Here is a 55,590-nt window from a genome sequence, read left to right as displayed (position 1 = left end):
GGGCTGTACATCGCCCGAAACGCCCTTCTGCGCCATCACGTTTTCGAATGACAGATCGCGAATGAACTGTCCCAGAACGCGCATCTGGATTTGCGGGGCGGCCTGGGCCGCTGTGTTTTCTGTGGCGTCTTCGTCGGCCATGGATCTACTCCGAAAATGAAATTCGCCACTGCTTAGCAAGTTGGGCGGGGTAGCTCAATGCTGGTGCGGCCCTTCCACCCATTTCGAGGGTTTTGAGGGCTCCTGACGTGGCCGAACCTCGGTAAACTCTCCGTCGATCACATCGTCCTGATCGAACGGGTTTGGCCCCGACCGGAACTGCGTGCCGGTACCCATCTGGAAATGTGTGATGGTGGCCTTGGACTTGAGATAACGGAACACCGCGACCCGGATGCCCGGAACAAGCAGAGCAAAACCAACGGCATCGGTGAAAAACCCCGGTGTCAACAGCAGCACGCCGGACAGCAGGATCATCGCCCCATGGGCCAGCGGCTCAGTCGGGTCGTCCAGTTCAGCAAAAGATCGCTGCAGATTAGCCAATGCCATGCGACCTTGTGTCCGCACCAGAACCGTGCCCAAAACGGCGGTCAGGACCACGATTGCAAGCGTCGGCCACAGTCCGATCAGGCCGCCAACCTGTATGAACAGGGCAATCTCGATGATCGGAACCAATAAAAAAGCCAAGAACAAGTACATTTGCGGTATCCTTTAGCATGTGTCGGGCTGTGGACTTGCCCCCAACTGTCACCTACATAGTGGCAGAGGGCTGCGTATACAAAGCCCGGGTTCTGAAATGAGGACGAAATGAACTCACCCCTGATCCAGCTTCTGGTGCTGGCCGGAATCGCCATTTTCCTGATCCTGCGCTTGAAAAGCGTTTTGGGAACGCGGGAAGGTTTTGAAAAACCACCCCTTCAGCAGCAGCCTGACACCAATGGCGCGCGCCGTGATTTCGAGGTGATCGAAGGCGGCCCGGATCATGACATTACCGACCATGTTGCGGAAGACAGCGAGCAGGCGCAAACCCTGGCCGCGATGAAGCGGGTCGAGCCCAGCTTTTCCGTCAGCGAATTCGTGCAGGGTGCACGTGGTGCCTATGAGATGATCGTGATGGGGTTCGAAAAGGGCAATCTGGACGAAATCCAGCCTTTCCTGTCCGAAGAGGTGTTTGACACCTTTGTTTCGGTGGTCGCTGACCGTGAAGACAAGGGTCTCACCATCGAAGCCGAGTTTATCGGCGTGCGTGAGACTACTTTGGCCGATGCGAAATTCGACAAGGATTCCAATCAGGCTGAAATTACCATGCGCTTTGTGGGTGAGCTGACCTCGGTCGTACGTGATCGCGGTGGCGACATCATCGAAGGCAATCCCAACACCGTCAAACGTCAAAAGGACAGCTGGACCTTTGCCCGCGTCATGGGCTCGGACGATCCGAACTGGCTGCTTGTCGCCACGGACGCATGATTGCAGCGCTCCGGTCGCTTTTTCTGGGGGTCGCCATGACCACTGCCAGCGCCGCCGGAGCCGAGGCGACGCGATCCATCCTGTCATTCGATGACCTCGATGGTTGGGCCGCCGACGATCACGGGGCGGCCCTTTCGGTTTTTCTGAACACTTGCGGCGATCTGGATGATCCAGATTGGCAGGCGCTGTGCGGCGTGGCGCAGACTTATGAACCAGAGGCAGCGCGCGCCTTCTTCGAGTTGTTCTTTCGCCCTGTTCTGGTGGAAGATGGCGATGATGCTCTGTTCACCGGATATTTCGAACCCGAACTGGACGGCTCGAAAACCCCGACCGACACATACCGCTATCCACTCTACCGAATGCCACCCGAGGCGCGCGGGGCAGGCCAATGGCTCAGCCGCCGTGACCTGCTGACCGGAGAGGTCATGCAAGGCCGCGGCCTTGAGATCGCGTGGGTCGATGACCCGGTTGAGCTGTTCTTTCTGCAAATTCAGGGCTCGGGCCGTATTCGCTTGCCCGATGGCGGTGCGATGCGGGTTGGGTATGGCGGCGCGAACGGGCATCCCTATCGCTCGATCGGGGCAGAACTGGTCCGGCGTGGCGCGTTGGGCGCGCATCAGGTGAGTGCGCAGATGATCCGGGCCTGGGTGCGCAAGAACCCCGAAGCCGGGGCTGAACTGCTGTTTCACAACCCCTCTTATGTGTTCTTCCGAGAGGTGACGCGGGTCGCGCCCGAGTTTGGTCCGCTGGGCGCAATGAACCGTTCGGTCACGACTATGCGCAGTATCGCGGCTGATCCGGCCTATACCCCGTTGGGCGCGCCGGTCTGGGTTGAGAAGGATGGTCGAAATCCATTGCGGCGGTTGATGATCGCGCAGGATACGGGATCGGCCATCAAAGGTGCCCAGCGGGCAGATATCTTCTTTGGCACCGGCGATGAGGCCGGTCAGGCTGCCGGACGTCTGAAGGATCCCGGCCGAATGGTGGTGTTGCTGCCGATCCAGCGGGCCTATGCGATGTTACCGGATGAATTCTGATGACACGGCGCAAACTCACCTCGGATGAGATCGAGCTGTGGCGCAAGGTTGCCAAACAGGCGGAGCGGTTGCACCCCGAACTGCCGCAAACCGTTCACCCCGTTACCCTGCCCAAACCCAAGCCAACCAAAACACCAAAAGCACGGATTGAGACGTTTGAACTGGGTCAGACGGCTGCTGCGAAACCCGCGCGACACAACCTGAAACCTTCGGTCACCGAAGGGCTGCGCGCCAGTCCCTTGCAGATGGATACCAAGGCGTTTGGCCGGATGAAGCGGGGTAAGCTGAAACCCGAAGGCAAGCTCGACCTGCACGGAATGCGGGTGGACACGGCCTATCCGGCATTGATCAGGTTCGTTCTGACCGCACAGGCGCAGGGAAAACGTCTGGTTCTGGTGGTTACGGGCAAGGGCAAGGACCGCGACGAACCCGGCCCGATCCCGACGCCGCGCGGGGTGCTGCGCAATCAGGTGCCGCAATGGTTGTCTCTGCCGCCGCTATCGCAGGCGGTGCTGCAGGTGACACCGGCCCATATCAGCCATGGCGGCGACGGGGCCTATTACGTGTATCTCAGGCGCGTGCGCTGAGTGACACGTCACGGCGCACTGATCTGCGCCTCACCTGTCTCGCTTAGCACGATCTCGGTCGCGCCGGTTGGGTTGCGGGCGCTTGCAGGCGCAATCACATCAAGCCCGCGCTGTTCGGTTCCAAACGTGTTACTGACGCGGCGGGCCGACCCTATGATGGCAAGCAAAGCCGGAGAGGTCGCTGCCACGAAATGCGAGGATTCCGCATCGCTGTTGAATGCTGTCGTATCGATGATGTTGATCTTGTAGTCAGACAGCGCCTCAGTGGAGCTGATGTTTCCCAGCCGTTCACCCTTGGTCGTGCCACGCAGCCTGGCTGAAATATTCAGCAGCTTGTCCTTTTGCGAAACCATTACGATGAACGGATCGGGCGGCGTTTTGATCGTATCCATTTGCGAGCGGAACAGGTCCACATCCAGATCGGGCGAGATCAGAACGACCCCTTCAAGATTTCGGTTGGACCAACCGGGTTCGCGCAACTCGGCCTGGCGCATCATTTCCATCGTCAACGCGGTTCCCATGGAATGTGCCACCAGAACCACGCGCCGGACACCAATAGATTTCAAATGGCGGACGGTTTGTTCCAGCCCGTCACGCGCGAACAGCATGCTGTCCAGATCATAGGCATAGCCATAACCTGTGGCTTGGCTCGGCCAGGAATAGACCATGGTTGCGCCCGGAATCTCCAGGTCGCGCCTTAGCTGAGCAGCACGAAACGCGGTTTCCGCCTGGGTCGTGTTGTAGCCGTGAATGAAGATCGACACTTCATCCATGCCGCGCAGGCGGGATCTCAGATCGGTTGGTCCCTGCAATTCTTCCACGCCCGCCATGACGAATTGCTTTTTCGGGTTTGGATTGGCGTAGGAAAAATCCAATGTCCCCGGCGTATGGTTTGGTGGGATCGAAACTGTCATTTCGAGAAATTGCAACGTCTCACCTCGTCGAAATCCGTAAGAGCCATCAGGCTCGCGCGCACGGGTTGTTGTCGCATAGATGGTTTCCGGCGTGCCGACGCTTAGCGCCGAGGGCACGGTTTCAGATATCGTGCGGTCGACACATGCGGTCAGCGTCACCGCCATTGATGCAATCAAGATATAACGAAGCACGATAACAGCCCTTGGGATTCCTCCCCCAAAGCTAACGGATTCCCGCCCTGCGTCCAGCGCCACAGGGCAGCAATAGCGGCGAAAACCGGCCTGTCCGTGTTACAGAACGTAACGGCTGAGATCGGTTGATTTGGTCAACTCGCCCAGATTGTCCTCAACGAACTGCGCATTCACCGTGATCTCGGCCCCGGCCTGATCGGGTGCGTTGAACGAGAGCTCCTCGAACACGCGCTCCATCACAGTATAAAGGCGCCGTGCACCGATATTCTCGACGCTTTGGTTGACGTCTGCCGCGATGCGGGCCAGAGCGGCGATGCCGTTTTCGGTAAAGCTGACGGTGACCTCTTCAGTGCCCATCAGGGCGGTGTATTGACGGGTCAGGGCGTTGTCCGTCTCGGTCAGGATGCGCACGAAATCCTCTTCGGTCAGTGCGCGCAGTTCGACGCGGATCGGCAGGCGGCCCTGCAGTTCCGGCAACAGGTCCGACGGCTTGGCGATGTGGAAGGCGCCTGAGGCGATGAACAGGATGTGGTCGGTTTTCACCGGGCCATGTTTGGTGCTGACGGTGGTCCCCTCGATCAGAGGCAGCAGGTCGCGCTGCACCCCTTCCCGGCTGACATCGCCGCCGCGCGCGTCCGAACGGGCGCAAACCTTGTCGATCTCGTCCAGGAAGACGATGCCGTTCTGTTCCACCGACTCCAGCGCCACGCGGCTGACGGTTTCATCATCCAGCAACTTGTCAGCCTCTTCCCCGATCAGCGCATCATAGCTTTCTGCAACGGTCATGCGTTTCTTGACGGTACGCCCGCCGAACGCCTTGCCAAAAATATCACCCAGATTCATCATGCCCATCTGGCCTCCGGGCTGGCCGGGAATGTCGAACATCGGCATCGGGTTGGAAGTATCCGACAGTTCCAGCTCGATCACAGTATCGTCCAGCTCTCCTGCTTTCAGTTTCTTGCGGAACATATCGCGCGTCCCTTCACGGGCGTCTTCGCCAGCAATTGCAGCGATCACGCGATCTTCGGCAGCCTGATGGGCGCGCGCTTTGACGTCTTCACGCATGTATTCTCGGGTCTGGATGATCGCCGCATCGGCCAAATCGCGCACGATCTGCTCCACATCACGGCCCACGTAACCAACCTCGGTAAACTTGGTGGCCTCGACCTTGATGAAGGGCGCGCGGGCAAGTTTGGCCAGACGGCGGCTGATCTCGGTCTTGCCCACGCCGGTGGGTCCGATCATCAGAATATTCTTTGGATAAACTTCATCGCGGATGTCATCCGCCAGCTGCTTGCGCCGCCAGCGATTGCGCAGTGCCACGGCCACGGCGCGTTTTGCGTCTTTCTGCCCGATGATAAAGCGGTCCAGTTCCGAGACGATCTCGCGCGGGGTCAGGTCGGTCATGTCAATTCTATCCGTCTGTTTCGCAGCGGAACCTAATCATGCGGCGCGAAAACACAAGCCGATCACGAAAAACTCACGCACCGCATATGGAAATTCATGGTGACGATTTCTCACTGGATGACGACTCCGATTTATGCGCGGCCTTAGCAAGGAGGGCACCTATACCTCTGACTCGCCGTTAGGTAACCAAGCCGCACTCTGATACACTCGCCCCAAGGCATTGGAACCGGGGGCGTTTTTATGACCAAAATTGCCAAGATCACCTTGTTGTTCGTGGTGTTTGTCGACCTGATCGGGCAGGGATTGGTCTTTCCAATTATCAACTCTCTGATCATGGAGACGAAATCCGGTTTTCTGCCGGAAGGCACGCCCGAAGGCCGGCGGCATTTCTACTACGGCCTAGTGATCGGTTGTTTCTTCCTGTCCTGGTTTCTGGGTGTTGTCTATGTCTCAAAAGTCTCGGACTCGATCGGACGCAAGAATGCCCTTCTGGTCTGTCTGGGCGGTGCGCTTGCCGGATACGCCATCACCATTGCCGCACTGTTCATGAACAGCCTGCTGTTGCTGATCATCGGGCGTTCGATCACGGGGTTCACTGCAGGAAACCAGCCAATCGCGCAGGCGGCGATGATTGACGGCAGCACCGATGCGGCCGACCGGGACCGCAACATGGGTTACATTGTGACCGGCGTCAGCTTTGGCCTTGTTGGCGGCCCGATTATCGGAGCGGTTCTGTCAGACGCCGCCCTTCTGGGCAGCTATGCCACCCTGAAAACACCGTTCTACGGCGCTTTCGTTCTGGTGCTGGTCGCCATCTTCCTTGTGACGACCTTCTTCAAGGATACCCGCACTGAACGCGAACCTTTCGTATTCCGCCCGCGCGATATCACCGACAGTCTTATTGCCGTGCGCGGTCATCCGATGGTTCTGAAAATCCTGCCGGTTTACTCGTTCTTCATGATCGCCAACGTGACATTCTATGTCTTTGTCGACAATTTCCTGACCAGCGCCTTTGGTTACGGCGTGATCGGAGGCAGCATGGCCATGGTTGTCATCGGCTTTGCGTTGGCGTTTTCAAGCACCTTCCTTGTCAAACCCGCGCAGGAACGATTCAGCAAGCATTCGATCATCCATACATCGCTGATCGTGATGATCATTTGTGGCATCGCTTTTGCCTTCAGCCCCAATGGGGTCTTCAGCTATGTGCCGGTCTTCCTCTTCTATTTCCTGTTTGGTGTCGCCTACCCGACCATGCTGGGCCTGTTCTCCTCCAGCGTCAGCGAGGCGGATCAAGGCTGGGTCATGGGTGTGACCACCGCAGTCTTCTGTCTGGCGGGCGGTGTAATGTCTCTGATCGGGGGCGGATTGATGAGCATCGATATCCGCGTGCCCTACTACATCGTAGTTGTCGCCGCGATCTGTGGGCTGATCGGCATGCACCGGCGCTGGAAAGGCAAAGAGATCAAGGCGCTCTTAGCCTGAGATCGTCTCGACCGTCAGATTGCCATTGGTATAGACGCAGATATCAGCGGCAATCGCCATCGCTTCGCGCGCGACCTGTTCGGCCTCTTTGTCGCTGCCCATCATTGCGCGCGCCGCGGCCAGGGCAAAGTTTCCACCCGATCCGATGGCGGCCACGTTATGCTCGGGCTCAAGCACGTCCCCTGCCCCGGTAATCACCAGCAGGTCCTTTCCGTCGGTGACGATCAGCATCGCTTCAAGCTTTTGCAGATACTTGTCGGTGCGCCAGTCCTTGGCCAGCTCGACCGAAGCGCGGGCCAGTTGGCCGGGCGTCGCTTCCAGCTTGGCCTCCAGCCGTTCCAGTAGGGTAAACGCGTCAGCGGTCGATCCGGCAAACCCGGCGACAACTTCAAACCCACCCGGCGACAGGCGGCGTACCTTGCGGGCGGTGCCCTTTATCACGGTCTGGCCCAGGCTGACCTGCCCGTCCCCGGCAATGACAACCTGCCCGCCTTTCTTGACGCCAATAATGGTCGTGCCGTGCCATCCGGGAAAATCGCTGTCTGCCATGGAAGCCTCCGTTTTCTCTGGCGTTCTATATGGGCCGCACGCGTCGGCGGCGCAACCGTTCTTAAACCGCTCAAAAGATATGCAATAGGCGCAAACCGGGACTGTTGAGTCAGCATTTGTGAGACTCAGTTGCCCGAGTTACATCAGCCTCACAACCGACAACGGGTCGGCTGTTTCTGTTATAAGGAATACGCACATGGCTAACGCAATCGCAAAAACCCATGCGCCGCTCGGAGCAGTCACCATCCTGCACGCAGTGGACGCAATCTTCCATCGCCTTGAAGACGTTGTCGAATGGCACCAATCGCGCAAGACGCGCAAGGAATTGTCACGCCTGACTAACGCTCAGCTGGAAGATATCGGTCTGAGCCGCGGCGACATCGCTAAGTTCTGATCTGGCTTCAAACGGAAGCAAAAGACAAGCCGCTCGACCGAGCGGCTTTTTCTTTGTCATCTCAGTACGTATTTTCCCGCCTGCGACGGTACAAAGGCCTCGATCGCGGCGGTTGCAACCACGTGGCGGGTGCCCGCTGCGTCATCCACCACATCCTGCCCGCCCGGAACCGCAAGCACTTCGGCGCGCCCCCTTGGCAGGTCCGCGGCGACAAGAGCGCAATCCACCTTGTCTGGGCGCTGGACGCCGATTGTCACCTTCACACGCATTTCATTGTGATCGATTCCCAGAGTCGAGAATAATGTGATTGAAGAATGGTGCAGCGCATCCTGCACCGCGCGCCGGGCCGCCTTGGTATAATCCTGACCATACAGGTCGTTCCCCATACCCATTTCCAGAATGATGCGCTGTTCTTTCATCACGCGCCCTCCATATCGAACGAGACCGCAAGGGCAGCGTTGGCAATGACTGTGCGTCCCACACCGTCCGGCTTGTCGATATCCAGGCCGCCTTTGGTGACAGAGATATTTGGCGTCCCATAAGGGAATATAGCCTCAAGCTTGCCGATCTCGACCTGTTCAGGCTGCTGCACTCCGATCTCGACATCGATGATCATGGCTTCTTTTGGAAACCCAAACAGATCTGCCATGTTGATCGAGTTGTGCCACAGCGCATCCTTGATCGCACGCAGCGCCGCCTCGGTATAGTCGATACGCCGCAGTGATGTGCCCATCCCGAATTCCACAAGCACCCGTGTCTTGGCCATCCGTCTTTCTCCGATATCTCAACAAAAAAGGCGCCCGATTACAGGCGCCTTTCATCGTATACTGATCACATCGGATCAGATCGATTCATCAATCCAGCTTTGCAGCGCGGCCTTGGGTGCGGCGCCAGCGCGGTTTGATACAACCTGACCGTCCTTGAAGATAAACAGCGCCGGAATGCCACGCACGCCCATGGCGGCGGCTGAGTTCGGGTTGCTGTCCACATCAACCTTGGCGATCTTCACCTTGCCGCCGTATTCAGTGGCCAGCTCTTCCAGAGCGGGGCCAATCTGCTTACAGGGTCCGCACCATTCGGCCCAGAAATCCACCACAACGGGGATGTCAGAGTTCTTGACTTCGGCGTCAAAGGTATCGTCGGTAACGGCAACGGTCGACATATTCTGTCTCCTGAATGGGGAATGCTTGGGCACAGAACCTAGGTGCCGTATTGAGGGAGGTCAAGATATCGAGTGGTGTGCCAGAGCATCTGTCACAAGATCGTGTGGCAACCACATAAGCTGCGCGCTGCGGGTCCAGAGGATCGCAGTCCGGATCCGGCGATCAGGGTAAATCTGCGCCAGCGCATGAGCATAGGCCCCCATCTGGCGCAACAGCCCGTCCGGACAGGTGCCAGCGCTGTCTGGAACAGTGGCATTTGATTTGAAATCAATCGCATGGATTTCGGTATCAGAGATAATCAATCGGTCGATGACGCCATGCATGCGGGTGCCATTCAGATCAGCAGAGATCGGAACCTCGGCCAGCGCTTCGGGCGCGAAAACCGCTTTCAGATGATCCGCAGCCAGTACCGTTCCTGCCTCTCGAAACAGCTCTTGTCGATCCGCCTCGTGCATATCGGGTAATAACTGGGCGCAAAGCTGTGGCCATTGGCCGCTGTCAACGGTGGGCAATTGTTCGAGCAGCAGATGCAGGTGCGTGCCACGCAGTTTGGCGGCCTCTTCATCCTGTCCCGCATCGCCGGACAGCGCCTTTGCGCCGCCTAGATCGGAAGGGCTGAGTGTTTCCGCAGGCGCGGGCGGCTCCTTTGCCATGTTGTAGAACATCTCGGGAAGGGTTTGGTCCGCAGGCATCTCGGTACGATGCTCAGTCAAAGGCAACGCTTCCCAATCGCCATGCGCCAGTCGTTGCGTCTGCGTTCCGGGTAGCTGCGTTGCGCCGGCACGGGCCATCGCGGCCTCAACCATCTGATACCAGCTGGTGCCGTCCTTGCCGACATCCCCCGCTGCAGCCACGATCAACCACTTTTCTGCCCGTGTTAGAGCCACATATAGCAGGCGAAGCCGTTCATTTTCCTCTCGTTGACGGGCCTCTTCCCGCGCCGTTGCGACAAGGGCGGGTGATGCATCGGACGGTACTTTCCACAGTGGTGTCTCGCCGGCCATCATGATCTCGGCATCGCGCGGAGGCTGCCGTTTGCCCGTATCCGGCAGGATCACGATCGGTGCTTCCAGCCCTTTTGAGCCATGCACGGTCATCACCCGGATTATGTTGCCGACACCGCTCATCTGTCGTTTGATCTCAAGATCATCGGTCTGCATCCAGACCAGGAACCCGGTCAGGCTGGGGATATCCGTACGTTCATAGGCCAGTGCTTGTGACAGCAACGCATTGATCCCATCCTCAGCCTCGGCCCCTAACCGACCGAGCAGCTTCCTTCGTCCGTCATGCCGGGTCAGAATCCGTTCGATCAGATCATAGGGGCGCAGAAAGTCGGTCTGCCCGCGCAGGTCGTTCAGGATGGCGAGTGTCTCGGGGAATTCTTCGGCCCGCTTGCGCAGTGCGGCCCACAGGAACCCCTCGTCCCGTCTGTGCGCCAGATCGAACAATTGCTGTTCCGACCAACCGAACAGAGGTGATTTCAGCACGGTCGCCAGCGACAGGCTATCTTCGGGCGTGGCCAGAAAACTCAGCAGCGCGGCGAGGTCCTTGACCGCGAGTTCGGCACCGACTTTGAGACGGTCAGCGCCTGCGATGGGCAGATCAGCCGCTTTGCAGGCGCGAATGATTTCGGCAAACAGGTCCGAGCGGCGCTGAACCAGAATGAGGAAATCCCCTGGCTGCACCTTGCGGCGTACAAAATTGCCGGGTGTGTCGCCATCTTCCGGAATGGTCTCTTCGTTGTCGATCAAGTCTTTAATCGACTTTGCCACCTGCTCGGCCAGAACCACAGTATGGTGTCGCGCGCCGGGTCGATCTACGGGGTCGGTCCAGTCGCCTTCCTCGTCTTCTTCGACCTTTTCAACCACGGGCCACAGGTCGACGCGACCCGGAAGATCACCCTTGAACGCGCGGTGCAGCGCGTCTTTGTGAAACCCGGCCTCTGCGCTGTTTTCGAACAGAATATCCACCAATCCGAGGATCGCGCTGGACGATCGGAACGAATACTCCAACGTCGAATCCCACAGTTTAGAGCCTGATTCTTGCAGTTTTCTCCCAAACTCGGCCTGCATCTGATCGAAAGCCTGTGGATCGGCACCCTGGAAGGAGTAGATTGACTGTTTCTTATCCCCAACGACGAAGATCGTACGTTCAATCCCGGAGCGGGCCCCCTCCCCGCTGGTGAATTCCTGCGCCAGTTTTTCGATCACGTCCCACTGATCCGGGCTGGTATCTTGCGCCTCGTCCACAAGAATGTGGTCGATGCCACCGTCGAGGCGGTACAGAACCCATTCCGCCACCGTCGGGTCGTTCAGAACCTGCCGTGCGCGCAGGATCAGGTCGTCGAAATCAAGCCAGCCGCGCAGCTGTTTGCGCCGCTCGTATTCCGGTAGGAAGGCCGCGGCAAAGCGGTGTAAAACAAGGGTTTTCTGCGCTGCAACCAGCGCCAACCGTTGTTCTCGCGCAGCTTCGACGCGCAGCATCAGCGCTTCCAGCTGTGGCATACGATCCGCCAGCACGCCTTCGCGCAGCGCTTTGGTAGGAAAACTGTTGATCTTGGCAGAGAACGGCTCCTTTGCGCCTTTGCCGGTCAGCAGCACGTTTTCCAGCAGCGGCAAGTGGCTAAGCCGCGCGTCGGAGAACGCGGCCAGTTTGTCAGCAGCCTTTGCGTTGTTACCGCCGCTTTCGGTCAGCGCGGGCAGCATGGATTGGATCAGCTCAACCTCACCACCCAGACAAACCCGGCCCAGCAGTGCATTTTCGTCAAAACCTGCGGGCAGCTCAAACAGTTGCAGCACATCATCCCACTGCAATGATTGTGCAAAGTGGCTACGTTTCTGCGTGACAGCGGCAGTCAGCTTTTCGAAGCCAGCATCGGTGACGAACCGGGCGACATCTTCGATCAAAGCAGCCCGCTGACCCTCGGCAAAGTCCTCGACAATCTCTTCGCGCAGCAAGGCAGCGGCGCGGTCCTCCATCTCGGCAAATTGCGGGCTGACCCCGGCCTCAAGCGGAAACCGCCGCAAGAGCGAGGCGCAGAATGAGTGGATGGTCTGGATCTTCAATCCGCCCGGTGTCTCGATGGCGCGGGCGAACAGGGTCCGTGCTTGCGCCAGACGGTCAGGATCAATCGCGCCTGTCACGCCGAGTTCGACCAACTCGCCCTCAAGGTCGCTGTTGCCCAGCATCGCCCACTTACCCAGCCGCTTGAACAACCGGTTCTGCATCTCGCTGGCGGCGGCCTTGGTGTAGGTCAGGCACAGAATATGCTGCGGCTGCACCCCATCCAATAACAACCGCGCCACCCGGTCGGTCAGAACCCGTGTCTTGCCCGAACCCGCATTTGCAGCAAGCCAGGTCGATGCATCCGGGCGCGCGGCCTGCGCCTGCCGTTCGGTGGCGTCGTTGCGCGGGCTCAAATCAGGTCCTCCGGACAGGTGTCGGCTGAACGATCCCATTCGCCGAACCGGGCCAGATGATCATAGTCACCGATATCCGTATCCTTGTGCAGCATTCGGCGAGAGGTGAAGCCCTGATCAGGCTCTAAATAAGCGGAAATGAGCTGTTTGAGTTCGGCCAGAACCTTGTCTGCCGGCTCTTTCGTCAGCGGAGCATCCACCTCTTTATACGCGCCACCCATGCCAATAAAGACTGCCTGGGCCACGGGCAGCGGATCGAATCCTTCGATCCCGCCCTGCTCGGCAATCGCGGCTTCGATCAGGAGTTGTTTGTCGAACTTGGCCTGCTGGCTTTCGGACGGAGGCACGCCGGTCTTGTAGTCGATGATTCGCATCGCGCCGCGGCTGTTCAGGTCGATCCGGTCAGCGCGGCCCGAGATGGTGAAGTCCAACGGCGCAAGCGCCAGTTTCATCATCACTTCAAAGGCCACAGGCCCACCATCACCGCGACGCGAGCTTTCGGCGGCCAGAAAACTGTCGGTGATCCGTTCAAGCCGCGCGAGCCAGAGTTTTCGCGCCGTGGGCCAGGCGACGTGGTTGTCCAGCAGCGCTTCGGCGCGTTTCAGGAAGTTTTCGTGGGTCAGCAGGGCCGGGTCCAACACGCTGTCACGTACGAACTGCTCCAGTACCTCGTGAATCACGATCCCTCGCAGCAAGGCGTCGGGCGCGCGGACCAGAGGGTCCAACGGTTTCAGGCGCAAAACGTGGCGGGCATAGATCGCATAAGGATCGCGGATCAGGCGCTTGATCTCGGTGACGCTCAGGCGTCGGGGCCGGGATGCCACGGGGGGCCGGGGCGAGGGCCGGTGCGCCGCGTCGATCCGGGGGGCATGTTCCAGCGCCTCAGCCCAGCCGAGCAACTTGGCCCCTCGTGCACGCATCGCGGCAAGGGCATCGGTGCCGCCTTGGTCCGGCAGGCCTTGCAACAGGTTCGTCAGACGGTTGAGCCATCGCGACGGGACGGTTTCCGCATCATCCGAACGGGTGGAGCGGGACAGGACCACTTCGGTTGCTCCCACCGCCTGTTGAAAGTCGTGGGCCGACAAACCGATACGGCGTTCGGGCAGCAGCAATCCCGCAGCATTGCGCATCTGCCGGTTCAACCAGGGATCAGGCGCAGGGGCTTCGGGCCAACTCCCCTCATTGAGGCCACCAAGGATCAGCAGATCGGCGCCCTGAACCCGTGCCTCAAGGGTGCCCCAGATCATCAGATGCGGATGGGGCGCATCGCGATCACGCACCTCTTCGCCTGCCAGCAATGCACCCAGCAGATCCGCAAAATCATGCGCCGTCATCGCGGCGCCATGTTGCGCCTCAGAGTCCAATGTGGCCATCACCGCCAGCGCTTTTTGACCGGCGTTTTTGTCCCAAAGCGTGCCGGTCTCACCATTTGATCCGGCTGAGATCGCCTCGGCCAACTCGCGCAAATGGACAACCCAATCGGTCAGTGGGCGCTCTGCTGGGCTGTATTGGTCGCAGAAAGACTTGATCACCCAGCGGACCCAATCTTCGGGCGCTTCTGTACGGATGGCAAAGGCGGTCAGGCTGGCGCTGTCGGGAAAAGGCGGGCCGTGGCGGCGCAGGTCGAGCTCCAGATCGCGGGTACGCAGCAGATGCGCGCCGCGATCGGCCCCATCATGGCAGAGCGGATGTTTGAGCAGGGTCAGCAGTGCCTCGGCATCCAGTCGGCGGGCAAACAGGCCCGCCACGTGGCGCAGGAGCCGCCCCGGAGGCGACAATTGCAGCGGCAGGCCCGCGCTATCATCAGGCAGGATGTTCCAGCGATCCAGCGCGGCGCTGACCTGACGGGTCAGCATCCGATCAGGCGTGATCAGGGCGGCGGTCTGGCCGGTCTCGGCGGCTTGGCGCAGACGCAGGGCTATCGCCAATGCTTCGGCCCGGGGCGAAGTGGCCTCGATCAGCGTCACGTCCTTGGTTGCGCCCTGCAGATCGGTCAGGTTTGGACCTTCTGACATCCACGCATCGGTGACCGGGGCAGGGCGTAAGGCAAGCGAAATCAGCTTGTTACGTGCGGGCGAGGGGGGCTGTTCCTCTGTCCAGGGGTGAATCTGATCGGGTGTCAGATCAAGTTCGTGCATCAGCTTGCGAAAGCGGTATTGCGGATGATCTTCCGAGGTCAGAGCGTCATCGAGATTGCGCCAAACCTGCCTTGGCTGGTCGAAATCATAGCCGGGCAGCACCAGCGCCCCTTGTGGCAGGCGTGCGATGGCTTGCATCAGCATCATTGTTGTGCCGCGCGATCCGGTAGAGCCGGCAAGGAAGATCGGATGGCTTGGAGGGGCCTCTTGCCAACGTGTGATCAGTGTCTCGACCACGCGCCGTTGCCGCGCCTGCGGGTCCATAGCGCCATCGCCTGCGTGCATGAAATGATCCGCGATACCGATGAAGGCCTGCGCGCGCGCCCAGTGGCCGGACATATCGCTGACATCCAGATTGCGGATCGCGTCGGGAGGAACGCCTTCGCCCTGCATCTCGTCAATCAGCGCTGCCAGACTGTCGGACAAATCGAACAATGACGACCGCGCCGCCAGATCGGGCTGCTGATCCAGCAGCTTGGCGATCAGCTGGGTCAGTTCCAGCCGACGCCGCAGCGGTGGAATTGCGGGCGGCACCTGCGCCAGATCGGCGCCTTCGCCCAGATCGGTGACCAGAGACAGCTTTGGCAACAGGCAAGGTGGCCCCTGATCGAACAGCTCTCGCACGCGTCGCGCCATGCGGCGCGTGTTGACTACCAGCTGAACCCGCCCCAGCGCCTCGGGCGGGCGTGTTTCGAACCGTTTGCGCAGCCCGTCGACCAGCACACGGGGGAAGTCTGCACCCGGCGGGACGGCAAAGACCCGCGGCTGGAGGCTGGGCTCAAACATCGGCGATCAGACCTTCGGCAAGTGCGATCCCTTCGGGCCGACCAACGTCGCACCAGCGACCGGGGTAGGACAACGCGAACAGGCGGCGGTCCTCCAGCATCCGATCCCACAGGAGATTCAACGAGAACACATCCTCGGCAACATCGTGCAGGCCTTCGGTTTTAAGAATTTGCGCTCCGCCATAGACCAGACCAGCGCCGCGGGTGATCCGACCGGTGTTGTCTTGCGTGAAATCGCCTGACCCTGAATGCCCAAGTGTTTGGTCTGTCGGGATGCACATAAGCAGCGCATCCATCTGGTCGGGGTCCCACCGCTCTTGCAGCATTTGCAACGGGTTGGGCCCGGCCCAGATCGCATCACTGTTGAGTGTGAACACCGGATCCGGCCCAAGCATTGGCAAAGCGGCCTTTAACCCACCTCCGGTTTCCAGAATCTTTGGTGCTTCGTGTGACAGCAATACCCCTTTTAGGTCCAGATGCCTTGTCAACTGATCCGCGTGATAATGCGTATTGGCCACGACCCGCAGAGGCTGCAGCGGAGTGACCAGGTCCAGCGCGTGGTCGATCAGAGGCCGCCCGGCCACCTCAATCAGCGGTTTGGGACGGTTCTTGGTCAGCGCACCCATACGCGTGCCGAAACCGGCGGCAAACAACATTGCAGCCTTTGGTGCACGGGTCATCGCGACCTCAGCTTTGCAAGATTTTCAGGGCTGGGCGGGGGCAGGGCATCGCGCAGCAGATCGGCCACCGAAACAAGCGCCGGATGTTCCAGATCGCGCATCAGATGGGCCCAAGCGGCAGGGATCAGATCGACATAATGCGGCTTGCCATAATCTGTCGCCAGCCGTGCAAACCCACCCAGGATGCGCAGGTTCCGCTGCGCACCCAACACTGCATAGGCGGTGCGAAAATCGTGACCGTCGACACCAGTCGCCGAGATATAGCGGTCGATCATCCGCATCTCGATCCCGGCGGGTACGTTGCGGCGCACGTCCTGCAGCAGGGACATCAGATCATAGGCGGGATGACCCAGCATCGCGCTTTGAAAGTCCAGCAGGCCGACACGCGCGATCCCCTCGCGTTCGGGCAGCCAGATCAGGTTTTCGGCGTGATAGTCGCGTTGTACCACCACCCGCGCGCCGCCGGTTTCCCGGTGCAGGATATCGGCAAAGCGCAACTCGAACCGCGTGCGCGTCTCGGTATCATGCGCGCCAAGAACGCCTTGCGCGTATTTGGTGAAAGACAATGCCGAAAATTCGGTCATCAGGGCGGGGTCGTAGCTGTCCAGTGACAGTGTCGGCCCCGCATGCAGATGCACCAGAACGTCCGTTGCCGCATCATAAAGCGTCCGCTCTTGCGATGGGTCGTCATCAAGCACGCGGGCAAACAGCGCATCGCCCAGATCTTCGAGCAACAGGAACCCGTATTCGGTATCTTCGGCGTAGATCTCCGGTGCGCTCAGGCCAAGCGATCGCAGGTAGTTTGCCATGCGCACAAAGGATTCAACATCTTCACCCTTGTCAGGCGGGGCATCCATCAACACGGCGGTCTGCCCTGTTGTGGGATCGGTTAAGCGTTCGTATCTGCGGTTCGACGCATCCCCGGCCAGAGGTGCTTGTTGCGCACCGCGCCATTTTGTTTGTGCAATCAGCGCTTCGGCCAGAATCGCTCGGTTCGTCATGGGGTCTTCTCCAGCCTGGACGTCCACTTCGGGCTGGTCCAGCTCAGTTCCAGATGCCGTAGGTCCTGATCGTCCGGGTCAGTTGAGAAGCGGATCAACAGCGCCGAATGCGGTTTCAGCGTGTCCAGTTTCTCGGGCCATTCGATCAGGCAAATGCTGGTTTCGAAGGCGTCAACCAGGCCCAGCTCTTCGATCTCTTCGACCGATGAAAGGCGATAGAGATCCGAGTGCCAGACCTCACCAACCTTCGTGTCATAGACCTGTACGAGCGTGAAAGTGGGCGAAGGGACATCTTCGGGTACGGCAAGAACGGATTGTATCAAAGCTCTTGCGAAATGAGTTTTGCCGCTGCCGATTGCCCCATCCAGCAGAATGGTATCACCCGGCCGAAGTGCACCCGCCAAATTGGCGGCGAGCGAGGCTGTTTCTTCGGGGGATTTCATGGTCAGAGTCAACGGCGCAGTCATGGCGCCACAATGAACCTGCGCCCGGTCGGCTGCAACCCGGTTCAGGCACTGATTTTCTGTGGCGCAGCGCGGCTTTCCAACGCGTCCAGGGTAGCGAAACGAACGATTGTTGCACCGTTCTGCATCGGGTTGATTGTGCAGGTCAGTTTGGCCCCGGTCTTCAGGGTCAGATCAGCCGACCATTCGGCACGATTCTCGCGGATGTTCACGAAATCCCGAATCTCACCCAGAACTGGCGTTGCGGTGCAATGATCCTGCCATTGGCGCGTCACTTCCAGCACTGTCGCGCAGTCCAGTCCGGCCTCTTCTACCTCGCCCCAAAGCATGTGGTAGGCAAGATTTGTGAATGCCAGTGTTCCGTCATCCGCAAAGACTGCGATGGCATCGGCAAGCTTGTCGAGGATTGACTGCATCAAGTCCATCTCGGACCGGAAACGCCGGGTCAGAGTGATTTCGGCCGTGATGTCTTCGAACAGAAAGGCAACGGCGCCGTCCGGATGTGGACGGCCGCTGACTGAATACACCGACCCAGAGGGCAGCGACCATGTCTCTTGGTAATTGCCGTCTTCTGCGGCCTCGATCAGGTCGTTCATCTGCCGACGCCAGCTGCGGTAGTTCTTGGGCTCTGGCATCATGTGCTGATCTCGCAACCGGTCAAAGAAGCTGGACAAGCCCGGTCGACAACTGAGGAAGTCTGGCGGCAGCGTAGTCAGATCGATCAGCGCAGGATTGAACAAGGCCAACTGCCGGTTCCGGTCAAAGATTGCCAGTCCGATTGACAGCTGGGCGAAGGTCTTGGTCATGGTCTGAACGAATTTGCGTTGGGCAGTTTCAGCTTCGACAATCGCATTGATATCAACCGCATAGCACAGCTGCCCCTCATCGCGGATCACGCGGGTGAGGTCGAACCAGAGCCGGGCATTGCTGTCTTTCACCGCAACAGAAACGCGGGATTTCCGGCCCAGCTGAGCATCGTCCGTAGGGGCGGGAACCAGAGGTTCGGTCAAATCCGCATCGGGGCCGCCAACCTTGCGCACCAGCGCGACATAGGCAGCATTACACCAGCTGACCCGATTGGAGGCATCCAGCAGCCAGACCGGATAGGGCGCCTGATCCATGGCCAGTCGGATCGGGTCATTTACATCCCGACGCTGAGTATGTGTCTGCCCGGTCAGGTCTCGCAGTTCGACGCGAATTATACCTTCGATCCATTCGCACTGCACCTCGCGGTCTACGGTGCAATCAATAGCGGATACCACCAGGGTACGGTTGGCGCGCACCGTGTCGGGGGTTTCGGGAAAGGCGGGGAAATCGCGCTGCAGCAAGCGTTTGAGATCGGCCCAGGAGTTGACCGTTTCAAAGCCGTTCAGGGCGATGTCGGAATGGCTGATCAATCGGGTGCCGTCGAACAGAAACACGGTGTCAGAGCACAATCCGTAGTCGTCGCGCCGTGGTGTCGGGCGTGGCGATAGCCAACGAATGGCAAAGCCTGCAGAAACCAGACTGATCGCAGCCAATATGATCCAGTCGGCCATGGATTGCGCACCCCGATTACCTCATCCGGACCTATATGACCGGCAAGTGTTAACGGGGTGTTAACTCAGATCTGAAACGGCTGGTTGGCGCCCGAGGGAACCGGCGTGTCACCGATCTGAGCGTCGATCAACTTGCGCGGCCAGACGACCTTGACAATTGCACCGCGCCGCTCGGGTTGATCCGTCAGGTTCTGATAAGGATCGGAGCCATTGGCGAAATAGAGCTGAGCCCCGCTGCGTTCCAACAGGGTTTTGGCGATGAACAGGCCCAGACCCATGCCTTCGTATTCGGGGCGGCTGCTGCGATCCGCCCGCCGCCGCCGCATGAAGGGATCGCCGATCCGTCCGATGATGTGAGACGGATACCCGCGCCCGTCATCCATGATGCAAACGGTGATCAGTTCCGAGGTCCATTCGGCCTCAACCCAAACAGTGTCACGTGCGAAGTCCACCGCATTCTGGATCAGGTTGCGCAGCCCGTGAATGATCTCGGGCTTGCGCAGGATCGAGGGTTGTTGCACGTCGCCGTCCAGCACCGGACCTTCGGCAAAATGCACCTCTTTGCCCCGGTTGATGTGAGGCTCCGCCGATTCATGGATGACTGTCGACAGGGGTGCCTGACGCAGATGCAGGTCGTCTTTGCCTGCCCGTCCCATGTCGCGCAGAATATCGCGACAGCGGTCGGCCTGTTCGCGGATCAGGGCGGCGTCTTCCTTGAGCTCCGGCCGGTCGTCAAGTTCTTCGATCAGCTCGGAGCTGGCCAGCTTGATCGTGGCCAAAGGTGTCCCCAGCTCATGCGCGGCAGCGGCCACCACACCACCCAGATCGGTCAGTTTCTGCTCCCGCGCCAGCGCCATATGCGTGGCCGAGAGCGCCTCGGACATCGATTGCACTTCGGAACTGATGCGGTGGGAATAGGCGCCGATGAACACGATGGCGATGATGATCGCGGCCCAGTTGCCGAACAGCAGGATATCGGGGATATCCAGAACCAGCCCTAGATTGGTGCGCAGGGGCAAGTGAAACTGCGCCAACAACGTGGTCAAAATCACGGCGACCCCGCCGATAATCAGGGTTGAGCGCGTGCTCATGACGCTTGCGGAAATCGTTACCGGACCAACCAGAAGCAGGGCAAATGGATTGTTCAGCCCACCGGTGAGATAGAGCAGGACCGACAGCTGCGACAGATCGAACAGCACCATCAGAAAGTTTTCGAACTCTGACAGGCGCTTGTTCTCTGGAAACAGTAAGATGGCTGTGAGGTTGCCCATTACCGAGACGCCGATGGCAAAGTAACACAAGCCAAGCTCCAGCTGGACGTGGTAGTATTGCTGGGCCACCGTTATCGCAGTGAACTGGCCGACGATCGCGACCCATCGCAACAGGATCAGTGTGCGCAAACGAATCCAGGTGCTGCGTTCTTGTCCGCGCCAGAGGCTGGTCTTGGAATCGGTCATCGGTCGATTATGTCCTATTGCGTCGGCTCCTCATGTTGATAGGAGTGCGGGCCGAACCGATCAACAACCTTCGCATCAGGATAGTCCCAATGATTCGTCTTTACGCCGTGCTCGCAGCTGTTGTTCTGGCCGTTGGCGTGGGTGCAATGTGGCTGCTGACACGCGGCGGATCGGATGACAAGTTCGCGCAGTGCCGCTCAAGCCAGATTGCAGGCGGAACGGCGGCGATCGGCGGCCCGTTCGAGCTGATCAACAGCAAGGGCGAAACCATAACCGACAAGGATGTGATCACCGAGCCCACATTGATTTATTTCGGCTATACTTTCTGCCCCGATGTCTGCCCCTTCGATATGTCCCGCAATGCCGAGGCCATCGATCTTCTGGCCGAGCGCGGGCTATCGGTAACGCCTTTGTTCATCTCGATCGATCCCGACCGCGACACGCCCGAGGTTGTAGGTGACTATGCCTTCAACCTGCATGAACGCATGATCGCGCTGACTGGATCGCCAGAACAGGTCAAGGCCGCCAGCAAGGCCTATAAGACCTACTACAAGGCTCAGGACAAAAGCGACGAGTATTATCTGGTCGATCATTCCACCTTCACCTATCTGGTTACGCCCGAGGATGGATTCCTTGAATTCTTCAAGCGCGATGACACGGCCGAGCAGATGGCGGACAAGGTGGGCTGTTTCATTGATCAGATCTAGCAGGCAACGGGTTGTTTGACCTTTGGGGTGGCGCTGCTATTACTCATGTTCAAGCCAAAGGCATGAAATAGCGGAAAGACCAACATATGGCAGACAGTTCCCAGCTTGACATCGGCCCTGACAAATCGCTGCTCCTGGTAGATGATGACGAGCCGTTTCTGAGACGTCTGGCCAAAGCCATGGAAAAGCGCGGTTTTGAGGTTGAAACCGCCGGTTCCGTTGCCGCAGGCCGCGCCATATCCACCGCACGCCCGCCTGCCTATGCAGTTGTCGACTTGCGCCTGGAAGACGGCAATGGCTTGGACGTCGTCGAAGTGCTACGCGAGAAACGCCCTGACAGCCGGGTTGTGGTTCTGACCGGTTACGGCGCGATCGCCACTGCGGTCGCAGCGGTCAAGATCGGCGCAACGGATTATTTGTCAAAACCCGCTGACGCCACTGATATCACCAACGCATTGCTGGCCAAGGGCGACGAACTGCCCCCACCGCCGGAAAACCCCATGAGCGCGGATCGCGTGCGCTGGGAGCATATCCAGCGGGTCTATGAGCTGTGTGATCGGAATGTTTCTGAGACGGCGCGGCGCCTGAACATGCACCGCCGGACGTTGCAGCGGATTTTGGCGAAGCGTAGTCCTCGCTAAGTGTCAGTCACCGCTTCGTGATTTGCTAACTCGGGCTTTGTTTTCGAGTGTCCGCGTCGAAACATAAAACAACGCAGGAAACTCGAAAATGATTGGCTATGTAACCATTGGCGTCTCGGACATGGAGCGCGCCAAGAAGTTTTATACTGATTTACTCTCGGACCGGGATGCCAAGGTGACGTTCGATGCAGGGCGCATTGCATTTATCGGCAATGAACCCGGTGCGCCAATGTTGGCCGTATGTGAACCCTACGATGGTGCGGCCTGTGCGCCGGGCAACGGCACGATGGTGGCCTTTCCTGCAGACTCAAAAGAACACGCTCAATCATTGTATGAAAAGGCAATCAGCTTGGGTGCTACCGACGAAGGTGAACCCGGTCAGCGCGTTCCGGACGTGTTCTACGGGGCTTATGCTCGCGATGCAGACGGCAACAAGCTATGTTTCTACGTCTTTGGCTAAATCTGTTTTAGCAGAGACTGATGTCGATCCGTATACGCCCGTCGCACTTCGACCGGCGGGCGTAATTTTATCTCCAAACCCTCCATCACTGCTTTATCAGGTCGACCAAAAAAATTCGTCGCCTCCGTCTCGGAAAAACCCGCGATCTGCGTTGCCTCCATCCAGGCGCTGATCTTGTCGGCCTTTTTGATCTGCCGTTTTACCGTCTTCGGCACCTCGGCCGGTAACCCGAACCGGATGTGGATTGCTGCCGCCAGACGGTCATCCAGCGCGCCGTAATCCGGGCCGACGGCGGATTTGACGGGGGAGATCATGTCTCCGATCACATATTCCGGCGCATCGTGTAACAGGGCCGCCAGTCGCCATTTCACCGGCGCTTTCGGCGCGATACGGCCAAAAAGCTCTTCGACCAGCAGGGAATGTTCGGCCACGGAATAGGCGAAATCACCCGCCGTTTGACCGTTCCAGCGCGCCACAAAGGCAAGTCCATGGGCGATATCCTCAATCTCGATATCCACCGGTGTGGGGTCCAGCAGGTCCAGCCTGCGGCCCGACAGCATTCTCTGCCATGCGCGGGGTTGTGTTGCCATTCTGCCATGCCTTGTGAAGTGGGACACATTAAAATCGTATTTTTCTGCTATGATGTACTTGTCAGGATCACCAGCTGCCAACGTTTTCTTGAGCATTCGTGCTTTGAAACCGAACCAACCGATCCCGACATCAAGGACTGAGGGGGGTGCTGACTCCTTTCAGTTGCGCCCCTCTCGAAACGAAACACGTATCGAAAGGAGCTTGCTATGTTCAAGCGTTTGTTTGCAATCGCCCTGACCTTTGGAATGGCTGCCACCGCGCCGCCCGTTTTTGCCCAGAATAACTGTGCCGATCGAGAGCAGCTGATTTCCAAGCTGCAGGACAACTATGCCGAAGAACTTGCCTTTGGTGGTCTGCAGAAATCTCGGGGCGCGCAGTCGGTGATGGAGGTCTGGACCTCGAAGGAAACGGGAAGTTACACCGTTCTGGTCACGCAACCCAATGGCATAAGTTGTATCGTTGCCGTTGGCACGGATTTTTTCCAAGCGATCCCGAAGATCAAGGTCGAGGGTACGCCGAGCTGATTTTCAAGGCGTAGATTCCCGTTTCCGGCCATCCACATTGCCTCCTGTCCCAAGGAATGCTAGGGGCAACCCGGACCGAGATTTACCGGAGTGGAGAACCTGATGGCCGGGGACTATATCGTTAAGGACATTTCATTGGCGGGCTTTGGCCGCAAAGAACTGGATATCGCTGAAACGGAAATGCCGGGGCTGATGGCCCTGCGCGCCGAATACGGTGACAGTAAACCGCTGAGCGGTGCTCGGATTGTGGGCTCGCTGCACATGACCATTCAGACGGCGGTTCTGATCGAAACGCTGGTCGCGCTGGGCGCGGATGTACGCTGGGCGTCGTGCAACATCTTCTCGACACAGGATCACGCAGCTGCGGCGATTGCCGAGGCGGGTATTCCGGTATTCGCGATCAAGGGTCAGACGCTGGAAGAGCACTGGGACTATCTGGACAAGTCCTTCCTGTTCGAAGATGGCCCGAACATGATCCTCGATGATGGCGGCGACGCAACGCTATACATCCTGCTGGGTGCTCGCGCCGAAGCCGGTGAGGACATTATTCCGGTTCCCGGTTCGGAAGAGGAAGAGGTGATCAAGAAGCAGATCGCCAAGCGTATGGCGGCTTCGCCCGGTTGGTTCACCAAGATGCGTGATCAGATCCAAGGCGTGTCTGAGGAAACCACCACCGGTGTGAATCGTCTGTATCAACTGGTGAAAGACGGCCACCTGCCGTTCCCGGCGATCAACGTGAACGACTCGGTCACCAAGTCGAAATTTGACAATAAATACGGCTGTAAAGAATCGCTGGTCGACGGTATCCGCCGCGCCACTGACACCATGCTGGCGGGCAAAGTTGCCGTGGTCTGCGGTTATGGCGACGTGGGCAAAGGCTCGGCCGCTTCGCTGTCCGGTGCCGGCGCGCGTGTGAAAGTGACAGAGGTCGACCCGATCTGCGCGCTGCAGGCTGCGATGGACGGCTATGAAGTGACATTGCTGGAAGATGAAGTTGCAACCGCGGATGTGTTTATCACTACCACCGGTAACAAGGACGTGATCCGCATCGAGCATATGCGCGCGATGAAGGACATGGCCATCGTCGGCAATATCGGCCATTTCGACAATGAAATTCAGGTGGCCAGCCTGAAGAACCACAAATGGACCAACATCAAGGAACAGGTGGACATGATCGAGATGCCCTCGGGCAACCGTATCATCCTGCTGTCCGAAGGCCGCCTGCTGAACCTCGGTAACGCCACCGGTCACCCGTCTTTCGTTATGTCTGCGTCCTTCACCAATCAGGTTCTGGCGCAGATCGAGCTGTTCACCAAGGGCGACCAGTACGAAAACAAGGTCTATATCTTGCCCAAGCATCTGGACGAGAAAGTGGCCCGCCTGCATCTGGACCGCATCGGTGTGAAACTGACCAAGATGGACAACGAACAGGCGGCTTACATCGGTGTTGCACCGGAAGGCCCTTACAAGCCTGAGCACTACCGCTACTGATTGCTGGTCCGGGTATGACCGAACCTTCTGGACGCCGCCGGGTTTTTCATCTGGCGGCGTCCTTTTTTTCTCTTCTTGTTTTTCTGTTTGTCTTCGGTGCGGGTGGTTACTGGCTATTGGCGCATCCTCAGTCTCCAGTGCCGGTGCACTGGAATCCGTTGCGCGATCTGAGCGTGAAAGCCCCGGTGACGCCAATCACGGCACTACAGCTGCGCAGAGCCCTGGCGGATGAAACGCAATGTCGACTGGCTATGACTCAGGCCGATGTTGCGTTCACCGAGATGGAGGATCTGGTCGTCGATCAGAATTGCGGTATCGCTGGACGAGGTCGGCTGTCGGGCCTGGTTAGCGCCGACGTCAGGGCGGTCGAGACACGCTGCACCACCGCCTTGCGATTGACTATGTGGGAACACCACGTCGTGCAGCCCGCCGCGCGGGATATTCTGGGCACTGATGCACGCGCCTTACGCCATATCGGCAGCTATAATTGCCGGCGGATGCGCACCGCGCGAGGTGCAAACAATGGATGGAGCAGTCATGCGACCGCAGATTCGATTGACATCGTGGGCGTGGAACTGGGCGATGGGCGAACCCTTAGCCTGATTGACGATTGGTCCACACCCGGCCCCGAGGCTGACTTTCTTCATCAGATCGGGCGCGGCGCATGCGATTGGTTTCGCGTTGTTCTGGGCCCGAATTTCAACCGCTTGCATGCAGATCATTTCCACTTGCAAGGACCCGGTTGGGGCTATTGCCGATAGGTGTTCCGGCCCCGCCAAACAGGGTCGGGAAAAGGGTCGGCGACCACTGACTGCTTGAAGCGGGCGGTCTTGTTGGATTTCTTGCGAGGATTCCTCTCCATTGTTCGGAACAGGTGAGCGGAGTATGGATACACTCTTCTGCATCGACACGAACATGCGTCCATCGGGTCCGATCGCCAAATCACCCGAGGGCGCCGATTTTTCGAATTCAAGACAGGTTTCCAGCTCGGTGGCAGAGTGATTCCGCTTACGGGGAATGTGCGGAATTTTTCCCTTTGTGTGAGCATATCTTCTGGCTAGGCTGCCTGCATCTGTTTCTAGGATATGAAAATAACACCACAACATCTGTACTACGGGAGAGTGCTTAATGGGAAAACGCGACGAGCTGATCGCCAAGTATGCCGAGGATCTGAAATCCAAATGCGGCATGGATGCCGATATGGACTTGCTGACCAAGGTGACCATTGGCTGTGGTCCGGCCATTTATGACGCTGATGCTTCGACGGTGGCGGCCAGTCAGGAAAGCGAGCTTGAGACGGTCAAGAACAACTTCCTGGTCAAAAAGCTGGGTCTGGCTGATGGCCCTGAGCTGATGGAAGCGATCAACAAGGTTCTGGAAACCTATGGCATGTCCGAGCGGAACAAATACCGCGCCGTCGTTTATTACATGCTGACCAAGCATTTCGGCAAAGAATCGGTCTACGGCTGATCCCGGTACCAAGCCTGCAACGCCCGTCGAAACACGGCGGGCGTTTTGCATTTGAGATTTAATTTAAGGACTTGGCGTTTGAAACAACCGCCGGAATTCGGTTAGGGTCAGGTCGTGACCAGGACGGTCAGAACCAGATAATTCTATACACGTGTGGTGAGTTGGGAGCACGTGGGGTAGGGAAGGTTCTGCGTTGTCAGGGCCTTCCCTTTAATCCGATTTCGTCTCGCCCATGGCGCAGATCAACGCCCATTCTTCATCAGCAACGGGTTGCACAGACAGGCGCGAATTCTTGACCAGAACCATGTCATCCAGCCGTCCTTCTGCCTTGATCTGATCCAATGTGATATGCGTGGTGAAAGGGCGAACGGCCTTGATATCCACGCATTCCCAGCGCTCATCATCGGTGGTGCTGTCGGGATGGGCTTCGGAACAGACCTCAACGATGCCGACAATCGCCTTGTCCTTTTGCGAATGATAAAAGAACCCACGGTCCCCGACTTTCATCTGCCGCATGAAATTACGCGCCTGATAGTTGCGGACGCCATCCCATTCCTCGCCCGCATCCCCTTTGTCGACCTGCTGATCCCAGCTCCAGGTCGAGGGTTCGGATTTGAACAGCCAATATGCCATCAGCCGATCACCCGCTTCCATTGGATTAGCTCGACCGAGTCGAACAGTCCGGCCAGCGCATAGGGATCGTTGCGCGCCCACTCCTGCGCTTCGGCCATGTCTTCGACATCCAGAACGATCAGAGAGCCAATCATGGCTTCCCCATCCAGCAACGGACCAGCCTGTGCTACCACGCCGGTCTCTTCGAGATAGGCCAGGTGTGCGGGACGGTTATCCAGCCGGGTTTGCAGAGCGCCGGGTTTGTCACGGGCGATCAGAGCGATGAGCATCTTATTCCTCCTTGAGTGGGCGACCCAGCAGGGCCTGAATCGCGTCGGTCACACTGTAGGCACCGCTGCTGAGTTTCGCCACCGTTGTGCTGATGGGCATATCCAGCCCTTCGGATGCGGCGATATCAGACATGGCTTGCGCGGTGGCGACGCCTTCGACGGTCGTTGCGCTGTCAAACGGCTGATTTAGACCCAAACATAGGCCAAAACGGTAATTTCTGGACAATTCGGACGAACAGGTCAGGACCAGATCACCCAGCCCGGACAGTCCCATCAATGTTTCTGGCTGCGCACCGCGCAGGGCCGCAAAGCGCTGCATCTCGGCGAACCCGCGCGTGATGAGCGCGGCGCGGGCGCTGTCGCCCAACCCGGCTCCAATCGCGGCTCCGCAGCCGATCGCCATAACGTTCTTCAACGCGCCGCCAAGCTCGGCCCCGACCGTATCTGACGTGCGATAAAGGCGCAGGTTCGCGGTTGTCAGCTCTTGCTGAAGGGAGGTGCCCAGTGCAGCATCTGCGCAGGCAAGCGTCAACGCGGTCGGCAGCCCTCGGGCAATATCGTCAGCAAAACTGGGCCCGGTCAGAAGCGCGGGATGCGCATCGGGGATTGTCTGCGCGATGACTGAGATCGGCCCAAGACCTGAAGACTGCTCAATCCCTTTGCAACAGGCCACGATAGTCTTGCCCGGCAGTAAAGCTGCGTGATCTCGCAGTGCCCCGCGCAGCTTTTGCATCGGAACGGTCATCAGCAGGACGTCACTTTGTGCCACAACCTGTATGTCTGATGTCACACGGATCGCATCCGGAAGAGAGACGCCCGGTAGCCGGGCAGCGTTCTCGCGATTTGCCGCCATCGACCGCGCATGTTCCGCGTCACGCGCCCACAGGGTGACAGGCCCGTTTCCCGCGAGTGAGATCGCCAGAGCAGTCCCAAACGCCCCCGATCCCAATACAGAAACGCTCATGCCTTCGCCCCTTTCTTTCCGCTGCCCAGCATTGCCGGGCTGGTCTGGTCCAGCGGCCAGCGAGGGCGGGCGGTCAGGTCCAACCCATCCTGTGCGCCGGCGCGGAAACGCTCCAGACCTGCATAGGCAATCATCGCAGCGTTATCCGTACACAGGGCAAGCGGCGGGGCCGTAAATCGGGCGCCACAGTCTTGTGAAACAGTCTCTAACGCTGCACGAATTGCTGTATTTGCCGCTACACCCCCGGCCACTGTGATGACTGACTCCAAAGGGGTGGCCTCGAGGTAGAGCGAAATTGCACGCCGGGTTTTTTCGGCCAGCGTATCCACTATGGCCTGCTGAAATCCCGCGCACAGATCGGCGCGGTCTTGCCGGGTGAGGCCTCCCTTCTCGGCCACGATCTGATCACGCATCCGCATCAGCGCGGTCTTTAGCCCGGAAAACGACAGATCGCATCCGGGTCGATCCAGCAAAGGCCGTGGGAATCGAAATCGCCTGGGATCTCCGGTGCGGGCTTCGGCCTCGACCGATGGTCCGCCGGGTTGGGGTAGCCCCAACAGGCGCGCTGTCTTATCGAAGGCCTCACCGGGCGCATCGTCTATCGTTCCGCCCAATCGCGTGAACCGGTCCGACCCATGGGCGATTAGGTATTGGCAATGCCCGCCCGAGACCAACAGCATCAGGTAGGGGAACGCAATTCCGTCGGTCAGGCGAGGGGTCAAAGCGTGGCCAGCCAGATGATTCACTCCGATCAACGGCAGCCCGGTTGCGGCGCTCAGACCTTTGGCGCACATGACGCCGGACATGACCCCTCCGATAAGGCCGGGGCCGGCAGTGACGGCGATGGCATCGAGATCACCAAGGCCAATATTGGCCTGCGTTAGAGCCTGTTTAACACAGATATCCAGCTTTTCCACATGCGCCCGCGCCGCGATCTCGGGCACGACGCCCCCATAGGCGCTGTGCAGATCGGTTTGACCATGTACCACGGATGACAGGATCTGAGGCAGCGCGCCTTCACCGTGGCGCACGACGGCTGCGGCTGTGTCATCGCAGCTGCTTTCCAGCCCGAGGACTGTAAGTGTTTGCACCATTGGCCCGATCCGTTGCATCATGATTGGCAAGCGGGGTATCACCCTGCGCGGATGCAAACAATCCCAAGGCCGAAGGCGCCGATAGTTGTATTTGTTGATGACCCGCCCGCGTGCCGCCTCTGACAGGTTCGTCGCGCAGCTACCGGACCGCGTCAGATCGCAGGTCTCGGTTCTTGTTTCCCCACTGTTGGAGATCAGACCCATGGCCGTCCCGGTAAAGACGGACGGTATCGGCGGATTGATCTTTACCTCGGCCAACGGAGTCAACGCAGCGGCCGCGCTGGGCGTAGATCGAGACCTGCCCGCGTGGTGCGTGGGTCCGTCAACCACAGAAGCGGCGAAAACCGCAGGTTGGATGGCCCAGATGGTGGGCGCAACTGCTGAAGAGTTGGTCGCGGGCCTGTTACGCCTCAGACCTGGCAGCCCATTGTTGCATCTGCGCGGAGAACACAGCCGCGGCAATATTGCTGAACGGTTGACCGGTTCTGGCCTGACCACGCGTGAACAGCCGGTTTACCAGCAACATTTGTTGCCGCTGAGCGATGAGGCGTCTTTAGCGGCTGAAGGCAACCAACCGGTTATTGCCCCTCTTTTTTCACCCCGCTCGGCGCGACATTTTGCCGAGGTTTGGGCCGGGACTGCGCCTTTGTGGTTGGCTGCAATCAGCGATGCAACGGCGGAACCCCTTAATTCCTTGGCTTTCGAGAGGTTGAGGATCGCGAATGAACCGACTCCGGACCAAATGCAGAAAGCCGTTAAAAAACTTGTGAAACATGCGATGCGGGTTGAGAGCGCGCCGGGTGCAGATTAACTTGGTCTGGTCTGTTGTTCATGTGTTTTTGGAATCGATAAGGGGAATAAGGCGGTGGCTGATAAGAAAAAACCCGATCAGGAACCGGTCGAAGACCCCAAAGTTGAAGAGGTGGCAGGGGCCACCGAGGCCGAAAGCACTGCCGTTTCGGATGAGAAGTCTGTTGACGCGCAAGAGGCTGCAGATGAGGTAACTTCCGAAGCCGAAGCCGAAGCCGAAGCCGAAGCCGAAGCCGAAGCCGAAGCCGAAGCCGAAGCCGAAGCCGAAGCCGAAGCCGAAGCCGAAGCCGTCGAAACGACTGCGTCCCCAGAAGAAACCGCGCAAGAGAAAGTGATCGAACGCACCGTAGAAAAGCGCGGTGGGTTTGTGCCGGCTTTGCTGGGTGGTGTCGTTGCTGCCGGGATCGGATTTGCCGTGGGTAGCAGTGGGTTTTCTTCTCAGGGGACCGACAGCGCGGATGCAATTGCCGCACTTGAATCGAAGTTGACGGATCAATCGGATCAGATCACCAAGCTGACTGAATCTCTGAGCGACGGCCCGGATGTCTCGGCCCTGACCGATCAGATCAAAGCGCTTTCAGACAAGCTTGCGCCCGTTGAAACGGATCTGAGTTCGGTGAAATCCAGCGTTGATACGCTGGCGGGGCAGGTCAAACCGTTGGGAGACCGCCTCTCAGCGCTTGAAGCGAATCCGATTGAGGCGGGCGTTTCGCCTGAAACCGCCGCTGCTTTTGAGGCTGAACTGAAAAAACTGCAGGATTCGCTGGCCGCGCAACGCAGCGAAGTTGAGAAGATGGTGTCTGATGCGCAGGCGCTTGAAGCCAAAGCCTCGGCTGAGGCGCGCGCAGCGACCAATGCCGCGATCCTGTCGCGATTGCATGGCCAGTTGGATGCGGGTCAGCCGTACACAGAATTGGTTACCGAATTAAAGGCCGGTGGTGTTGATGTGCCGGATGCTTTGGTCGGTTCTGCGGATAACGGCGTCGAGACGATCTCAGCCTTGCGCGCCTCTTTTGCTCCGGCGGCGCGGACGGCATTGGCGGAAGCGCGGGACGCGAATAAGGGCACTGGCCTGGTCGCATTCCTGCAGCGTCAAACCGGCGCGCGCTCGGTCACCCCGCAAGAAGGCGACGATCCGGATGCAGTCCTGTCGCGCGCTCAGGCGGCGCTGTCGGATGGTGATTTGTCCAAGGTGCTGAGCGAATTGAACTCTTTGCCCGAAGCGGCGCAGACCGCGTTGGCGGATTGGGCGCAGGCGGCACAAACGCGGCTCTCGGCTGTTGAGGCTGCAAATACGCTGGCTTCAAGCCTGAACTCGAACTGAAGGACCTGCCATGCTGTGGTCATTGTTAAAGATCCTTGTTTTTGTTGCGATTATCGGTCTGCTGGCCATAGGTGCAGGGTACCTGATGGAAACCAGTGGTGGGGTGCAGATCACCGTCGCGGGCACCGAATACACGCTGGGGCCGCTGCAATCGGTGATCGCGCTGGGCGTGCTGGTGTTTGCGGTGTGGCTGTTCTTCAAGCTGCTGACGCTGTTGATTGCGACGCTGAAATTCCTCAACGGCGATGAAACAGCCCTGTCGCGGTATTTCGACCGCAGCCGCGAGCAGCGCGGGTATCAGGCGCTGGCGGATGGGCTGATGGCGCTGGCCTCGGGCGAAGGGCGCACAGCGATGACCAAGGCCAGCAAGGCCGAGAAGTTGTTGAATAAGCCTGAGCTGACCAACCTTCTGGTGGCGCAGGCCGCCGAGATGACGGGTGATACCAAGAAGGCGGAAGAGACTTACAAGAAGTTGGTGACCAATAATGCTACGCGGTTCGTGGGTGTGCGCGGGATCATGAAGCAAAAGCTGGCTTCGGGTGATGATGACACCGCGCGCAAGCTGGCCGAAAAGGCGCTGGCGCTGAAACCGCGCCATGAGGAAACGCAAGATATCTTGTTGAACCTGCAGACCAAGGCGCAGGATTGGGCCGGGGCGCGGTCGACTTTGACCTCCAAGCTGAAGGCGGGTCACCTGCCGCGTGACGTGTTCAAACGGCGTGATGCGGTTCTGGCCCTGTCCGAGGCCAAAGAGATTTTGGCAGACGGGGCGACGGTCGAACAGCAGGAACACGCGATTGAGGCCAACCGCCTGTCACCCGATCTGGTGCCCGCTGCCGCGATGGCGGCGCGGGCCTATATCGAAAAGGGCAAGGCGCGGGCTGCAACCAAGATTCTGAAAAAAGCGTGGGAGGTGCAGCCGCACCCCGATCTTGCCCATGCCTTTGCTGAAATCGCACCCGAAGAAACGCCGGAACAACGGATCAAGCGGTTTACCGCGCTGACGCGCATCCACCCGGAAAACATGGAAACCCGCCTGATCCTGGCCGAGCTGAACATCGTGGCCGAGGATTTCCCCGAAGCGCGTCGCGCGCTGGGTGATGTGGTTGAAAAGCAGGGCGATGCGCGCGCTTACACGCTGATGGCGGCCATTGAGCGGGGTGAGGGTGCCTCGGACGCGGTGGTGCAGGGCTGGCTGGCCAAAGCGCTGAATGCGCCACGCGGGCCGCAATGGGTTTGTGACAACTGCCATGACATTCAGCCTGAATGGGGTCCGGTCTGCCAAAACTGCGGCAGCTTCGATACGCTCAGCTGGCAAACGCCCCAGACGCCCGAGATCGCAAGCGCGACTGGTGTGCATATGCTGCCGCTGATCGTGGGCGCGCTGGAGGATCAGTCTGAGGCCGAAGAAGAACCGGAAGCCGAAGCGCCCGAGGCGGAAGAGGTGATTGAGGTCAGCGCCGAACCGGTTGAAGTTGAGGAAGAGAAACGAGCTTAGCGGTTTGCGCTAGGAGGTTTCGCCCATATAGGTCCAGCGGTATTTAGGCGGGGTGGGTCCTTTGCTGCGCCCACCTTGCTGCATCTGCTCCCATGCATGCGCCAGGATTCCGACCGAACGTGACAGGCAGAACAGACCGCGCGCAAGGGGCGGGGCAAAACCCAGCTCGGCATAGATTACGGCGGTGGCTCCATCGATATTCATCGGAACCGGCTTGCCTTTTTGCCGCCAAAGCGCAGTTTCCACAGCGCGCCCGATTTTCATGTATCGCCCTTCACAAGCTTCTGCTTCGACGGCTTGTTCGACCAATTCCATCAGTTTTGGCGCGCGCGGGTCGGTCGGAGTGTGAAACCTGTGGCCAAAGCCGGGCAGAATCTTTCCGTTAAGCGCGATCCAGTCATCCAACGCGGTATCTAGGTTCTCGGAGTGGGTGTCTATGAAATGATATAGCTCGACCGCTTGCTCTCCGGCCCCGCCATGGACGTCGCCCAACATATTGACTGCGCTGGCCATGGCGTTGTTCAGAGGTAGGCCGCAGGTCACCGCCATCCGCGCGGTCGCGATTGAGGGGGCTTGCGGGCCGTGATCCACGGCTGCGACCAAAGCTGCTTCGAACAATCGTGTCTGTGCGGATGTTGGCCTGTCACCACGCACCATCAGCCAGATCATTTCTGCGAAGCCAACTGTGCCGATCAGGTTTTCAATCGGCTGGCCACGCAACGCGATACGCCCGGGTTCCATATCAATGATGGCCGTCTGCCACCAATCGGCCACGTCACTCATATAATTCCCTCTTTCTGCAGGGCGTCGATTTCGGCGTCTGACAAGCCCAGCTCGGACCAGATTGCAGCGTTGTCGGCACCAAGCACGGGTGGGGCGGTCCGGGGCATCTTGCGCGCGCCATCCATGACCACTGGACTGCCCGCCAGACGCATGTTTTCACCGTAAGCCGAGAGAGTTCCGATCAACGCCCGGCCCTCCATTTGATCATCCGACAGAGCCTCAGGCACCGTCAAAACCTGCCCTGCAGGTACGCCGAGCGTGTTCAATTCGCGAACCCAATCTGTGGCCGGTCGGGTGATCAACGTGCGTTCGAGCTCTTGCCGAAGGGCATGACGGCTTTGTTTGCGATCTTCGCGAGTCTGATAGTCGGGATGGGTTAGCAAATCCTCTCGGCTTAGATGTCTCGCCAACGCCTGCCATTGTTCATCCCGATTGGCCGCGATGTTGATCGGGCTGTCGGATGTGGCGAAGGTTCCTGACGGTGCTGAGGTCGTGTTTTCGTTGCCATGGGCACCCGGCTGAACACCCCCCAAAAGATAGTTCGAAACAACCCATCCCATTGTCGAAACAACAGCCTCGGTCATGGCAACATCGAGAAACGCCCCGCGTGGATTGGCGTTCAAGGCCGCGCTGATGGCAAAGGCTGCAGTCAATCCGCCTACGGTATCTGCCAGAGGATAGCCGACGCGATAAGGCGCTGTATCGGGCGCACCGGTGATGGACATGACACCGCTGAGGCCCTGAACAATCTGATCATAGGCCGGATCGTTACGGCGTGGACCGTTCTGACCGAACCCGCTGATCGCGCAATAGATCAGGTTGGGATTTTCAGCGCGCAAGACCTCATAACCCAGCCCCAGCCGGTCCATCACGCCGGGGCGAAAGTTCTCAACCAAAACGTCTGCGGTTTGAATTAGCCTTTTAAGCAACGCCTTTCCCTGCTCGGCCTTCATGTCCAGCGTGACAGACTTCTTGTCGGCGTTCTGTGCCAGAAAGCTGATGCCCATTCCGGCCTTGTTCCGGTCGGGATCCGCGCCCAGCACGCGGGCCAGATCACCGGTGCCGGGGCGTTCAACCTTGATGACCTCGGCCCCCATCAGCGCTAGTTGATAGCAACAATAGGGGCCCGCCAGAACATTAGTCAGGTCAAGGACGCGGACCCCTGAGAGTGGCTCAGTCGCCATCGGCCACGCCTGCCGCCCGCGCCTTTGCTCGACGTGCGCGGTAGCTTGGCAGCAAGACCAACAGCACGGCGATGACCAGCAGGCCCAGCGTCATCGGGCGTTCCCAAATGAAGGCGATACCGTCGTAGAGCTGCATGGAACGCGCGAAATTATCCTCCATCATACCGCCGAGGATGAAGCCGATCAGCAAGGGAGCAAGTGGATAGTCTGCAAACTTCAGTGCCGTGGCACAGACCCCGAACCCGACCAGTATCAGCAGTTCTGTGGCGTTGTTCTGCCCGATATAGGCCCCCATCAAAGTGAAGAACAGGATGAACGGGATCAGATAGTTGCGCGGAACGGCGAGCACCTTGGCGATGTAGGGGATCAGCGGCAGGTTCAGGATCAGCAGGACGAGGTTGCCGATGAACATCGACATGATGACCGCCCAGAAGATCTGCGGCTCATCGATCATCAGGCGCGGACCCGGTGTAACGTTCAGGGCGATCAGCGCGCCAAGCAAGATGGCGGTGGTTCCCGATCCAGGAATGCCCAGTGTCAGCAGCGGTACGAATGAACCGGTACAAGCCGCGTTATTTGCCGCTTCAGGCGCTGCAAGCCCCTTGATTGAGCCTTTTCCAAACTCTTCCTGCTCTTCTTTCGGAGCGATGTTTCGTTCGACCGCATAGCCGAGGAAGCTCGCGATAGTCGCCCCCGCGCCTGGCAGGACTCCGATAAAGAAACCCTGTGTGGATTGGCGACCAATGACCGGGGCGATGGCCTTTGCTTCGTCTTTCGTAATGCGCAGGTCTTTGATTTCGCCATCATCGCCTTGCAAGTCTTTGGGTTTGAGGACGAGGAAAAGGGCCTCGGGCAAGGCGAACATCGCCATGGCCAGTGTGATGAAACCAAAACCGGATTGCAGGTCCATAATCCCCATGGTGAAGCGCGGTAGGTTGAACAGTGCTCCCTCGCCAACGGTCGCCATGATCAAACCAAGAATGGTCATGATAAGCGCCTTTGCTACCTGGCCAGAGCCTGCGAAGGCGGCAATGGCAGACAGGCCGACAACCATCAGCGCAAAATACTCGGCAGAGTGAAACAACAGTGCGACCGAAGACAGAGCTGGGGCGAACACCATCAGTAGGATCGCACCCAATGTACCACCGGCGAAACTGGCAATCGCAGCGATGGTCAGCGCTTTACCAGCCTTGCCTTGTCGCGCCATAGGATAGCCGTCAAAGCTTGAGGCCACCGTGCCCGCGACCCCCGGCGCGTTCAGCAGAATGGACGAAGTTGAGCCCCCGAAAATCGCGCCATAATAGACGCCCGCCAAAAGGATCAGAGCAGCGGATGGGTCTCCCATCGAAATCGCGACGGGGATCATGATCGCGATGATCGACATCGGTCCCAGCCCGGGCAGCATGCCAATGAATGTGCCGATAAGGCAGCCCGCGACGACCATCAGCAGGTTTTGAAGCGAAAAGGCCGTTTGCAGGCCGATCAGAAGTCCTTCGAGCATGTCAGCCTCCCAACACGCCCGGCAGGGGGCGCATGTAAATTCCAAGAACTTCCTGAACCAGATACCAGACTGCTCCGGTTGCGATCAGAGCCACGGGCACCATGATGTGCCACTTGCGCTCGCCCAGAATATACGAGCCGAGGATCAGGAAGGCCGAGGTGGCGATCAGAAAGCCGACCGGGCGCAAACACAGCGCATAGACGACCATCAGCACCAGCAGCGAAATCGCCTGACCCAGATGGTATTCGCCCAGACGTCGGTAATCGATATCCGCCTCTTTCAGCTCGCTTTTTTCAAAGCCCAGCAGGATGATCGTCGAGGCGATGATCCCGAGGATGGACAGAACCTTGGGGAAGGTACTGGGCCAAATCGGGTTTCTTTGCATGAAAGGGGGCAAGCTGCCGTCCATCGTAAACCAGGCCGCATAACCGTAGGTTAAACAAATCCCAAGCAGAACAAGCGCGATCCAGCGATCCAGCGCCATGGTGTCCCCTCCCATTTTATTGTTGTGTGTTTTGGGGCAGAGCGGTGGCCCGCTCTGCCAAAGCCGCCTTTAGAGGAAGCCCAGTTTCTTCATCAGATCGCTGATCTGCTTTTCTTGGTCTTCAAGGAAGGCCGAAAAGTCGTCGCCTGAGTTATGGATGTTCACCCAACCATTCCGCGCGCGTACTTCTTCCCATTCGGGTGTGTCATACATCTTGGTGATGGCGTCCTGATAGGCAGCCAGCTTGTCCTCAGGCAGTCCGGGGGCTGCGAAGAAACCGCGCCAGTTAACGAAGGTGGTGTCGATCCCCTGTTCCTTCATGGTCTGTGCGTCCGGGGCGGCATCCACGCGCTCCTCGGCGGTGACGCCGATGATCTTCACCTCACCCTGATTGGCCAGATCGACAGCTTCCGAGAAGCCAGTCGACAATGCCGCGATCTCACCAGACAGCAGCGCCGCCATGGCTTTACCACCTGCATCATAGGGGATGTACTTGACGCCCAGCGCATCTTTGCCAGCCGCTTCCATCACCATGGCTGCCACCAGATGGTCCATGCCGCCCGGAACCGAACCGCCGCCGATTGCGGTAGCGCCCGGATCCGCATCATAGGCAGCCAGCAGGTCTGCCATTGAGTTGATCGGGCTGTCCTTACCGACCACGATGGCCGCATAGTCGCCAATGGTGCCTGACACCAGGGTCAGGTCGCGGAAGTTATGCGGGAATACACCCGTCAGCGACCGGATCACGATGGGCGTCGAGTTCACCATCAGGGTTCCGTGATTGCTTTCGGCGTTTTCGATCAGATAGCCGATGGCCTTACCGCCGCCGCCGCCCGACATGTTCTCGTAAGACGCGGTGCCGACAAGGCCCGCATTTGTCAGCGCCTCTCCGGTCCCGCGCGCGGTGCCGTCCCAGCCTCCGCCAGCGCCGCCGGGGATCAGAAAGTGGATGCTGTCCACAACCTGGTCCTGCGCCAGCACGGGGCCGGTCAGGCCGACTGCGGCCACAGCTGCGATCAGGGCGCGACGGCCCAGTTTGAATGTTGTCATGATGTCCTCCCATTTGACATCCGGCCGCGGGGCGGCTCAGATTATTGGGAAGTTTAACCACACGAACCTGACATCAACCTGTCACGCGTTAGGATACGCCCCCACCCTCATGAAATTCCTTCTGGTCGAAGATAATCTGGATCTCGCAAACGCGATGTGTGCCCGTATGCGTCTGGATGGACATGTCGTTGATCATGCAGCAAAATTGGACGATGCGACGGCCTATGCCGAGATCGAGGAATACGACCTGATCCTGTTGGATATCATGCTGCCTGATGGGGACGGGCGGGACTTTCTGGAGCGTCATCGGGCCCGTGATCCTGATACGCCTGTCATCGTTCTGACCGCGCGCAGTCAGGTTTCGGATCGAATCGGATCGCTCGATCTGGGGGCGGATGACTATGTGACCAAGCCCTTTGATCATGCCGAATTGGAGGCCCGGTGCCGGGCCGTTCTGCGCCGTAAATCCGGAATTGCCAAATCAAGGATTGAGGTCGGCGGGATCGTGTTTGACCCGGTGGCCGGCCATCTGTCAGTCCGGGGTGAGACGATATCCCTGCGTAACCGCGAGCTGCGAATGATGGAGCTGTTCATCAACGCGCCGGGGCAGGTTTTTTCGAAACAGAAGCTGGCCGACAGGTTGTTTTCTTACGACGACAACGTCTCGGATAACGCGATCGAGGTCTATGTGGGCCGATTGCGCAAGCACCTTGAAAAGTCCGAGTTGAAAATCACCACCCTGCGCGGGTTGGGCTACAGGCTGGATCATGACGGTTAGCCCGGCTGTATCAGGATCGCTCAGAAATCGTCTTGTGCTGGCACTGATCAGCGGCGCGGCGCTGCTGGCTGTTCTATTGTTCTTCGCGGTTCGAAATTATGCAGCACAAGTGGCGCAGCAGGGGCAGGACAACATCCTTGGTGCCTCGGCGGCGTCGATCCTCGATGCGGCGGCGCTGCGCGACGGGCAGCTTGAGATCGATATTCCCTATGCCGCATTTTCCATGCTGGCGACGCCATCGGATGACCGGGTTTTCTATGCGATCTATCAGGATGGTGCGTTCATATCGGGGTATGAGGATCTTGAGGTCGCTCAAGACACGGATGACGGCAATTGGACCTTTGGTGCGGGCGAGTTGCGGGGCGAGCGCATTCGGCAAGTCAATGCCAGTCGCACTCTGGTCGGTCTGGGCCGTCAGACAGAGATCGAGGTCGCACTTGCGCAGACACAGGATGCATTGGCCGAAACGCTGGATCAGATTTCGCGTAACGCGGCCTTTCTGGGGATCGGGTTTTTCATACTGACAGCAGCCCTGTCCTTCTGGGTCACAACCGCAACCATCGGACAGCTGAACAAGCTGACGACCTCGGTGACCCGTCGCGGACCACAGGACCTGAGCCCGTTCCGAAAACCGGTGCCCAAGGAAATGGCCCCTTTGGTGTCTTCGCTGAATTCATTGATGGGGCGATTGGATCAGTCCCTCAGCCAGTCGGAAGATTTCATCGCTGAGGCGGCGCATCGGGTGCGCACGCCCTTGGCGACCGTCCGGTCCTACGCCGAGGCGACCTTGCAACGTGTTGAACGCAAGGAAAACCGGGAAGCCCTGCGCGCGATGGTGCGTGCCATCGATGAAAGCTCTCGGGCGGCAGGGCAATTGCTGGATCATGCCATGATCACATTTCGCGCCGATCATCTGGAACGAGAGGATCTTGATCTTGTCGCCCTGACCCATGAACTTGTGCAGCGTTTGACGCCCATCGCCGAGATGAAAGACCTCTCGTTATCTCTGATAGGTGATGCATCGGTGCGGTACTCGGGCGATCCGATCCTGCTGCAGAACGCTGTGCGCAATATGGTCGATAACGCATTGAAATACGCGCCCTCCGACAGCACGGTCGAAATCAACGTCACCGCAATGCCTCAGACCCAGATCAGCGTCAAAGATTCAGGCCCCGGATTTCCGCCCGATGAGATCGGCATGCTGACCCGCCGCTTTGAACGGGGCCAGAATGCCACCGGGACCATCGGCTCGGGTCTGGGTCTGACCATCGTGCAGGACGTGGCGACCGCGCATGGCGGCACGCTCGTTTTGACCAATCAACCAGAGGGCGGCGCATGCGTTACTTTATCGCTCTGATCCTGCTTCTGCTGCCGAGTTTCGGAGCGGCCGAGGACTGGGAGGATCGTCAGCTGTTCAACGATGGGGCGGAGGGTGCGCGTCTGCGCGTCATATCAAGTACCGACACGGTTCTATTCGCACCTTTCATCGCGGAGTTTATCGCCAGAAATCCCAATGTTAGTATCGAATATTTGGTCTCGGGAACCGCCGATATCTATGAGCGCGTGCGTGCAACGCCTGATGCATTCGATGTCGTCATTTCCAGTGCGATGGACTTGCAGTTAAAACTTGCCAATGACGGTTTTGCGCTGCCTCTGGACGATATTCCCGTTCCCACTTGGGCGCAGTGGCATGACAGTCTGTTTGCCTTCACTTCCGAGCCTGCCACCATCGTGGTAAACCGCGCCGCCTTCGAAGGTCAGCCCATTCCACAAACACGTCAGGGCCTGATCGAGGCGCTGCGTGAACGGCCCGAGACGTTTCGGGGAAAGGTCGGTACTTATGATGTGCGGCAGTCCGGGCTGGGCTATCTGTTTGCCACGCAGGATGCGCGCGCGTCAGAAACCTATTGGCGCTTGATGGAGGTGATGGGCAGTCTGGATGTCCGATTGTATTGCTGTTCCGGGGATATGATCCGCGATCTGGCCGACGGGGAAATCCTCGTTGCCTATAACGTGCTGGGTAGCTACGCGGCGGTTCAGACCGAAGGCAAAGACGCGCTTGAGATTATATTGCCGTCGGATTTCCAGACCACGATGATGCGAACGGTCATGGTTTCGAAGGCGACACAAAGACCTGAGGTTGCCGAAGCTTTTGTGCGTTATCTGATCACGGGCACAGCGCAATCGTCACAGCGCCCACCACTGCCAGTCTTGTCTGCGTCCGCCGACGGAGAGCAAGAAACCATCGGACTGAACCCGGCGTTGCTGACCTATCTGGATGTATTGAAACGCAGAAAATTCATATCCGCCTGGGAGAACGCCGTTATTCAATAGTGATGTCAGCACCGATTGTACCGGGCGATTCCGTTTGCTAACGTCGCCCTCGCGTCGGGGAGGGCGTGACAACCCAAATGCTGGACTATTCACATAACGCCTGGCTTGTGGCGGCCTCATTGGCCGTGGCGCTAATGGCCGGGTTCACCGGCCTCTACCTGACCCATGGCGCATCACGGCTGGACAGTCAGCGACGCAAGCTTGTCGTTGCTCTGGCAGCGGTCATTCTGGGCGGTGGGATCTGGTCTATGCATTTCGTTGCTATGCTGGGTCTGCAACTGCCGATCCTGTTCTACTATGACGCTCTGATCACTCTGATTTCTGCTCTGGTGGCGATCCTGATGGTCGGGCTGGCACTGCTGCTGCTGCATTTTCGCCCGCGCACGTCGCAGACAATGATCGGGTCCGGCGTGATCGTGGGGCTCGGGATCGTGGTGATGCACTATATCGGCATGGCCGGAATGCAATTGTGCCGCCCGGTCTACAATGTTCTGGATGTTTTGCTTTCGACGCTGGCCTCGGTGATGCTGTCCGTGGCGGCTATCTGGGTTGCATATGGCAACCGCACACAGCGCAATATCCTGCTCGGAACGGTCTGCTTCGGGCTGGCCGTGTTTACCATGCATTTCGTTGCAACCGGTCTGACTGACTTCGTCGCCAGCGACAGCGCTGGTGGCGCAGGGCCAGTGCTGGACAATCAGGTTCTGGCGATGGGTGTCACGGTTTCGGTTTTTCTGATCTGTGGTGCCTTTCTGTTAACCGGGATCTCGTTCATCGAACCAAAGGAACAACCAACTGATGAGCCTGCGCCTGAACCGGCGACTTTGCGCGCCGGTGTCCCGTTTGAGCGTGAGGGTCAGACCTTTTTCACCGAACCCGCCAGTATCGCCGCCATCCGCGCCGAAGGGCATTATACCGTCCTCTATATCGATGCCGAAAAACTGTTTTGCCCATGGTCGATAACCGAGGCGGAAGCGCGGTTGAAACCCGATGGGTTTTTGCGCGCCCATCGCAGTTATCTGGTGAACCCCCAACACGTCTCAAGCTTTGAGCGTCACAAGGACAATGGCACCTGTTATTTCGACGGTGTCGATGCCTTGGCCAAGGTACCGGTCAGCCGGTCACGCCTGACAGATATTCGCGAGGCGCTGGGCCTCTAATCGCAGCTCGTGCAGCTTATTCGCATTTCGTGAAACAAGCTGCGCGCCCTGTTTCTACATTCTGGAACGCCGGAGTGCGTCGTCCTTTCCTTACCTCAGGGCCCCCAAGGCATACCGCTCGGACCCAGGGAGGAAAAACATGATACCAGCCGGTTTTGAGTATCACCGGCCAGGCGACATCGCCTCGGCCATCGGCATTTTGCAGGAACACGGAGACGAGGCGCGCGTGATCGCGGGTGGGCACAGCCTGATCCCGATGATGAAGCTGCGCATGGCCGAGATGGGCCATCTGATCGATCTTCAGGCCATCGAGGAACTCAAGGGTATCGAGATCGGGTCCGACAACGTGACCTTGGGTGCGATGGTCACTCAGCACGAACTGATTACCCACGACGGTCTGGCTACGGCCATCCCCCTGATCCGCGAAGCGGCATTGCAGATCGCTGATCCTCAGGTGCGCTATATGGGTACGGTCGGCGGCAACGTCGCCAATGGCGACCCGGGCAATGACATGCCGGGGTTGATGCAGTGCCTGAATGCGACGTTTGAGCTGTCTGGCCCCGATGGTAATCGTAGCGTTGCGGCGCGTGAGTTTTATGAGGCCGCTTACTTCACCGCGCGCGAGGATGAGGAAATCCTGACCCGGATTTCAATTCCAGTGCCGGGCGCAGGCGTGGGTCAGGCTTATGAAAAGCAAAAGCGCAAGATCGGAGATTATGCGACTGCAGCCGCCGCTGTGATGGTCGGAAATGGCACAGCCTCGGTCGCGATGACCAATCTGGCCGACACGCCAATCTGGTCCGAAGGCGCGAGCAGCGCTTTGGCGGGCGGTGATGTCGAAGGCTGCGTGGCCGCAATGCTCGACGCCATCGACCCGGTCGAAGACAATCGCGGCCCCGTCGAATTCAAGAAACACGTGGCCGCCGTCATGCTGCGCCGCGCCATCGACCGTGCGCAAAGCCGAGCGGGTTGAGGAGGGGAAACCATGTCAAAAATGCACGTCAAACTCACTGTGAACGGCAAGCAGGTCGAAGGTCTGGCCGAGCCGCGCACATTGCTCATTCACTTCCTGCGGGAAGATCTGAAAATCACCGGTCCCCATATCGGTTGCGAGACCAGTCATTGTGGGGCTTGCACCGTGGATATCGACGGCAAATCCGTCAAATCCTGCACGACTTTCGTGGCACAGGTAAACGGAGCCGATATCACCACTGTCGAAGGCCTCACCAATGACGATGGCAGCCTTGGGGTTCTGCAAGAGATGTTCCGAGAACATCACGGGCTGCAGTGCGGTTTCTGCACGCCGGGCATGATTACCCGCGCGCATCGTCTGCTGCAGGAGAACCCGAACCCGACCGAGGAAGACATCCGCTTTGGGATGGCGGGGAACCTCTGCCGCTGCACCGGATATCAGAACATCGTCAAGGCGATCTCGGCCTCTGCCGACATGCTGAACGCTCAGAAGGAGGCTGCGGAATGAGCGACCAGACACTGACCCCCGAAGAACGCGCCGCCAACCTCAAAGGCATGGGCTGCGCCCGCAAACGTGTCGAGGACGTGCGGTTTACCCAAGGCAAGGGCAACTATGTCGATGACATCAAACTGGACGGGATGCTGTTCGGTGATTTTGTGCGCTCCCCCTACGCACATGCCCGTGTCGTCAGCGTGAACAAAGAGGCGGCCTTGGCTTTGCCTGGTGTCGTTGCCGTTCTGACTGCCGAGGATCTGTCGCCGCTGGGCCTGCACTGGATGCCGACGCTGGCCGGTGACAAACAGATGGTGCTGGCCGACGGCAAGGTGCTGTTTCAGGGCCAGGAGGTCGCCTATGTGGTGGCCGAAGATCGGTATGTTGCAGCGGATGCGGCGGAGCTGGTCGAGGTGGAATACGAAGAGCTGCCCGTCATTACCGACCCGTTCGAGGCGCTGAAATCCGACGTTGTACTGCGTGAAGATCTGGAAGGTCAGACCGAAGGCGCCCACGGCCCGCGCAAGCATCACAACCATATCTTCACTTGGGAACAAGGCGACAAGGACGCGACCGAAGCGGTTCTCGCCGAGGCTGATGTGGTTGCGGAAGAGATGGTCTATTACCACCGCACCCACCCTTGCCCGCTGGAGACCTGCGGCTGCGTGGCGTCAATGGACAAGGTGACCGGCAAGCTGACGCTCTACGGTACGTTCCAGGCCCCGCACGCGATCCGGACCGTGGTAGCGCTGATCTCGGGGATCGCTGAACACAATATCCGCGTGATCAGCCCAGATATCGGTGGCGGTTTCGGCAACAAGGTGGGGGCTTATGCGGGCTATGTCTGCTCGGTCGTGGCCTCGATCGTCACCGGCCAGCCGGTGAAATGGGTCGAGGATCGGATGGAGAACCTGATGTCCACCGCCTTTGCCCGCGACTACTGGATGCAGGGCAAGATCGCCGCGACCAAGGATGGCAAGATCACCGGGTTGTGGTGCCATACCACTGCGGATCACGGTGGCTTTGACGCCTGCGCCGATCCGTCCAAGTTCCCGGCGGGGTTCATGAATATCTGTACCGGGTCGTATGACATCCCGACCGCTTATCTGGCCGTCGATGGGGTCTATACCAATAAGGCTCCGGGTGGTGTGGCTTATCGCTGTTCCTTCCGAGTGACCGAGGCCGCCTATTTCATCGAACGGATGATCGAGGTTCTGGCCATCAAGCTGAACATGGATGCGGCCGAGCTGCGCCGGATCAACTTCATCAAGGCTGATCAGTTTCCATATCAGTCCGCGCTGGGCTGGGAGTATGACTCGGGCGACTATCACACCGCCTGGGACAAGGCGTTGAAAGCTGTCGACTACGAGGGCCTGCGGGCTGAGCAAGCGCAGCGGATCGAGGATTTCAAGGCAGGCAAGACCCGCAAGCTGCTGGGGATTGGTCTGACGCATTTCACGGAAATCGTGGGTGCGGGGCCGGTCAAGAATTGCGACATCCTTGGGCTGGGCATGTTCGACTCGTGCGAAATCCGCATCCACCCGACGGGCTCCGCCATCGCGCGGCTGGGGACGATCAGCCAGGGTCAGGGCCATGCCACGACCTTTGCCCAGATCATCGCCAGCGAGATTGGTCTACCCGCGGATGATATCACGCTTGAAGAAGGCGATACGGACACCGCGCCTTACGGGCTTGGAACCTATGGATCGCGGTCAACGCCTGTGGCAGGTGCTGCGACGGCGATGGCCGCACGTAAGATCCGCGCCAAGGCGCAGATGATCGCAGCCTATCTGCTTGAGGTCCACGACAACGATGTCGAATGGGACGTGGACCGCTTTGCCGTCAAAGGCGCGCCCGAGCGGTTCAAGACCATGAAAGAAATCGCCTTCGCCGCTTACAATCAGGCCATTCCCGGCTTGGAGCCCGGTTTGGAGGCGGTCAGCTATTATGATCCGCCGAATATGACTTATCCGTTCGGAGCCTATATCTGTGTCATGGAGATCGACGTGGATACCGGTGAATGGGAAGTCCGACAGTTCTATGCGCTGGACGATTGCGGCACCCGGATCAACCCGATGATCATCGAAGGCCAGGTCCATGGTGGCGTGACCGAGGCGCTGGCCATCGCGATGGGTCAGGAAATTGCCTATGATGAGATGGGCAATGTGAAGACTGGCACGCTGATGGACTTCTTCCTACCGACCGCGTGGGAGACGCCGAATTATACCACCGACCACACGGTAACGCCGTCTCCGCACCATCCGATTGGCGCCAAAGGCGTGGGCGAAAGCCCGAATGTGGGTGGTGTGCCTGCATTCTCGAATGCGGTGCATGATGCATTCCGGCCTTTTGGGTTGGTGCAGAGCCATATGCCGCATGACCACTGGCGGATCTGGAAGATCGCCAATGGGTTGGGGATGCATGGGTGATTGAGGTCGGACCGGCTATGGCCGGTCCGACCAAGCAAGGGGGCGCTGCCCCCTTGGACCCCCGGGATATTTTTAGCCAGATGAAGAATGGATCCTGGTTTTGACTTTGAATGATGTGCAGAACGGTTTGGTCGTGCAGGGCTATGTCGCCGATGAGCGATTGGCGATGGCGTTGCATTTGGCGCAGGCTTTGGGTCGGCCGTTGCTTTTGGAAGGGCCCGCCGGCGTGGGCAAGACCGAGGTCGCCAAGGCCGTGGCAGCGTGGCGGGATACGCGTTTGATCAGGCTGCAATGCTACGAAGGGTTGGATGCCAGTCATGCTATCTATGAGTGGAACTATCAGCGGCAATTGCTGGCGATCCGGGCCAGTGAAGCGCGGGGCGGAACCCATGAGGCGCAATTGTTTTCGGACGAATATTTACTGAAACGACCTTTATTAGAGGCTATATCTGAAGAAAAGCCCCCGGTTCTTCTGATTGATGAGATCGATCGCGCGGATGAGGAATTTGAAGCGTATCTTTTGGAGATTCTGTCGGATTTTCAGATCACGATCCCTGAACTGGGCACTGTGAAAGCACAGGTTCGGCCGATTGTGATTCTGACGGCCAACGGGACGCGTGATTTGTCGGATGCGCTTCGGCGGCGCTGTTTGTACAGTTTTCTCGACTACCCGTCTAAGGAGACAGAGTTGGCGATCCTGCAGGCGCGGATGCCTCAGATTGAGGGTGTTTTGGCGCGGCAGATCATTGGGGTCGTTCAGGCACTGCGCAAGGAAGATCTTGAGAAGACGCCCGGTATTGCCGAGATGCTCGATTGGGCTGCGGCCTTGTCGGGATTGGGCGTCAACGATCTGGCGAAATCCCGGGATGAGGTGCAGGCGACCCTTGTTTGTCTGCTGAAGACTGCTGCTGATTATAATGTGGCACCGCCTGAGGTGATGGACCGTCTGATCGGGAAGGTGGCGTGATGCAGGTGACGCGTTTTCCTTCAAGGGCTGCGGGTCTGTCGGATCGTATGTCAGGGTTCATAGCGCATTTGCGGATGAACGGTCTGCGCGTTGGGTCGAAAGAAACGGCGGATGCTTTGGCGGCGCTTTCGGTGGTTGAGGCGACCAACGCGAACCAGGCGCGTCAGGCGCTATGCTCCTTGTTGGCGGGGGACGCCGAGGAATGGCGGCGCTTTGATGAGCTTTTTGATGCCTACTGGTTCAACGTGGGGAAGCAACGAGGGGGTTTGGCACAGAATGCACATGTGCAGGTTCAGTCAGCGAAACCGATGATCTGGCAGCGCCCGGATGAGGGCACGGATAACACCCAAACGGAGTCCAATCAGGCAGCCACCACTCCTGATCCGGGCGACAGCGAGGCTGAAGGGATGGACGGGACGCTGATTGCGACCCGAACGGCCAACCTGTCGCGTCGGGATTTGCGCGAATTGATGGATGAACAGAGTCTAAAACAGGCGGAGTTGGTCGCTGCGCGGATCGCCCGCGCTATTCGGGATCGTCGTTCGCGGCGACGGAAACGTGCTTTGCGTGGACCCGTGCTGGATATGCGGCGCATCCAGCGGGCCAGCTTGGCGCGTGGGGGTGAACCCATGGACCTGTATCGCCGCGCACGGCCACCGCGTCCGATGCGGATCGTGGCTCTTTGCGACGTCAGCGGATCGATGACCGTCTATTCCCGTGTGTTCCTGGCCTTTCTCAAAGGATTGATTGGCAGCGGGACCGAGGCAGATGCCTATCTGTTTCATACCCGACTGATGCGGGTCACAGATGCGTTGCGCGATCACGATACGCTGCGCGCTGCGGGGCGCTTGTCGCTGATGGCCGAAGGGTTTGGCGGCGGCACTGATATCTCGGGTAGTCTTGAGAGTTTTCTGAACGGTTATGGCGCGAGAGCGCTGAACGGGCGGACTATCGTGCTGATCCTGTCGGACGGCTATTGCAGTTCCGACCCGGACGCGCTGGGCGCCGTTTTGGCACGGATCAGGCGCAAGGCACGGCGGATCGTCTGGCTGAACCCGCTGAAAGGGTGGCCGAGCTACGAACCGGTTGCTGCAGCGATGCAGGCCGCACAGCCCCATCTGGATGCGCACTTGCCTGCAAATACGCTTGAGGCGCTAGCCGCGCTGGAACCCCAGTTTCGCAAGTTGTGAAAGGAGACCTGCATGCCCGGTTTCGACATATTCGACACAATCGAGGAGCTGCGCCAGAGTGGCGAGAATTTCTGTGTCGCCACCGTGTTGCGCACGGCGGATGTGACCTCGGCCAAGGCGGGGGCCAAGGCGGCGATCACGCGGGACGGCCGGATATTGGGTCATTTAGGTGGGGCCTGCGTGCAGCGCGCTGTTCGCGCTTCGGCCAAAGCTGCGCTGGACAGCGGTCAGCCGGGCATTATCCGTGTGAAGCCTTTGGACAAGGTGGTGGCCATGACAGACCCTGACGGCGTGCAGACATACAAAAGTGGATGCCCCAGTGGCGGGACGGTGGATCTGCTGGTTGAACCATATCAACACGCGCCGCGGCTGGTGATCTTCGGTGATTCTCCGATCGCCTCGGCATTGGCGGCACATGGTACTTTGGCCGGGTTGCGGGTTTGTCTGCCCTTCGGCGCAGAGGGGCCAGACCAGATCGGCTTTGACCCGCATGATCTGCCTGCACTGGGGCTTGAGGTGCGTGATTTCGTAGTTGTGGCCTCGCAGGGCAATGGGGACGGTGCTGCGCTAAAGGCGGCGTTGGAGTCTCCGGCGCTGCGTGTTTCGATGGTGGCCAGTCGCCGCAAGGCGCAGGTGCTGTGTGACAAGCTGATTGAAAACGGTCTGGACAAGGGTCGGGCCGCGCAGCTCAAAGCACCTGCCGGCTTGGATATCCAAGCGGTCGACCCCCATGAGATCGCACTTTCGATCCTGGCCGAGATCGTACGCTGGCGAAACACCGATACTTCGAAGGAGAGTCGTGATGATGAGAAGATGGCGTAGCTTTGTGCGGGTGATCTGGCCTGCGCGTCCTGAGCTAAGTGTGAAAGAAGCGACGGAAGAGGCGCTGCGCGTCTATCCAAGGTGTTGTTGATCAAAGGAAAACACGAATGGAACTGAGTGATGAAATCCGCATTAGCGCCCCACGCGATGTCGTTTACCAGGCGCTGAACGACGTCGATGTGCTGCGCGAATGTATTCCCGGTTGTGAAGAACTGACGCAAGCGGGCCCGGATCAGCTTGAGGCGAAGGTCGTACTAAAAATCGGACCGGTAAAGGCGAAGTTCTCAGGCGAGGTGACGCTGGACACCTCAAATGCACCAGATGGGTTCTCGCTGATGGGCGAAGGCAAGGGCGGTGCTGCCGGGTTTGCCAAAGGCGGGGCCGATGTGACGTTGACCGAAGATGGAGACGAGACCATCCTCTCCTATACGGCCAAGGTTGATATCGGCGGCAAGATTGCGCAGCTGGGCAGCCGGTTGATTGCTGGAACGGCCAAGAAGCTTTCGGGCAAGTTCTTCACCAAGTTTGGAGAGGTTGTATCAGAGCAAACCGTTTCCTGAAGTGTCACTGTTACCGCGTGATCTGAAGCGTGGTCTCGTGCCGGTAGACCGAACCCGGATACAGGATCGTTGATGGAAAGCCGGACTGGTTCGGTGCATCGGGCCAGCCCTGCGGTTCGAGCGCCAGGCCGGCAAACGGGCAGTAGGGGTGACCGCGTAACCCAATCTGGTTGGGTTCATCCAGGGTGGCGGCGGAATATACCTGCAGCCCCGGTTCGGTTGAGGCAAGACGCAGGCAAAGCTCTGAGTTTGGACCGTAGAGCCATGCGACAGGTCGCACCTCTTGCTGTTCGTTGGATGTGCAGAAGCAGTGGTCGATCGCCTGTGATCCGATCGGTCGACGCGTTTGGAAATCCAGAGGGCTATCTTTCACAGGGCGCAGTGCCCCTGTTGGGATAAGGTCGTCATCCACTTCCAGATAGCTGGGTGCTTTGATCTGCAGTTCATGCCCTGCGATCGTCCTGTCGTCATCGAGGTTGAAATAGCTGTGCGGCGCAAAACTGCAGGGGCTTGGTTGGTCACACTCCGCGTGGATCATCAGGCGCAAAGTGTGATCGGCATCAAGTGAATAGGTCGCCCGGACAGCCATATTGCCAGCAAATCCCATGTGGCCATCGGGCAGGTCCAGCGACAGGGTGACCGAAGTCTCGTTCACCGCCTCGATCCGCCAGACTAGATGGGCGCTACCTTCGCGGCCGCCATGCAGCGTGTGCTTGCCGAGATAGTTGACATCTGTGTAGCAGACCTGCCCGTCGATCTCGTATCGTGCACCACCGATGCGGTTGGCAAAGCGTCCAACGATGGCACCAAGATAGGCGCTGCTGTTCAGATATCCCTCCAACGTTGGCCATCCCAGCACCAATGGGTGCGATATGTCCTCAAGTCTGAGGTCCTGCAACGTTGCACCATAGGTCAGAATGCAGGCTTGCATGCCGCCATTCTTCAGCTTGATGCGATCTATGGGCTGGCCATCTGGCAACTGTCCGAAAGCGCTGACATTTGAGTAGGACCCCATACTCATCTAGCCGTGTTCAGGAGGGTTGGGGACGGCGAGGTATTGCTGGGCAGAGATGCGCACAATGTCACGCAATCCAAGCGCTGTCCGGTCTGTCGCATCCAGCTGTCCGATGGCCGATTGAACCGCTGTAAAGATCGCCTCTGCGTCATTTCCTTTTGCGGTAATCAGGGGCAAACCCGGCGTGGGTTCGGTCCAGTCCAGATCACGTAAACTCGAAGCCCAATCCTCATGCTCGCGCATCAAACGCCACGAAACTGCATCCAGCGCGGCGATGTCTGCCCGGCCTTCGGCCACCGCGCGGGCTGAGTTCAGATGCCCTTTGGTCTGGAGCTGATCCCTGAACCAGAACCCGCGTGGGGCGAGGTGCCAATAGGGCGCCGCATAACCCGATTGCGAGAAGGTTTGGTTGTAGGCAAAGACCGCATCCTGATAAGCAGCCAGATCCTCGCGTGTATCATCAGAGCGCACGACCAGCGCGCTGCGGTAATAGCCGGGCGGGCATCCCTCAACGCCGTAGTCCGGCGTGCCCACCAGTTGCACCTTGTCGTGCAGCCACAAGCGAAAGGGCATGCCACAGGTTTGGCTGAGCACCAGATCGGAGGATTGCCAGACCGAAAACTCCTCGGCTTGCTGGGACAAATGTACGGGGCTGTCGACCCCCGCATGGTTCAGGTTGTTGCGGATCAGGGTCCAAAACCGCTCATGCGCGCCGTCAAGCTGTGGGCGGGCATACATCATCAGGCTGGCGATCATTGCATGTGTCCGAACAGCTCATAAAGCTCGATGGTGGTTTTCACCCCGACCTTCTGTTGAATACGCCCACGATGTATCTCGACCGTGCGTGGACTGATGCCCAGTTCGGCGGCGATCTCTTTGCTTGAGGTGCGGGCAGGGTGGGTCAGGATATGCTGCAGCACCTGCTCTTCCCGCTCGGTCAGCAGGCCGCGTTTGTCTGCCAGTGCCTGCCGGTGTGCCTTTTCTGCGCGCAGACCTGCGCCCACGTCCCAGGCCGCTTCTATGCGCTCAATCAACACGCTCAGGTCAAACGGCTTGACCAGAAAATCAATCGCCCCGGCCTTGGTGGCGCGCACCGATTCAGGAATGCCACCATGGCCTGAGATGAAGATGATCGGAAGGGTCGAGTTCTGTTGGACAAGGTGATCCTGCAGTTCCAGCCCATCCATTCCGGGCATGCCGTAGTCCAGGATCAGACAGCCCGCGGCATCTGCATCTACCTGATCCAGAAAGGACTGAGCATCGGGGAAATGCGCAACCTTCATGCCGCGCTTGCCAAGCGAGCGGGACAGGGCGATGCGCACGTCATCATCATCATCTACGATAAAGACGGTAAGCGGTTCCGGAGTCATGAAGTGTTTTCCTCAGCCCGGTCGCTGCGACGCAAGGTGAAACAGAACCGCGCGCCGGTACCCTCGGTCGGGTCGTGCCAGATCCGGCCGCCGTTGGCTTTGACGATGGTTCGGCAGATCGACAGGCCCAATCCCATGCCGTCGGTCTTTTGGGTATCAAACATATTGAACAGGGTTACATCCTCATTGACGCCGGGCCCATTGTCTTCGACGCGAACCTCGACACACTCTTCGCTTACAAGCGTGGAGATTGTGATCCGGCCCGCCTCACCCGGATCCCGGTCCAATGCATCGATAGCATTTCGCAGCAGGTTGACCAGTACCTGAGCGATCTGGGTGCGGTTGCCGATGACAGCGGGTAGGGTGCTCTCGTCATAGACCAGCTTGATGTCATGCAGCTTGGCCTCGCCCTCCATTAGCGTGACGGTTTGATGGATCAGCCCGCCCAACTCGAACGGGGCCTGCCGACCGCGGTCTTTGCGCACTACGTCCCGCAAGGCGCGGATGATGTCGCCCGCGCGGCGCGACTGACGGTCAATGTCGGATAGAATCTCGTTCAGTTCAGGATCGGGATCACCGATTTCCTCAAGCGTGATCTTGGCCGCATCGACATTGTAGGAGATCGCGCTGAGCGGTTGGTTCAGCTCATGCGCCAGCCCCGAGGCCATCTCACCCATCAGATTTACCCGCGCCACATGGGACAGATCGCGACTGAGGCGGCTTACCTCGTCTTCGGCCTGTTTCCGGTCGCTGACATTGTCGATGATGGCCACGGCATGATCGGGGACGCCATTCTCGTCCCGGATCAGGATCGCATTCACGCGCAGCCAGATGGTCGATCCATCTTTGCGGACGAATTGGTTTTCCGCGATGAACTCGGAATCCTGTAGCAGCGTTTCGCGGAACTTGACTGCGATTTGCTGGCCGTCTTCAGGCAGAATATCGGCCAGTGTCATCCTTTCCAGCTCATCTGGCTGATATCCCATGATGTCGCATAGCTGTTCGTTGGTGCGCAGAAACTGTCCCGTTTCGGGGGTGATCTGGGCCATCCCGCGCGAGGCCAGATCGAAAGTGCGGCCATAGGCGGTTTCGAACCGTTGCCGCTGTCGAACTTCCTGTGTCAACGCCGCGCCGGTGTCTTCTAGCTCGCGATAGGGGCTGTGCAAGCCTTCCTCGGGGGTGATCTCGCCGCTGGATAGCTGCTGGCTCTGGCTGGCAAATGTGCGTACCGGGGCATAGATCCGGTCGGCCATGGCCAACCCGATTGCACCAGTCAGAATGGCGATGGCCAGCGCGATCCAGACGCCTTGTGTCCGGTTTTTCTTGATCTCGCCGATAAAGTTGTCTTCGGCTGCATAAAGGCCGATCAGCCAGCGCAGCCCCGGTTCCGAGACCTCGATCAGCATCGCGACGTAATCCTGACCGTTCAGCTGGAAATCCGTATGGACAGGGCCATCAGCGTCACTCAGGCCGGTTTGCACCACATCTCCGAATGCCTTTTGCGCGATGGGGTCTGCGATCTGATCCACACGGGTCAGTTCCGGCGCTTCCATATGCGCCTCCTGCCGGATCAGGACCAGTGTTGGATGTGCCAGAACCGCACCGTCTTCGTTCAGGACAAGCGCGGCACCGCGCCGTTCGGACCAGATGTCCAGCAAAAACCCGGACAGGGCGTCGATCTGGATATCGACACCCAAAATTGCGCGGATATCTCCGGCGTCGTCCAATATGGGCACACTGTAGGTGATCCCCGGTTGGCGTGCCGTGAAGAATATGTAGGGTTCTGTCCAAATCGGTGCTTTGGTCTCAGAAACCATCCTGAACCAGGGACGGGTGCGAGCCTCATAGGTATCGGTTTGGGTGGTGGCCGTTTCCAGCAGTGTGAACTGATCGTTGCGCCATTGGAAATCGGCCGGATGTTCAGCGGTGCCCTGTAGGAATGGCGGAACGAACTTGGTGCGATAGCGCCCAGGCTCTTCGGCGCGCATGACATAGACAAACCTGCCCGTCGCATCGGCCAGATACATCCCGGCAAGCTGAGGCGCGACCTGTAGCTGCTGGAAGAAATGGCTTTCCAGCGCGCTGGGATCGCTGATGTCCAGCACGTCATTTTCCGCAAGCCGCCGCGTTGCATCCAAGGCCTGCCGGGCCGGGTTCAAAAAGCTTTTGACCTGGCCGATGACATTGACGCTGACCTCATTCAGCGAATTTCGCGATTGCCGCAACAGCGCGTTTTCCGAGCTGACAAAGGTCGACAGGATCACCGACAAGATGGCGAGGAACTGCAAACCACCCAGACACAAGGCGAGCGTGGCACGCAGCGACCTGCGTCTGCGGGCGGGTTCGGCCTGTTCCTGGCGGAGTTCTTGTTGTCCAGCGTAGTTCAATTCCTGTCCAAATGACCTTCTGTTCGGGTCGATGCCACAGCTTTGGCTGCGATCAGTTACCCTCTTTCCCCTATTCGTCGAATCCGAGCCTATACGTAATCAACCGTATAGACACCTGCTGTTTGGTTTCGCTTTCCTCTTAATCATCGGGGGGCCTGATTCCAGTGCGATTTTTTCTGTTGTGTTCTGAAAGGTTTCAGGCACCCCAACAGATCAAAAAAAGACTGACAACAGGAGTGTCAAAGTGTTCAAGAAAACCTCAATTACCGCATTTGCCGCGGCGGCCTTGATGGCACCAGCGGCATATGCAGAAGAGTTTATCACGATCGGAACTGGCGGCGTTACGGGTGTCTATTACCCAACGGGTGGCGCGATCTGCCGTCTGGTCAACAAGGGCCGGAAAGAACACGGGGTCCGGTGTTCGGTGGAGTCGACTGGGGGGTCGGTTTACAACATCAACACCATTCGCGAAGGCGAGCTTGAGTTTGGGGTGGCACAGTCGGACTGGCAGTACCACGCATTTAACGGCAGCTCGAAATTCGAAGAAGCCGGCCCGTTTGAGAACCTGCGTGCCGTGTTCTCGGTACATCCAGAGCCGTTTACGGTTGTGGCGCGTGCCGACGCGGGTATCACCAATTTTGAAGACCTGAAGGGTAAGCGCGTCAATATCGGCAACCCCGGTTCCGGTCAACGCGGCACCATGGAGGTTCTGCTGGGCGAAATGGGCTGGAGCACCGATGATTTCGAACTGGCGACCGAGCTGAAAGCGGCTGAACAGTCGGCAGCTCTGTGCGACAACCAGATCGATGCGATGGTTTACACCGTTGGTCACCCGTCCGGATCGATCCAGGAAGCGACCACCGCCTGTGACTCGGTTCTGGTGAACGTCAGCGGTGATGCAGTCAGCAAGCTGGTCGACGATAACTCGTTCTACCGCACAGCGACTATCCCAGGTGGCATGTAC

The 55,590-nt window shown here is 58.8% G+C and carries 56 protein-coding genes (2 of these 56 running past the window's edge); 27 read left to right on the top strand and 29 right to left on the bottom strand.

The features are described 5' to 3' along the window. Both secB and ACR0IV_RS15715 read right to left on the bottom strand, forming a co-directional pair. A protein-coding gene (gene secB, locus ACR0IV_RS15720; RefSeq protein ID WP_480471325.1) for a protein-export chaperone SecB crosses the window boundary here: on the bottom strand, positions 1–141 show its 5' end (the start). 363 nt of this gene lie to the left of the window's left edge; 141 of the gene's 504 nt are visible here — the first part of the coding sequence; it begins with the start codon at positions 139–141; the stop codon falls past the left edge of the window. Between the two features lie 54 nt (positions 142–195). Next, on the bottom strand, positions 196–696 hold the full coding sequence (locus tag ACR0IV_RS15715) for an FxsA family protein (RefSeq protein WP_480660122.1): 501 nt from the start codon (positions 694–696) through the stop codon (positions 196–198). A 108-nt stretch (positions 697–804) separates the two neighbouring features. On the opposite strand from ACR0IV_RS15715, the gene ACR0IV_RS15710 reads away from it, so the two are divergent. The 3 genes from ACR0IV_RS15710 to ACR0IV_RS15700 are packed head-to-tail and all read left to right on the top strand — an operon-like array spanning position 805 to position 3,088. Next, positions 805–1,464: a Tim44/TimA family putative adaptor protein gene (locus ACR0IV_RS15710; RefSeq protein WP_480471323.1), complete on the top strand. Its 660-nt coding sequence runs from the start codon at positions 805–807 to the stop codon at positions 1,462–1,464. Beyond that, positions 1,461–2,501, top strand: a complete 1,041-nt coding sequence (gene mltA, locus ACR0IV_RS15705) for a murein transglycosylase A (RefSeq protein WP_480660121.1) — start codon at positions 1,461–1,463, stop codon at positions 2,499–2,501. The genes ACR0IV_RS15710 and mltA overlap by 4 nt, the downstream gene beginning before the upstream one ends. Further along, positions 2,501–3,088: a Smr/MutS family protein gene (locus ACR0IV_RS15700; protein WP_480660120.1), complete on the top strand. Its 588-nt coding sequence runs from the start codon at positions 2,501–2,503 to the stop codon at positions 3,086–3,088. Before mltA ends, ACR0IV_RS15700 begins: the two co-directional genes overlap by 1 nt. Positions 3,089–3,096: 8 nt before the next feature. On the opposite strand, the gene ACR0IV_RS15695 is transcribed toward ACR0IV_RS15700, so the two are convergent. Both ACR0IV_RS15695 and hslU read right to left on the bottom strand, forming a co-directional pair. Next, positions 3,097–4,194, bottom strand: coding sequence for an alpha/beta hydrolase (locus ACR0IV_RS15695; protein WP_480660119.1), 1,098 nt, complete (start codon positions 4,192–4,194; stop codon positions 3,097–3,099). Between the two features lie 99 nt (positions 4,195–4,293). Then, positions 4,294–5,601 (bottom strand): ATP-dependent protease ATPase subunit HslU, encoded by a 1,308-nt coding sequence (hslU, locus tag ACR0IV_RS15690; RefSeq protein ID WP_480471319.1) that lies wholly within the window; start codon positions 5,599–5,601, stop codon positions 4,294–4,296. A 240-nt stretch (positions 5,602–5,841) separates the two neighbouring features. Between hslU and ACR0IV_RS15685 the strand changes: the two genes are divergently transcribed. Then, positions 5,842–7,083 carry an MFS transporter gene (locus tag ACR0IV_RS15685; protein WP_480660118.1) on the top strand — a complete coding sequence of 414 codons (1,242 nt, stop codon included), beginning with the start codon at positions 5,842–5,844 and terminating at the stop codon, positions 7,081–7,083. Here ACR0IV_RS15685 and hslV read toward each other — a convergent pair. Then, a complete protein-coding gene (gene hslV / locus ACR0IV_RS15680; protein ID WP_480660117.1) occupies positions 7,075–7,632 on the bottom strand; it encodes an ATP-dependent protease subunit HslV in 558 nt (185 codons plus the stop codon). The genes ACR0IV_RS15685 and hslV overlap by 9 nt on opposite strands. A gap of 196 nt (positions 7,633–7,828) precedes the next feature. Here hslV and ACR0IV_RS15675 point away from each other — a divergent pair, with 196 nt between their 5' ends. Continuing rightward, entirely contained in the window at positions 7,829–8,026 is a 198-nt protein-coding gene (locus ACR0IV_RS15675; RefSeq protein WP_480660116.1) for a DUF1127 domain-containing protein, read from the top strand. A 56-nt stretch (positions 8,027–8,082) separates the two neighbouring features. Here the strand turns inward: ACR0IV_RS15675 and ACR0IV_RS15670 are convergent, their stop codons facing one another. The 10 genes from ACR0IV_RS15670 to regB form a co-directional block, all read right to left on the bottom strand. Further along, entirely contained in the window at positions 8,083–8,445 is a 363-nt protein-coding gene (locus ACR0IV_RS15670; protein ID WP_480660115.1) for a Lin0512 family protein, read from the bottom strand. Next, positions 8,445–8,792 carry a Lin0512 family protein gene (locus ACR0IV_RS15665; protein WP_480471314.1) on the bottom strand — a complete coding sequence of 116 codons (348 nt, stop codon included), beginning with the start codon at positions 8,790–8,792 and terminating at the stop codon, positions 8,445–8,447. The genes ACR0IV_RS15670 and ACR0IV_RS15665 overlap by 1 nt, the downstream gene beginning before the upstream one ends. A gap of 75 nt (positions 8,793–8,867) precedes the next feature. Beyond that, the gene (gene trxA, locus ACR0IV_RS15660; protein ID WP_480471313.1) at positions 8,868–9,188 is read right to left on the bottom strand and encodes a thioredoxin; all 321 of its coding nucleotides are present in this window, start codon (positions 9,186–9,188) and stop codon (positions 8,868–8,870) included. A gap of 60 nt (positions 9,189–9,248) precedes the next feature. Continuing rightward, positions 9,249–12,608 carry a double-strand break repair helicase AddA gene (gene addA, locus ACR0IV_RS15655; RefSeq protein WP_480660114.1) on the bottom strand — a complete coding sequence of 1,120 codons (3,360 nt, stop codon included), beginning with the start codon at positions 12,606–12,608 and terminating at the stop codon, positions 9,249–9,251. Beyond that, positions 12,605–15,532 carry a double-strand break repair protein AddB gene (gene addB / locus ACR0IV_RS15650; protein WP_480660113.1) on the bottom strand — a complete coding sequence of 976 codons (2,928 nt, stop codon included), beginning with the start codon at positions 15,530–15,532 and terminating at the stop codon, positions 12,605–12,607. The genes addA and addB overlap by 4 nt, the downstream gene beginning before the upstream one ends. Then, on the bottom strand, positions 15,525–16,211 hold the full coding sequence (locus tag ACR0IV_RS15645; protein ID WP_480660112.1) for a nucleotidyltransferase family protein: 687 nt from the start codon (positions 16,209–16,211) through the stop codon (positions 15,525–15,527). The genes addB and ACR0IV_RS15645 overlap by 8 nt, the downstream gene beginning before the upstream one ends. Next, entirely contained in the window at positions 16,208–17,212 is a 1,005-nt protein-coding gene (locus tag ACR0IV_RS15640; RefSeq protein WP_480660111.1) for an aminoglycoside phosphotransferase family protein, read from the bottom strand. Before ACR0IV_RS15640 ends, ACR0IV_RS15645 begins: the two co-directional genes overlap by 4 nt. Next, the gene (gene tsaE / locus ACR0IV_RS15635) at positions 17,209–17,679 is read right to left on the bottom strand and encodes a tRNA (adenosine(37)-N6)-threonylcarbamoyltransferase complex ATPase subunit type 1 TsaE (protein WP_480471308.1); all 471 of its coding nucleotides are present in this window, start codon (positions 17,677–17,679) and stop codon (positions 17,209–17,211) included. The genes ACR0IV_RS15640 and tsaE overlap by 4 nt, the downstream gene beginning before the upstream one ends. A gap of 41 nt (positions 17,680–17,720) precedes the next feature. After that, entirely contained in the window at positions 17,721–19,214 is a 1,494-nt protein-coding gene (locus tag ACR0IV_RS15630; protein WP_480660110.1) for a PAS-domain containing protein, read from the bottom strand. Positions 19,215–19,279: 65 nt separating this feature from the next. Beyond that, complete coding sequence (gene regB, locus ACR0IV_RS15625; protein WP_480471306.1) at positions 19,280–20,671, bottom strand: sensor histidine kinase RegB; 1,392 nt, start codon at positions 20,669–20,671, stop codon at positions 19,280–19,282. 89 nt (positions 20,672–20,760) lie between these two features. Between regB and ACR0IV_RS15620 the strand changes: the two genes are divergently transcribed. The 3 genes from ACR0IV_RS15620 to ACR0IV_RS15610 all read left to right on the top strand — a co-directional run bounded on the left by ACR0IV_RS15620 (position 20,761) and on the right by ACR0IV_RS15610 (position 22,479). Then, positions 20,761–21,378 (top strand): SCO family protein, encoded by a 618-nt coding sequence (locus ACR0IV_RS15620; RefSeq protein ID WP_480660109.1) that lies wholly within the window; start codon positions 20,761–20,763, stop codon positions 21,376–21,378. An 86-nt stretch (positions 21,379–21,464) separates the two neighbouring features. Further along, entirely contained in the window at positions 21,465–22,019 is a 555-nt protein-coding gene (locus ACR0IV_RS15615) for an ActR/PrrA/RegA family redox response regulator transcription factor (RefSeq protein WP_050604676.1), read from the top strand. An 88-nt stretch (positions 22,020–22,107) separates the two neighbouring features. Continuing rightward, positions 22,108–22,479, top strand: coding sequence for a VOC family protein (locus ACR0IV_RS15610; RefSeq protein WP_480471304.1), 372 nt, complete (start codon positions 22,108–22,110; stop codon positions 22,477–22,479). On the opposite strand, the gene ACR0IV_RS15605 is transcribed toward ACR0IV_RS15610, so the two are convergent. Further along, entirely contained in the window at positions 22,476–23,069 is a 594-nt protein-coding gene (locus ACR0IV_RS15605; protein ID WP_480660108.1) for an HD domain-containing protein, read from the bottom strand. The genes ACR0IV_RS15610 and ACR0IV_RS15605 overlap by 4 nt on opposite strands. A 207-nt stretch (positions 23,070–23,276) precedes the next feature. Here ACR0IV_RS15605 and ACR0IV_RS15600 point away from each other — a divergent pair, with 207 nt between their 5' ends. The 4 genes from ACR0IV_RS15600 (at position 23,277) to ACR0IV_RS15585 (ending at position 26,555) form a co-directional block, all read left to right on the top strand. Beyond that, complete coding sequence (locus ACR0IV_RS15600; protein ID WP_480471302.1) at positions 23,277–23,594, top strand: hypothetical protein; 318 nt, start codon at positions 23,277–23,279, stop codon at positions 23,592–23,594. 102 nt (positions 23,595–23,696) lie between these two features. Next, positions 23,697–25,085 carry an adenosylhomocysteinase gene (ahcY, locus tag ACR0IV_RS15595; RefSeq protein ID WP_480660107.1) on the top strand — a complete coding sequence of 463 codons (1,389 nt, stop codon included), beginning with the start codon at positions 23,697–23,699 and terminating at the stop codon, positions 25,083–25,085. Positions 25,086–25,099: 14 nt separating this feature from the next. Continuing rightward, positions 25,100–25,846 (top strand): extensin-like domain-containing protein, encoded by a 747-nt coding sequence (locus tag ACR0IV_RS15590; protein ID WP_480660106.1) that lies wholly within the window; start codon positions 25,100–25,102, stop codon positions 25,844–25,846. A 367-nt stretch (positions 25,847–26,213) separates the two neighbouring features. Further along, positions 26,214–26,555 carry a DUF2853 family protein gene (locus ACR0IV_RS15585; RefSeq protein WP_480660105.1) on the top strand — a complete coding sequence of 114 codons (342 nt, stop codon included), beginning with the start codon at positions 26,214–26,216 and terminating at the stop codon, positions 26,553–26,555. A gap of 210 nt (positions 26,556–26,765) precedes the next feature. Here the strand turns inward: ACR0IV_RS15585 and ACR0IV_RS15580 are convergent, their stop codons facing one another. Genes ACR0IV_RS15580 through tsaD form a run of 4 tightly spaced genes read right to left on the bottom strand, consistent with a single transcriptional unit; the run spans position 26,766 to position 29,515 of the window. Next, on the bottom strand, positions 26,766–27,188 hold the full coding sequence (locus ACR0IV_RS15580; protein ID WP_480471298.1) for an EVE domain-containing protein: 423 nt from the start codon (positions 27,186–27,188) through the stop codon (positions 26,766–26,768). Continuing rightward, the gene (locus ACR0IV_RS15575; RefSeq protein ID WP_480471297.1) at positions 27,188–27,457 is read right to left on the bottom strand and encodes a YciI family protein; all 270 of its coding nucleotides are present in this window, start codon (positions 27,455–27,457) and stop codon (positions 27,188–27,190) included. The genes ACR0IV_RS15580 and ACR0IV_RS15575 overlap by 1 nt, the downstream gene beginning before the upstream one ends. A 1-nt stretch (position 27,458) precedes the next feature. Next, positions 27,459–28,421 (bottom strand): NAD(P)H-dependent glycerol-3-phosphate dehydrogenase, encoded by a 963-nt coding sequence (locus ACR0IV_RS15570; RefSeq protein WP_480471296.1) that lies wholly within the window; start codon positions 28,419–28,421, stop codon positions 27,459–27,461. Continuing rightward, complete coding sequence (tsaD, locus tag ACR0IV_RS15565; protein ID WP_480660104.1) at positions 28,418–29,515, bottom strand: tRNA (adenosine(37)-N6)-threonylcarbamoyltransferase complex transferase subunit TsaD; 1,098 nt, start codon at positions 29,513–29,515, stop codon at positions 28,418–28,420. Before tsaD ends, ACR0IV_RS15570 begins: the two co-directional genes overlap by 4 nt. Before the next feature lie 97 nt (positions 29,516–29,612). Between tsaD and ACR0IV_RS15560 the strand changes: the two genes are divergently transcribed. Genes ACR0IV_RS15560 through ACR0IV_RS15550 form a run of 3 tightly spaced genes read left to right on the top strand, consistent with a single transcriptional unit; the run spans position 29,613 to position 33,147 of the window. Beyond that, positions 29,613–30,326: a uroporphyrinogen-III synthase gene (locus tag ACR0IV_RS15560; RefSeq protein WP_480660103.1), complete on the top strand. Its 714-nt coding sequence runs from the start codon at positions 29,613–29,615 to the stop codon at positions 30,324–30,326. A 54-nt stretch (positions 30,327–30,380) separates the two neighbouring features. Further along, the gene (locus ACR0IV_RS15555) at positions 30,381–31,649 is read left to right on the top strand and encodes a COG4223 family protein (protein ID WP_480734408.1); all 1,269 of its coding nucleotides are present in this window, start codon (positions 30,381–30,383) and stop codon (positions 31,647–31,649) included. 10 nt (positions 31,650–31,659) lie between these two features. Next, positions 31,660–33,147, top strand: a complete 1,488-nt coding sequence (locus ACR0IV_RS15550; RefSeq protein WP_480660682.1) for a heme biosynthesis HemY N-terminal domain-containing protein — start codon at positions 31,660–31,662, stop codon at positions 33,145–33,147. Positions 33,148–33,156: 9 nt separating this feature from the next. Here ACR0IV_RS15550 and ACR0IV_RS15545 read toward each other — a convergent pair whose 3' ends face one another. The 5 genes from ACR0IV_RS15545 to ACR0IV_RS15525 form a co-directional block, all read right to left on the bottom strand. Next, positions 33,157–33,930 (bottom strand): citryl-CoA lyase, encoded by a 774-nt coding sequence (locus tag ACR0IV_RS15545; protein WP_480660680.1) that lies wholly within the window; start codon positions 33,928–33,930, stop codon positions 33,157–33,159. Further along, a complete protein-coding gene (locus ACR0IV_RS15540; RefSeq protein WP_480660678.1) occupies positions 33,927–35,114 on the bottom strand; it encodes a CaiB/BaiF CoA transferase family protein in 1,188 nt (395 codons plus the stop codon). Before ACR0IV_RS15540 ends, ACR0IV_RS15545 begins: the two co-directional genes overlap by 4 nt. After that, the gene (locus ACR0IV_RS15535) at positions 35,104–36,615 is read right to left on the bottom strand and encodes a tripartite tricarboxylate transporter permease (RefSeq protein WP_480471289.1); all 1,512 of its coding nucleotides are present in this window, start codon (positions 36,613–36,615) and stop codon (positions 35,104–35,106) included. The genes ACR0IV_RS15540 and ACR0IV_RS15535 overlap by 11 nt, the downstream gene beginning before the upstream one ends. Before the next feature lies 1 nt (position 36,616). Next, positions 36,617–37,099 carry a tripartite tricarboxylate transporter TctB family protein gene (locus ACR0IV_RS15530; RefSeq protein ID WP_480660676.1) on the bottom strand — a complete coding sequence of 161 codons (483 nt, stop codon included), beginning with the start codon at positions 37,097–37,099 and terminating at the stop codon, positions 36,617–36,619. A 69-nt stretch (positions 37,100–37,168) separates the two neighbouring features. Further along, positions 37,169–38,149: a Bug family tripartite tricarboxylate transporter substrate binding protein gene (locus ACR0IV_RS15525; RefSeq protein ID WP_480660674.1), complete on the bottom strand. Its 981-nt coding sequence runs from the start codon at positions 38,147–38,149 to the stop codon at positions 37,169–37,171. A gap of 109 nt (positions 38,150–38,258) precedes the next feature. On the opposite strand from ACR0IV_RS15525, the gene ACR0IV_RS15520 reads away from it, so the two are divergent. From ACR0IV_RS15520 to ACR0IV_RS15470, 11 genes are all read left to right on the top strand, one after another. Beyond that, on the top strand, positions 38,259–38,927 hold the full coding sequence (locus ACR0IV_RS15520) for a response regulator transcription factor (protein ID WP_480471286.1): 669 nt from the start codon (positions 38,259–38,261) through the stop codon (positions 38,925–38,927). Further along, a complete protein-coding gene (locus ACR0IV_RS15515) occupies positions 38,917–40,284 on the top strand; it encodes a sensor histidine kinase (RefSeq protein ID WP_480471285.1) in 1,368 nt (455 codons plus the stop codon). Before ACR0IV_RS15520 ends, ACR0IV_RS15515 begins: the two co-directional genes overlap by 11 nt. Beyond that, the gene (locus ACR0IV_RS15510) at positions 40,263–41,261 is read left to right on the top strand and encodes an ABC transporter substrate-binding protein (RefSeq protein ID WP_480660671.1); all 999 of its coding nucleotides are present in this window, start codon (positions 40,263–40,265) and stop codon (positions 41,259–41,261) included. Before ACR0IV_RS15515 ends, ACR0IV_RS15510 begins: the two co-directional genes overlap by 22 nt. A 77-nt stretch (positions 41,262–41,338) precedes the next feature. Next, on the top strand, positions 41,339–42,421 hold the full coding sequence (locus tag ACR0IV_RS15505) for an MHYT domain-containing protein (protein ID WP_480660688.1): 1,083 nt from the start codon (positions 41,339–41,341) through the stop codon (positions 42,419–42,421). A gap of 139 nt (positions 42,422–42,560) precedes the next feature. Beyond that, the gene (locus ACR0IV_RS15500; RefSeq protein ID WP_480660669.1) at positions 42,561–43,394 is read left to right on the top strand and encodes an FAD binding domain-containing protein; all 834 of its coding nucleotides are present in this window, start codon (positions 42,561–42,563) and stop codon (positions 43,392–43,394) included. 12 nt (positions 43,395–43,406) lie between these two features. Next, on the top strand, positions 43,407–43,901 hold the full coding sequence (locus ACR0IV_RS15495; RefSeq protein ID WP_170722595.1) for a (2Fe-2S)-binding protein: 495 nt from the start codon (positions 43,407–43,409) through the stop codon (positions 43,899–43,901). Continuing rightward, positions 43,898–46,315, top strand: coding sequence for an aerobic carbon-monoxide dehydrogenase large subunit (locus ACR0IV_RS15490; RefSeq protein WP_480660666.1), 2,418 nt, complete (start codon positions 43,898–43,900; stop codon positions 46,313–46,315). Before ACR0IV_RS15495 ends, ACR0IV_RS15490 begins: the two co-directional genes overlap by 4 nt. Before the next feature lie 100 nt (positions 46,316–46,415). Then, complete coding sequence (locus ACR0IV_RS15485; protein WP_480485002.1) at positions 46,416–47,282, top strand: AAA family ATPase; 867 nt, start codon at positions 46,416–46,418, stop codon at positions 47,280–47,282. After that, positions 47,282–48,472 (top strand): vWA domain-containing protein, encoded by a 1,191-nt coding sequence (locus ACR0IV_RS15480; protein WP_480471279.1) that lies wholly within the window; start codon positions 47,282–47,284, stop codon positions 48,470–48,472. The genes ACR0IV_RS15485 and ACR0IV_RS15480 overlap by 1 nt, the downstream gene beginning before the upstream one ends. 12 nt (positions 48,473–48,484) lie before the next feature. Next, positions 48,485–49,294 carry an XdhC family protein gene (locus ACR0IV_RS15475; RefSeq protein WP_480471278.1) on the top strand — a complete coding sequence of 270 codons (810 nt, stop codon included), beginning with the start codon at positions 48,485–48,487 and terminating at the stop codon, positions 49,292–49,294. Between the two features lie 107 nt (positions 49,295–49,401). Continuing rightward, positions 49,402–49,854, top strand: a complete 453-nt coding sequence (locus ACR0IV_RS15470; protein ID WP_480471277.1) for an SRPBCC family protein — start codon at positions 49,402–49,404, stop codon at positions 49,852–49,854. 10 nt (positions 49,855–49,864) lie between these two features. Here the strand turns inward: ACR0IV_RS15470 and ACR0IV_RS15465 are convergent, their stop codons facing one another. From ACR0IV_RS15465 to ACR0IV_RS15450, 4 genes are read right to left on the bottom strand one after another with little or no spacing between them, the layout of a single operon-like run. Continuing rightward, positions 49,865–50,869 carry an aldose epimerase family protein gene (locus tag ACR0IV_RS15465; protein ID WP_480660662.1) on the bottom strand — a complete coding sequence of 335 codons (1,005 nt, stop codon included), beginning with the start codon at positions 50,867–50,869 and terminating at the stop codon, positions 49,865–49,867. Positions 50,870–50,875: 6 nt separating this feature from the next. After that, positions 50,876–51,625, bottom strand: coding sequence for a phosphate/phosphite/phosphonate ABC transporter substrate-binding protein (locus ACR0IV_RS15460; protein ID WP_480660660.1), 750 nt, complete (start codon positions 51,623–51,625; stop codon positions 50,876–50,878). Beyond that, a complete protein-coding gene (locus ACR0IV_RS15455) occupies positions 51,622–52,239 on the bottom strand; it encodes a response regulator transcription factor (RefSeq protein ID WP_480471274.1) in 618 nt (205 codons plus the stop codon). Before ACR0IV_RS15455 ends, ACR0IV_RS15460 begins: the two co-directional genes overlap by 4 nt. Beyond that, positions 52,236–54,626: an ATP-binding protein gene (locus ACR0IV_RS15450; RefSeq protein ID WP_480660658.1), complete on the bottom strand. Its 2,391-nt coding sequence runs from the start codon at positions 54,624–54,626 to the stop codon at positions 52,236–52,238. Before ACR0IV_RS15450 ends, ACR0IV_RS15455 begins: the two co-directional genes overlap by 4 nt. 244 nt (positions 54,627–54,870) lie before the next feature. Between ACR0IV_RS15450 and ACR0IV_RS15445 the strand changes: the two genes are divergently transcribed. After that, a protein-coding gene (locus tag ACR0IV_RS15445; protein ID WP_480660656.1) for a TAXI family TRAP transporter solute-binding subunit crosses the window boundary here: on the top strand, positions 54,871–55,590 show its 5' portion. 243 nt of this gene lie beyond the right edge of the window; the window shows 720 of its 963 coding nt (coding positions 1–720); it begins with the start codon at positions 54,871–54,873; the stop codon falls past the right edge of the window.

It is taken from the genome of Ruegeria sp. C2, from assembly GCF_056537765.1.
This window is presented reverse-complemented; position numbering and strand designations above follow the sequence as displayed.

Bases quoted from the DNA above. Each gene is read 5' to 3' on its own strand.
- ACR0IV_RS15715 (WP_480660122.1), bottom strand. From the start codon at position 696: ATGTACTTGTTCTTGGCTTTTTTATTGGTTCCGATCATCGAGATTGCC.
- ACR0IV_RS15710 (WP_480471323.1), top strand. From the start codon at position 805: ATGAACTCACCCCTGATCCAGCTTCTGGTGCTGGCCGGAATCGCCATT.
- mltA (WP_480660121.1), top strand. From the start codon at position 1,461: ATGATTGCAGCGCTCCGGTCGCTTTTTCTGGGGGTCGCCATGACCACT.
- ACR0IV_RS15700 (WP_480660120.1), top strand. From the start codon at position 2,501: ATGACACGGCGCAAACTCACCTCGGATGAGATCGAGCTGTGGCGCAAG.
- hslU (WP_480471319.1), bottom strand. From the start codon at position 5,601: ATGACCGACCTGACCCCGCGCGAGATCGTCTCGGAACTGGACCGCTTT.
- ACR0IV_RS15685 (WP_480660118.1), top strand. From the start codon at position 5,842: ATGACCAAAATTGCCAAGATCACCTTGTTGTTCGTGGTGTTTGTCGAC.
- hslV (WP_480660117.1), bottom strand. From the start codon at position 7,632: ATGGCAGACAGCGATTTTCCCGGATGGCACGGCACGACCATTATTGGC.
- ACR0IV_RS15675 (WP_480660116.1), top strand. From the start codon at position 7,829: ATGGCTAACGCAATCGCAAAAACCCATGCGCCGCTCGGAGCAGTCACC.
- ACR0IV_RS15670 (WP_480660115.1), bottom strand. From the start codon at position 8,445: ATGAAAGAACAGCGCATCATTCTGGAAATGGGTATGGGGAACGACCTG.
- ACR0IV_RS15665 (WP_480471314.1), bottom strand. From the start codon at position 8,792: ATGGCCAAGACACGGGTGCTTGTGGAATTCGGGATGGGCACATCACTG.
- trxA (WP_480471313.1), bottom strand. From the start codon at position 9,188: ATGTCGACCGTTGCCGTTACCGACGATACCTTTGACGCCGAAGTCAAG.
- addB (WP_480660113.1), bottom strand. From the start codon at position 15,532: ATGTTTGAGCCCAGCCTCCAGCCGCGGGTCTTTGCCGTCCCGCCGGGT.
- ACR0IV_RS15645 (WP_480660112.1), bottom strand. From the start codon at position 16,211: ATGACCCGTGCACCAAAGGCTGCAATGTTGTTTGCCGCCGGTTTCGGC.
- ACR0IV_RS15640 (WP_480660111.1), bottom strand. From the start codon at position 17,212: ATGACGAACCGAGCGATTCTGGCCGAAGCGCTGATTGCACAAACAAAA.
- tsaE (WP_480471308.1), bottom strand. From the start codon at position 17,679: ATGACTGCGCCGTTGACTCTGACCATGAAATCCCCCGAAGAAACAGCC.
- ACR0IV_RS15630 (WP_480660110.1), bottom strand. From the start codon at position 19,214: ATGGCCGACTGGATCATATTGGCTGCGATCAGTCTGGTTTCTGCAGGC.
- regB (WP_480471306.1), bottom strand. From the start codon at position 20,671: ATGACCGATTCCAAGACCAGCCTCTGGCGCGGACAAGAACGCAGCACC.
- ACR0IV_RS15620 (WP_480660109.1), top strand. From the start codon at position 20,761: ATGATTCGTCTTTACGCCGTGCTCGCAGCTGTTGTTCTGGCCGTTGGC.
- ACR0IV_RS15615 (WP_050604676.1), top strand. From the start codon at position 21,465: ATGGCAGACAGTTCCCAGCTTGACATCGGCCCTGACAAATCGCTGCTC.
- ACR0IV_RS15610 (WP_480471304.1), top strand. From the start codon at position 22,108: ATGATTGGCTATGTAACCATTGGCGTCTCGGACATGGAGCGCGCCAAG.
- ACR0IV_RS15605 (WP_480660108.1), bottom strand. From the start codon at position 23,069: ATGGCAACACAACCCCGCGCATGGCAGAGAATGCTGTCGGGCCGCAGG.
- ACR0IV_RS15600 (WP_480471302.1), top strand. From the start codon at position 23,277: ATGTTCAAGCGTTTGTTTGCAATCGCCCTGACCTTTGGAATGGCTGCC.
- ahcY (WP_480660107.1), top strand. From the start codon at position 23,697: ATGGCCGGGGACTATATCGTTAAGGACATTTCATTGGCGGGCTTTGGC.
- ACR0IV_RS15590 (WP_480660106.1), top strand. From the start codon at position 25,100: ATGACCGAACCTTCTGGACGCCGCCGGGTTTTTCATCTGGCGGCGTCC.
- ACR0IV_RS15585 (WP_480660105.1), top strand. From the start codon at position 26,214: ATGGGAAAACGCGACGAGCTGATCGCCAAGTATGCCGAGGATCTGAAA.
- ACR0IV_RS15580 (WP_480471298.1), bottom strand. From the start codon at position 27,188: ATGGCATATTGGCTGTTCAAATCCGAACCCTCGACCTGGAGCTGGGAT.
- ACR0IV_RS15575 (WP_480471297.1), bottom strand. From the start codon at position 27,457: ATGCTCATCGCTCTGATCGCCCGTGACAAACCCGGCGCTCTGCAAACC.
- ACR0IV_RS15570 (WP_480471296.1), bottom strand. From the start codon at position 28,421: ATGAGCGTTTCTGTATTGGGATCGGGGGCGTTTGGGACTGCTCTGGCG.
- tsaD (WP_480660104.1), bottom strand. From the start codon at position 29,515: ATGGTGCAAACACTTACAGTCCTCGGGCTGGAAAGCAGCTGCGATGAC.
- ACR0IV_RS15560 (WP_480660103.1), top strand. From the start codon at position 29,613: ATGACCCGCCCGCGTGCCGCCTCTGACAGGTTCGTCGCGCAGCTACCG.
- ACR0IV_RS15550 (WP_480660682.1), top strand. From the start codon at position 31,660: ATGCTGTGGTCATTGTTAAAGATCCTTGTTTTTGTTGCGATTATCGGT.
- ACR0IV_RS15545 (WP_480660680.1), bottom strand. From the start codon at position 33,930: ATGAGTGACGTGGCCGATTGGTGGCAGACGGCCATCATTGATATGGAA.
- ACR0IV_RS15540 (WP_480660678.1), bottom strand. From the start codon at position 35,114: ATGGCGACTGAGCCACTCTCAGGGGTCCGCGTCCTTGACCTGACTAAT.
- ACR0IV_RS15535 (WP_480471289.1), bottom strand. From the start codon at position 36,615: ATGCTCGAAGGACTTCTGATCGGCCTGCAAACGGCCTTTTCGCTTCAA.
- ACR0IV_RS15530 (WP_480660676.1), bottom strand. From the start codon at position 37,099: ATGGCGCTGGATCGCTGGATCGCGCTTGTTCTGCTTGGGATTTGTTTA.
- ACR0IV_RS15525 (WP_480660674.1), bottom strand. From the start codon at position 38,149: ATGACAACATTCAAACTGGGCCGTCGCGCCCTGATCGCAGCTGTGGCC.
- ACR0IV_RS15520 (WP_480471286.1), top strand. From the start codon at position 38,259: ATGAAATTCCTTCTGGTCGAAGATAATCTGGATCTCGCAAACGCGATG.
- ACR0IV_RS15515 (WP_480471285.1), top strand. From the start codon at position 38,917: ATGACGGTTAGCCCGGCTGTATCAGGATCGCTCAGAAATCGTCTTGTG.
- ACR0IV_RS15510 (WP_480660671.1), top strand. From the start codon at position 40,263: ATGCGTTACTTTATCGCTCTGATCCTGCTTCTGCTGCCGAGTTTCGGA.
- ACR0IV_RS15505 (WP_480660688.1), top strand. From the start codon at position 41,339: ATGCTGGACTATTCACATAACGCCTGGCTTGTGGCGGCCTCATTGGCC.
- ACR0IV_RS15500 (WP_480660669.1), top strand. From the start codon at position 42,561: ATGATACCAGCCGGTTTTGAGTATCACCGGCCAGGCGACATCGCCTCG.
- ACR0IV_RS15495 (WP_170722595.1), top strand. From the start codon at position 43,407: ATGTCAAAAATGCACGTCAAACTCACTGTGAACGGCAAGCAGGTCGAA.
- ACR0IV_RS15490 (WP_480660666.1), top strand. From the start codon at position 43,898: ATGAGCGACCAGACACTGACCCCCGAAGAACGCGCCGCCAACCTCAAA.
- ACR0IV_RS15480 (WP_480471279.1), top strand. From the start codon at position 47,282: ATGCAGGTGACGCGTTTTCCTTCAAGGGCTGCGGGTCTGTCGGATCGT.
- ACR0IV_RS15475 (WP_480471278.1), top strand. From the start codon at position 48,485: ATGCCCGGTTTCGACATATTCGACACAATCGAGGAGCTGCGCCAGAGT.
- ACR0IV_RS15470 (WP_480471277.1), top strand. From the start codon at position 49,402: ATGGAACTGAGTGATGAAATCCGCATTAGCGCCCCACGCGATGTCGTT.
- ACR0IV_RS15465 (WP_480660662.1), bottom strand. From the start codon at position 50,869: ATGGGGTCCTACTCAAATGTCAGCGCTTTCGGACAGTTGCCAGATGGC.
- ACR0IV_RS15460 (WP_480660660.1), bottom strand. From the start codon at position 51,625: ATGATCGCCAGCCTGATGATGTATGCCCGCCCACAGCTTGACGGCGCG.
- ACR0IV_RS15455 (WP_480471274.1), bottom strand. From the start codon at position 52,239: ATGACTCCGGAACCGCTTACCGTCTTTATCGTAGATGATGATGATGAC.